This is a genomic window from Kluyvera sichuanensis, from assembly GCF_014218705.1.
In the GTDB taxonomy this organism is placed as follows: Bacteria; Pseudomonadota; Gammaproteobacteria; order Enterobacterales; family Enterobacteriaceae; genus Kluyvera; species Kluyvera sichuanensis.
The window spans coordinates 57,672-104,619 of record NZ_JABBJF010000015.1 but is presented as its reverse complement, the minus strand read 5'-3'; the positions used below and the strand labels follow the sequence as shown (position 1 = coordinate 104,619).

General features: G+C 52.9%; 33 protein-coding genes, 1 other RNA gene and 1 other annotated feature (1 of these 35 running past the window's edge). Of the genes, 14 read left to right on the top strand and 20 right to left on the bottom strand.

The features are described from left to right. Positions 1-387: 387 nt before the first annotated feature. The 3 genes from clpB to rluD all read right to left on the bottom strand — a co-directional run bounded on the left by clpB (position 388) and on the right by rluD (position 4,799). A complete protein-coding gene (clpB, locus tag HII27_RS15735) occupies positions 388-2,961 on the bottom strand; it encodes an ATP-dependent chaperone ClpB (RefSeq protein WP_185668773.1) in 2,574 nt (857 codons plus the stop codon). Between the two features lie 129 nt (positions 2,962-3,090). After that, positions 3,091-3,822 (bottom strand): purine nucleoside phosphorylase YfiH, encoded by a 732-nt coding sequence (yfiH, locus tag HII27_RS15730; RefSeq protein WP_185668772.1) that lies wholly within the window; start codon positions 3,820-3,822, stop codon positions 3,091-3,093. Beyond that, entirely contained in the window at positions 3,819-4,799 is a 981-nt protein-coding gene (gene rluD, locus HII27_RS15725) for a 23S rRNA pseudouridine(1911/1915/1917) synthase RluD (protein ID WP_035894959.1), read from the bottom strand. Before rluD ends, yfiH begins: the two co-directional genes overlap by 4 nt. Positions 4,800-4,931: 132 nt before the next feature. Between rluD and bamD the strand changes: the two genes are divergently transcribed. The 4 genes from bamD (at position 4,932) to pheA (ending at position 7,716) form a co-directional block, all read left to right on the top strand. Beyond that, on the top strand, positions 4,932-5,675 hold the full coding sequence (gene bamD, locus HII27_RS15720; protein WP_062779280.1) for an outer membrane protein assembly factor BamD: 744 nt from the start codon (positions 4,932-4,934) through the stop codon (positions 5,673-5,675). A 274-nt stretch (positions 5,676-5,949) separates the two neighbouring features. Continuing rightward, a complete protein-coding gene (gene raiA / locus HII27_RS15715) occupies positions 5,950-6,291 on the top strand; it encodes a ribosome-associated translation inhibitor RaiA (protein ID WP_185668771.1) in 342 nt (113 codons plus the stop codon). A 116-nt stretch (positions 6,292-6,407) separates the two neighbouring features. Continuing rightward, positions 6,408-6,532, top strand: a sequence feature (Phe leader region). Further along, the gene (pheL, locus tag HII27_RS27545; RefSeq protein WP_369709598.1) at positions 6,409-6,456 is read left to right on the top strand and encodes a pheA operon leader peptide PheL; all 48 of its coding nucleotides are present in this window, start codon (positions 6,409-6,411) and stop codon (positions 6,454-6,456) included. It overlaps the preceding feature by 48 nt. Positions 6,533-6,555: 23 nt before the next feature. Further along, complete coding sequence (gene pheA / locus HII27_RS15710; RefSeq protein ID WP_185668780.1) at positions 6,556-7,716, top strand: bifunctional chorismate mutase/prephenate dehydratase; 1,161 nt, start codon at positions 6,556-6,558, stop codon at positions 7,714-7,716. On the opposite strand, the gene HII27_RS15705 is transcribed toward pheA, so the two are convergent. The 5 genes from HII27_RS15705 to HII27_RS15685 all read right to left on the bottom strand — a co-directional run bounded on the left by HII27_RS15705 (position 7,713) and on the right by HII27_RS15685 (position 12,909). Further along, the gene (locus tag HII27_RS15705) at positions 7,713-8,585 is read right to left on the bottom strand and encodes an SMP-30/gluconolactonase/LRE family protein (RefSeq protein ID WP_185668770.1); all 873 of its coding nucleotides are present in this window, start codon (positions 8,583-8,585) and stop codon (positions 7,713-7,715) included. The genes pheA and HII27_RS15705 overlap by 4 nt on opposite strands. A gap of 62 nt (positions 8,586-8,647) precedes the next feature. Further along, positions 8,648-9,769: a bifunctional chorismate mutase/prephenate dehydrogenase gene (gene tyrA / locus HII27_RS15700; protein WP_185668769.1), complete on the bottom strand. Its 1,122-nt coding sequence runs from the start codon at positions 9,767-9,769 to the stop codon at positions 8,648-8,650. A gap of 9 nt (positions 9,770-9,778) precedes the next feature. Further along, the gene (aroF, locus tag HII27_RS15695; protein ID WP_185668768.1) at positions 9,779-10,849 is read right to left on the bottom strand and encodes a 3-deoxy-7-phosphoheptulonate synthase AroF; all 1,071 of its coding nucleotides are present in this window, start codon (positions 10,847-10,849) and stop codon (positions 9,779-9,781) included. A 226-nt stretch (positions 10,850-11,075) separates the two neighbouring features. Further along, entirely contained in the window at positions 11,076-12,446 is a 1,371-nt protein-coding gene (locus tag HII27_RS15690; RefSeq protein ID WP_185668767.1) for a PepSY-associated TM helix domain-containing protein, read from the bottom strand. A gap of 55 nt (positions 12,447-12,501) precedes the next feature. Beyond that, entirely contained in the window at positions 12,502-12,909 is a 408-nt protein-coding gene (locus HII27_RS15685; protein ID WP_317983857.1) for a DUF2946 domain-containing protein, read from the bottom strand. An 856-nt stretch (positions 12,910-13,765) separates the two neighbouring features. On the opposite strand from HII27_RS15685, the gene HII27_RS15680 reads away from it, so the two are divergent. Beyond that, positions 13,766-14,926 carry a YadA-like family protein gene (locus tag HII27_RS15680; RefSeq protein WP_185668766.1) on the top strand — a complete coding sequence of 387 codons (1,161 nt, stop codon included), beginning with the start codon at positions 13,766-13,768 and terminating at the stop codon, positions 14,924-14,926. A 135-nt stretch (positions 14,927-15,061) separates the two neighbouring features. On the opposite strand, the gene rplS is transcribed toward HII27_RS15680, so the two are convergent. The 5 genes from rplS to ffh form a co-directional block, all read right to left on the bottom strand. Then, the gene (gene rplS, locus HII27_RS15675) at positions 15,062-15,409 is read right to left on the bottom strand and encodes a 50S ribosomal protein L19 (RefSeq protein ID WP_006687325.1); all 348 of its coding nucleotides are present in this window, start codon (positions 15,407-15,409) and stop codon (positions 15,062-15,064) included. Positions 15,410-15,450: 41 nt separating this feature from the next. Beyond that, positions 15,451-16,218 (bottom strand): tRNA (guanosine(37)-N1)-methyltransferase TrmD, encoded by a 768-nt coding sequence (gene trmD / locus HII27_RS15670; RefSeq protein WP_035894947.1) that lies wholly within the window; start codon positions 16,216-16,218, stop codon positions 15,451-15,453. Positions 16,219-16,248: 30 nt separating this feature from the next. Continuing rightward, positions 16,249-16,797 (bottom strand): ribosome maturation factor RimM, encoded by a 549-nt coding sequence (gene rimM / locus HII27_RS15665; RefSeq protein WP_035894946.1) that lies wholly within the window; start codon positions 16,795-16,797, stop codon positions 16,249-16,251. A gap of 18 nt (positions 16,798-16,815) precedes the next feature. After that, complete coding sequence (rpsP, locus tag HII27_RS15660; protein ID WP_185064520.1) at positions 16,816-17,064, bottom strand: 30S ribosomal protein S16; 249 nt, start codon at positions 17,062-17,064, stop codon at positions 16,816-16,818. 222 nt (positions 17,065-17,286) lie between these two features. Then, positions 17,287-18,651 carry a signal recognition particle protein gene (gene ffh / locus HII27_RS15655; RefSeq protein WP_185668765.1) on the bottom strand — a complete coding sequence of 455 codons (1,365 nt, stop codon included), beginning with the start codon at positions 18,649-18,651 and terminating at the stop codon, positions 17,287-17,289. A 225-nt stretch (positions 18,652-18,876) separates the two neighbouring features. Here ffh and HII27_RS15650 point away from each other — a divergent pair, with 225 nt between their 5' ends. Together HII27_RS15650 and HII27_RS15645 are read left to right on the top strand one after the other, a co-directional pair. After that, positions 18,877-19,668 carry a cytochrome C assembly family protein gene (locus HII27_RS15650; RefSeq protein WP_185668764.1) on the top strand — a complete coding sequence of 264 codons (792 nt, stop codon included), beginning with the start codon at positions 18,877-18,879 and terminating at the stop codon, positions 19,666-19,668. 16 nt (positions 19,669-19,684) lie between these two features. Then, positions 19,685-20,971, top strand: a complete 1,287-nt coding sequence (locus HII27_RS15645) for an HlyC/CorC family transporter (RefSeq protein WP_185668763.1) — start codon at positions 19,685-19,687, stop codon at positions 20,969-20,971. Positions 20,972-21,014: 43 nt separating this feature from the next. Here HII27_RS15645 and grpE read toward each other — a convergent pair whose 3' ends face one another. Continuing rightward, complete coding sequence (gene grpE / locus HII27_RS15640) at positions 21,015-21,608, bottom strand: nucleotide exchange factor GrpE (RefSeq protein WP_185668762.1); 594 nt, start codon at positions 21,606-21,608, stop codon at positions 21,015-21,017. Positions 21,609-21,729: 121 nt separating this feature from the next. Here grpE and nadK point away from each other — a divergent pair, with 121 nt between their 5' ends. The 3 genes from nadK (at position 21,730) to bamE (ending at position 24,841) form a co-directional block, all read left to right on the top strand. Then, positions 21,730-22,608 carry an NAD(+) kinase gene (nadK, locus tag HII27_RS15635; protein WP_185668761.1) on the top strand — a complete coding sequence of 293 codons (879 nt, stop codon included), beginning with the start codon at positions 21,730-21,732 and terminating at the stop codon, positions 22,606-22,608. Positions 22,609-22,692: 84 nt separating this feature from the next. Continuing rightward, positions 22,693-24,354 carry a DNA repair protein RecN gene (gene recN / locus HII27_RS15630; protein WP_185668760.1) on the top strand — a complete coding sequence of 554 codons (1,662 nt, stop codon included), beginning with the start codon at positions 22,693-22,695 and terminating at the stop codon, positions 24,352-24,354. Between the two features lie 148 nt (positions 24,355-24,502). Beyond that, positions 24,503-24,841 (top strand): outer membrane protein assembly factor BamE, encoded by a 339-nt coding sequence (gene bamE / locus HII27_RS15625; protein ID WP_035894936.1) that lies wholly within the window; start codon positions 24,503-24,505, stop codon positions 24,839-24,841. Between the two features lie 146 nt (positions 24,842-24,987). On the opposite strand, the gene HII27_RS15620 is transcribed toward bamE, so the two are convergent. Further along, the gene (locus HII27_RS15620; RefSeq protein WP_185668759.1) at positions 24,988-25,272 is read right to left on the bottom strand and encodes an RnfH family protein; all 285 of its coding nucleotides are present in this window, start codon (positions 25,270-25,272) and stop codon (positions 24,988-24,990) included. Next, positions 25,262-25,699 (bottom strand): type II toxin-antitoxin system RatA family toxin, encoded by a 438-nt coding sequence (locus tag HII27_RS15615; RefSeq protein WP_220439695.1) that lies wholly within the window; start codon positions 25,697-25,699, stop codon positions 25,262-25,264. Before HII27_RS15615 ends, HII27_RS15620 begins: the two co-directional genes overlap by 11 nt. A gap of 151 nt (positions 25,700-25,850) precedes the next feature. On the opposite strand from HII27_RS15615, the gene smpB reads away from it, so the two are divergent. Next, a complete protein-coding gene (gene smpB, locus HII27_RS15610) occupies positions 25,851-26,333 on the top strand; it encodes an SsrA-binding protein SmpB (protein WP_035894933.1) in 483 nt (160 codons plus the stop codon). A 44-nt stretch (positions 26,334-26,377) separates the two neighbouring features. On the opposite strand, the gene HII27_RS15605 is transcribed toward smpB, so the two are convergent. The 4 genes from HII27_RS15605 to HII27_RS15590 all read right to left on the bottom strand — a co-directional run bounded on the left by HII27_RS15605 (position 26,378) and on the right by HII27_RS15590 (position 43,293). Further along, positions 26,378-27,547, bottom strand: coding sequence for an HlyD family efflux transporter periplasmic adaptor subunit (locus HII27_RS15605; protein ID WP_185668757.1), 1,170 nt, complete (start codon positions 27,545-27,547; stop codon positions 26,378-26,380). Continuing rightward, positions 27,544-29,691: a type I secretion system permease/ATPase gene (locus HII27_RS15600; RefSeq protein ID WP_185668756.1), complete on the bottom strand. Its 2,148-nt coding sequence runs from the start codon at positions 29,689-29,691 to the stop codon at positions 27,544-27,546. Before HII27_RS15600 ends, HII27_RS15605 begins: the two co-directional genes overlap by 4 nt. Positions 29,692-29,714: 23 nt before the next feature. Continuing rightward, the gene (locus HII27_RS15595; RefSeq protein ID WP_223883236.1) at positions 29,715-31,028 is read right to left on the bottom strand and encodes a TolC family outer membrane protein; all 1,314 of its coding nucleotides are present in this window, start codon (positions 31,026-31,028) and stop codon (positions 29,715-29,717) included. A 97-nt stretch (positions 31,029-31,125) separates the two neighbouring features. Next, positions 31,126-43,293, bottom strand: coding sequence for an Ig-like domain-containing protein (locus HII27_RS15590; protein WP_223883234.1), 12,168 nt, complete (start codon positions 43,291-43,293; stop codon positions 31,126-31,128). A gap of 555 nt (positions 43,294-43,848) precedes the next feature. Here HII27_RS15590 and ssrA point away from each other — a divergent pair. From ssrA to HII27_RS15575, 3 genes are all read left to right on the top strand, one after another. After that, positions 43,849-44,211, top strand: a transfer-messenger RNA (tmRNA) gene (ssrA, locus tag HII27_RS15585). A 184-nt stretch (positions 44,212-44,395) separates the two neighbouring features. Then, complete coding sequence (locus tag HII27_RS15580) at positions 44,396-45,613, top strand: integrase domain-containing protein (RefSeq protein ID WP_185668753.1); 1,218 nt, start codon at positions 44,396-44,398, stop codon at positions 45,611-45,613. After that, positions 45,610-46,948, top strand: partial view of a helix-turn-helix domain-containing protein gene (locus HII27_RS15575; RefSeq protein WP_185668752.1) — the 5' portion only. It continues 605 nt past the right edge of the window; only the first 1,339 of its 1,944 coding nucleotides appear in the window; the start codon lies at positions 45,610-45,612; the stop codon falls past the right edge of the window. The genes HII27_RS15580 and HII27_RS15575 overlap by 4 nt, the downstream gene beginning before the upstream one ends.

Here is a 46,948-nt window from a genome sequence, read left to right as displayed (position 1 = left end):
AGAGACTTGGTATTCATTTATCGTCTTGCGACGTTAAGAATCCGTATCTTCGAGTGCCCACACAGATTGTCTGATAAATTGTTAAAGAGCAGTGCCGCTTCGCTTTGTCAGCGGCGCGGGATGTGCATATTACGCTTTCCCGCTTGAGAGTCAAGCGTTTATTTTCGCTTTCGTCTCTCGAGATTCTCAGGAGAACCTCGCTAACCCGGCGGCTTGTTTGCCGTTGTTCCGTGTCAGTGGAGGCGCATTATAGGGAGATACTGAGAAGTCGCAAGCATAAATTATAAAAAACTTATCGTTCGCTTATTTTTCATTCAACCCTCTTATTTTTGCCTGGTTTTTAAACAAAAACGAGCCCCGAAGGGCTCGTTTTCTTCTTTTTGTGACTTACTGCACTGCCACAATCTGATCGTCTTTGACTTCCAGGCGGATAACTTTGCCAGGAATCAGCTCGCCGGACAGAATCTGCTGGGCCAGCGGGTTTTCGATCTGCTGCTGGATAGCACGTTTCAACGGACGTGCACCATATACCGGATCGTAACCATTCTGACTCAGCAACTGCAGCGCTTCATCAGACATCTGCGTTTCGTAGCCACGCTCTTCCAGACGCTGGTACAGACGCTGCAGCTGAATCTGGGCAATCGACGCAATATGTTTTTCACCCAACGGATGGAAGACAACCACTTCATCTATACGGTTGATGAACTCTGGACGGAAGCTGTGGCTGACCACGCCCAGTACCAGATCTTTCATATGCCCGTAGTCCAGTTCGCCGAAACGTTCCTGAATCAGGTCGGAACCGAGGTTAGAGGTCATGATGACCACCGTGTTACGGAAGTCGACCGTTCTCCCCTGCCCGTCGGTCAGACGACCGTCGTCCAGAACCTGCAGCAGAATGTTGAACACATCCGGATGCGCCTTCTCGACTTCATCCAGCAGGATGACAGAATAAGGACGACGACGAACCGCTTCCGTCAGATAACCGCCCTCTTCATAACCAACATATCCCGGAGGCGCACCGACCAGACGAGACACGGAGTGTTTCTCCATAAACTCGGACATGTCGATACGCACCATGGCGTCGTCGCTGTCGAACATAAAGTTAGCCAGCGCTTTACACAGTTCGGTTTTACCTACCCCGGTTGGCCCCAGGAACAGGAATGAACCAATCGGACGGTTAGGATCGGACAGCCCGGCACGGCTACGGCGAATCGCATTCGATACCGCTTCAACCGCTTCGTTCTGCCCAATCACGCGGCTGTGCAGATCCTGCTCCATACGCAGCAGTTTCTCACGTTCGCCTTCCAGCATGCGGGCAACCGGGATACCAGTCCAGCGTGCCAGCACTTCGGCAATCTCTGCATCCGTCACTTTATTACGTAACAGGCGCATGGTTTTACCCTCAGACTGCGTTGCCGCTTCCAGCTGTTTTTCCAGCTCTGGAATTTTGCCGTACTGCAGCTCGGACATCCGCGCCAGATCGCCGACGCGACGCGCCTGCTCGATGGCAATTTTCGCCTGCTCCAGTTCAGCCTTAATCGTCTGCGTACCGGAGAGGGAGGCTTTTTCCGCTTTCCACTCTTCTTCTAACTCAGAGTACTGACGCTCTTTATCGCTCAGCTCATCGTTCAGCATGTCGAGACGTTTCTTACTCGCCTCGTCAGACTCTTTCATTAGTGCCTGCTGTTCCAGCTTCAGCTGAATGATACGGCGGTCGAGTCGGTCGAGCTCTTCCGGCTTCGAGTCAATCTGCATACGAATACTGGACGCCGCTTCATCGATAAGGTCGATAGCTTTATCCGGCAACTGACGGTCGGCGATATAGCGGTGAGACAGCGTTGCTGCCGCCACAATTGCTGGGTCAGTAATCTGCACGTGGTGGTGCAGTTCATAACGTTCTTTCAAACCACGCAGAATCGCGATGGTGTCTTCCACCGAAGGCTCTGCGACAAACACTTTCTGGAATCGACGTTCCAGCGCCGCATCTTTTTCGATGTACTGGCGATATTCATCCAGCGTCGTCGCGCCTACGCAGTGGAGTTCCCCACGCGCCAGCGCCGGTTTTAGCATGTTGCCAGCATCCATCGCGCCGTCGGCTTTACCCGCCCCGACCATGGTATGCAGCTCATCGATAAACAGGATGACATTGCCTTCCTGTTTCGCCAGGTCGTTCAGTACGCCTTTCAGACGCTCTTCAAACTCACCGCGGTATTTCGCCCCGGCCACCAGCGCGCCCATATCCAGCGCCAGTACACGGCGGCCTTTTAAGCCTTCCGGAACTTCACCGTTAATAATGCGCTGCGCCAGCCCTTCAACAATGGCCGTTTTACCGACGCCCGGTTCACCGATTAATACCGGGTTGTTTTTCGTACGACGCTGCAGTACCTGGATGGTACGGCGAATTTCTTCATCACGGCCGATAACCGGGTCAAGTTTGCCCTGCTCGGCGCGCTCGGTCAGATCGACCGTGTATTTTTTCAATGCCTGACGTTGGTCTTCGGCACCCTGGTCATTCACGCTTTCACCCCCGCGCATCTGTTCAATAGCCTGAGTAATATTGGCCGTTGTCGCCCCCGCTGATTTCAGCAGGTCGGTCAGAGTGCCACGTGACTCAAGCGCCGCCAGAACGAACAGCTCTGACGAAATAAAGTTGTCGTTACGTTTTTGCGCCAGCTTGTCGCAAAGATTCAACACGCGCATCAGATCCTGAGACGGCTGCACGTCTCCACCGGTGCCTTCCACCTGAGGTAAACGGCTCAATGCCTGATCGATAGCGGTACGCAACTGGCCAGCATTAATGCCAGCAGAGGTTAATAAAGGACGTACCGAGCCCCCTTCCTGATTCAGCAAGGCGCTCATTAAATGAAGAGGTTCGATAAATTGGTTGTCGTGCCCCAGTGCGAGCGACTGGGCATCGGCAAGAGCAAGCTGGAATTTATTGGTAAGACGATCCAGACGCATGACTCCTCCCATACTAGGTCAAATTTGCTACAGGAGATTAAATGAGGTCATCCCTCAATTATTCAAGGTTAAATGACCTGGTCAATGAGAAAAAAATGTCTGCCTTCTGGATCGTCTTGATTCTATAGGTTATATCAGCCAGATGAAACTTGCCATACGACCCGTAGTACGGTCACGGCGGTAAGAGAAGAAATCATCTTTTTCGCTGAAGGTACAGCGGTCACCGCCAAAGAGTGCGGTTACGCCGATATTCCCCAAGCGCTGACGCGCCAGCTGGTAGATATCAGCATAGTATTTTTCGCCGGCAGGACGGAAGGCGCTAACCGCATTGGCATCTTTCGCCATAAACGCTTCACGCACTTCCGGGCCGACTTCGAAAGCCAGCGGCCCAATCGCCGGGCCAAGCCAGGCAACAATGTTCTCTGGGCTATCTTTGAAGCAGGCAACGGTCTCTTCCAGCACGCCGTCGCACAGCCCGCGCCATCCGGCATGCGCCGCAGCGACTTCGGTTCCGGCTTTATTACAGAAAAGCACCGGCAGACAATCGGCTGTCATCACCGCACACACAGTCCCGGGCGTATTGCTATAGGAAGCATCGGCGCGCTTAGAGGCATAAGGTTCACCGGTCAGATGCAGAACCTCTTTACCGTGTACCTGCTCAAGCCACACCGGTTTCGACGGCAGTTTACCTGCCGCAAACATACGCTTACGGTTCTCTTCTACGTGATCAAGATTATCGCCACAGTGGGCACCGAGATTCAGAGAATCCCACGCCCCTTCGCTAACCCCGCCCACGCGCGTTGAACTGCAGGCCGCTACGCTTGCTGGCAGCGGCCACTCCGGGACAATGATTTTGGTCATAGCCAGTCTACGTCATCCTTATGTTCTTCAAAGTCGTCGCGCATCACTGCGATCAGATCAACCATATCCTGCGGGATTGGCGCATGCCATTCCATTTCAATCCCCGAAATCGGGTGATAGAGACGCAGCATGGTCGCGTGAAGCGCTTGACGGTCAAACTTACGCAGTACGGAAATGAACTCATCCGATGCGCCTTTCGGCGGACGCGGGCGTCCACCATAGACCTGATCGCCCACCAGCGGATGGGTGATATGCGCCATGTGCACGCGGATCTGGTGCGTACGTCCGGTTTCCAGACGTAGCCGCAGACGCGTGTGCACACGGAAGTGTTCCATAATGCGATAGTGCGTTACCGCCGGTTTACCCATCGGGTGTACCGCCATGTGCGTACGCTTGGTCGGGTGACGGCTGATCGGTTCTTCAACGCTACCGCCTGCGGTCATGTGGCCAATCGCGACCGCTTCGTACTCGCGGGTGATCTCACGCAGCTGCAGCGATTCCACCAGACGCGTTTGCGCCGGAACGGTTTTCGCCACCACCATCAAACCGGTCGTGTCTTTATCCAGACGGTGTACGATGCCCGCACGCGGTACATCGGCAATCGGCGGATAGTAGTGCAGCAGCGCGTTCAGTACCGTGCCGTCCGGGTTACCAGCGCCAGGGTGCACCACGAGGTCACGTGGTTTGTTGATGACCATGATGTCGTCATCTTCATAAACGATATCGAGTGGGATATCCTGCGCTTCAAAGCGGATCTCTTCGTCAATTTCGGCGTCAATAGAGACGGTTTCGCCGCCCATGACTTTCTCTTTTGGCTTGTCTGAAACTTTGCCATTTACCTGTACGCGTTGGTCGAGGATCCATTCTTTTATGCGCGAACGCGAATAATCAGGGAACATTTCGGCCAAAGCCTGATCTAAGCGTTGTCCAAGTTGTGACTCGGACACCGTTGCGGTGAGTTGTACTCGTTGTGCCATATACAGCTTCTTCGTTAACGTTGGGTTTTTACGGCTTCGCCGTTTAATATAGTGTGCTATTGTAGCTGGTCTTAATCGGGAACAGGAACTATGAATATCCCGTATAAACATTTTGAGGAAAGTCAAAACGTCATGACGCGCATGAAATATCTGGTGGCAGCGGCCACGTTGAGCCTGGCTTTGGCGGGGTGCTCTGGTTCAAAGGACGAAGTTCCTGATAATCCGCCTAATGAAATCTACGCAACTGCTCAGCAAAAGCTGCAGGACGGTAACTGGAAACAGGCAATAACGCAACTGGAAGCGTTGGATAACCGCTATCCGTTTGGACCATATTCTCAGCAGGTTCAGCTGGATCTGATCTACGCATACTATAAAAATGCCGATCTGCCGCTGGCCCAGGCCGCAATTGACCGTTTCATCCGTCTGAACCCGACTCATCCAAACATCGACTACGTGATGTACATGCGTGGTCTGACGAATATGGCGCTGGATGATAGCGCGCTGCAGGGCTTCTTCGGCGTCGATCGTTCCGACCGCGATCCGCAGCACGCGCGTGACGCATTCAATGACTTCTCGAAGCTGGTGCGCGGCTACCCGAACAGTCAGTACGTCACCGATGCCAACAAGCGTCTGGTCTTCCTGAAAGATCGTCTGGCGAAATATGAACTTTCCGTTGTTGATTACTACACTGCACGTGGTGCATGGGTAGCCGTGGTTAACCGCACTGAAAACATGATGCGTAACTACCCGGACACTCAGGCCACCCGCGACGCGCTTCCTAAGATGGAAAACGCCTATCGTGAAATGCAGATGACCGCGCAGGCTGACAAAGTCGCAAAAATCATTGCGGCCAACAGCAAAAACACTCAGTCCTGATTCGGACAATCCTATCAAGCAAAACGGCAGCCCTGAGGCTGCCGTTTTTTTATTCGTTTTACGTCATTGCTGAAGCGGTTTAGCTCCAGGTCATCCTATCAAATATGGCTGCATTTTCCCGAACCGACAAGTAAAAAATCACTTCTTCCTGTCCTGACTCACAAAATGAATGCACTGACAAAAAGTGACAAAATAATGTGATCTTAATCACACATTTTAACCAAATCCGAGGTATGCTGGAATCACCAAGACGGAAAGACAAGAGGTAAAATTTATGACAATGAACATTACCAGTAAACAAATGGAAATTACTCCGGCTATTCGCCAGCATGTCGCAGACCGTCTCTCAAAATTGGAAAAATGGCAAACCCACTTAATCAACCCACATATCATCCTGTCCAAAGAGCCACAGGGATTTGTAGCGGACGCCACGATGAATACCCCGAACGGGCATCTGGTCGCCAGCGCTAAACATGAAGATATGTACACCGCCATTAACGAATTGATCAACAAGCTGGAACGGCAGCTCAATAAGGTGCAACACAAAGGGGAAGCCCGTCGCGCCACCACATCGGTGAAAGACGCAAGCTTCGTAGAAGAAGTTGAAGAAGAGTAAACTGAACTTTGTACTTTAATGTGTATCGCCAACGCGCCTTCGGGCGCGTTTTTTATTGACAGAACGAAAACAGAGCGGGTACTGTAAAACCTCACCACACTAAGGAATTAACCTGCTGTGATACGACTACCGTTTTTCTTCGCATTCTTTTTTACCTTCCCCTGATTGGGAGGCGTTTCGTCGTGAGATAAAGAATGCGAAGACGAACAATCAGGCCTCCCACCCGGGAGGCCTTTTTTATTGATAACAAGAAAGGCAAACATGATGACTTCGGAAAACCCGTTACTGGCAATACGCGATAAGATAAGCGCCCTCGATGAAAAACTGGTCAGCCTGCTGGCAGAACGCCGCGGCCTCGCCGTGGAAGTTGGCAAAGCCAAGCTGGCCTCCCATCGCCCGGTGCGCGACATCGACCGCGAGCGTGACCTGCTGGAGCGTCTTATCACCATCGGCAAAACCCACCAGCTTGATGCGCACTACATCACGCGGCTGTTCCAGCTCATCATTGAAGATTCTGTCCTGACCCAGCAAACCCTGCTGCAACAGCATTTAAACCAGATTAACCCGCACTCAGCGCGCATCGCGTTTCTGGGACCAAAAGGGTCGTACTCCCATCTGGCGGCACGTCAGTACGCCGCTCGCCACTTTGAACAGTTCATCGAAAGCGGCTGCCTGAAGTTCGCCGATATCTTTAATCAGGTCGAGACCGGTCAGGCCGACTACGCCGTCGTGCCGATTGAAAATACCAGCTCCGGCGGGATTAACGATGTCTACGATCTGTTGCAGCACACCAGCCTGTCGATTGTGGGCGAGATGACGGTGCCTATCGACCACTGCGTGCTGGTGAACGGTACAACGACGCTTGAAACCATCGAGACGGTCTACAGCCACCCGCAGCCGTTCCAGCAGTGCAGCCAGTTCCTGAGCCACTACCCGCAGTGGAAAATTGTGTACACCGAGAGCACCTCGGCGGCGATGGAAAAAGTGGCGCAGGCCAACTCCCCGACCGTTGCCGCGCTGGGCAGTGAAGCCGGTGGCAAGCTGTACGGCCTGCAGGTACTGGAGCATTGCCAGGCTAACCAGACGCAGAACATTACCCGCTTCCTGGTGCTGGCACGCAAATCGGTGAACGTCTCCGATCAGGTTCCAGCGAAAACGACCCTGCTTATCGCGACCGGACAACAGGCCGGTGCGCTGGTTGAAGCGCTGCTGGTCCTGCGCAACCACAACCTGATCATGACCAAGCTCGAATCACGTCCTATTCATGGCAACCCGTGGGAAGAGATGTTTTATCTCGACATCCAGGCCAACCTGGAATCCCTGCCGATGCAAAAGGCGCTGAAAGAACTCTCCGGGATCACCCGTTCCATGAAAGTGCTGGGCTGCTACCCAAGCGAAAACGTGGTCCCCGTCGACCCGGTTTAACGTTCAATAAACGGCAGCTTCTTCATCCCTGCTACCTCTACCGGCAGGGTGAAGATGGCGCCGGAAAGCGGATACTGCGCCACCTCCTCCGCCGACATATTCTCGCGGGTGGTGGTGATAAACAGCGTGCGCCTATCCGCGCCACCAAAGCACACCATCGTCGGGCAGCGCACCGGCAAACGATACTCGGCGAGCTGTTCACCCGTTGGTGAGAAGCGTGCAATCCGCCAGCCGTCAAACATCGCGCTCCAGTAGCATCCTTCTTCGTCGATAGCCGCCCCGTCAGGAATGCCTTCTCCCGCTTTAAACTGACGAAACACCTCACGCTTTTGCGGCTCGCCATGCTCATCCAGCGGCGTACGATAAATCACGCCGTTTGGCGTATCCGAGGTATACATCCAGCGTTTATCTTCGCTAAAGGCCAGCCCGTTGGCGCCGTGAATATCGCACTGCACCACTTTCGGCGTCAGCTGATTATCAATCCGCACCAGCAGCGCGCCGTTATAGTCACCCGGTCCCCAGAAGGTGCCGGCGTAAAAGCGCCCATCACGGTCAGTACCGCCGTCGTTAAAGCGTGCCAGCTGAGGGTTACTCGGGTTATCGCAAACTTTATGCTGCAGCAGTCCACGGCTGTCGGCAAGCCAGATGGCGCTGCGTAGAGCGACAATAAAGCCACCGTTTTCCCGCAGGGAAAAACAGCCCACCTCTTCCGGGAACTGTAAAACCCGGTGCTCACCGGTCGCCAGCGCATAGCGGTGAATTTCACACTCCATGATATCGGCCCAGTAAAGCGCTTGTTCCGCTTCGCTCCAGGTCGGGCATTCCGGCAGGTGGCCGGTGTAATCAAACAGCAGGTTTGCGTCAGCCATTCTGTTCATCCCATAAAAAAAGCCAGAGGATTTCCCCTGGCTTTCAAGTATATACAGTTTCGTTATTGCCGACTGTCGTTCGCCTGCCGTAACAGGACGCGGCTCTCACTCTGGAAGCGCTGCGCGTAGTCACCGAACCAGTGTTCAACTTTGCGGAAGCTGTCGATAAACGCCTGCTTGTTCCCCTGCTCCAGCAGGCCGATAGCCTCACCAAAGCGCTGGTAGTAGCGTTTAATCAGCGCCAGGTTGTTACCGGACGACATAATGATGTCAGCATACAGCTGCGGGTCCTGAGCGAACAGTCGCCCGACCATCGCCAGTTCGAGGCGGTAAATCGGTGACGAGAGCGCCAGCAGTTGCTCTAGCTGGACGTTCTCTTCCGCCAAATGCAGGCCGTAAGCGAAGGTCGCAAAGTGGCGCAGCGCCTGGATAAAGGCCATGTTCTGGTCGTGCTCTACTGCGCTGATGCGATGCAGACGCGCGCCCCAGACCTGAATCTGTTCGAGGAACCACTGGTACGCTTCCGGCTGACGGCCATCGCAGTACACCACCACCTGTTTTGCCAGGCTGCCGCTGTCCGGGCCAAACATCGGGTGCAGCCCTAAAACGGGGCCCTGGTGCGCGGAAAGCATGGCCTGTAACGGGCCCGCTTTCACCGACGCCAGATCGACAAGAATACAATCCGCTGGCAGCGGCGGCAGCTTCTCAATGATTTGCTCGGTCACGTGGATAGGGACGCTGACAATCACCATTCCGGCGTCAGCGACCAACTCTGGCGCGCGTGCCCAGTCATCTTTCTCCAGCGTCCGTACCTGATAGCCTGACAGCGTCAGCATCTTTTCAAACAGCCGTCCCATCTGGCCACCACCACCCACGATCACCACCGGGCGCAGCGACGGATAAAGGGTTTTAAAGCCTTTATCGTTTTCGCTGGAGTAAGATTCACGCATTACGCGACGCAGCACATCTTCAATCAAATCGGGCGGCACGCCCAACGCGGCCGCCTCTCTGCGGCGTGAAGCCAGCATAGAAGCTTCACGCTCCGGGACGTAAATCGGTAAGCCATATTTGCTTTTGACTTCCCCGACTTCCGCCACCAGTTCCAGGCGCTTAGCCAGCAGGCTCAGCAGCGCTTTATCTACTTCATCAATTTGATCGCGCAGCGCGGTCAGTTCAGCAACCATACAATCCTCTTACGCCAGACGAGCCGCCAGATGGCCACGCAAATCCTTGTCGAGCTCACGCAGCAGCGCATCCGTCGCTTCCCAGCTGATGCAAGCATCGGTGACCGATACGCCGTATTTCATCTCACAGCGCGGCTGCTCGGAAGACTGGTTACCTTCGTGAATATTGCTCTCAATCATCAGACCAATAATGGAACGGTTACCATCCTTGATCTGTGCGACAACGGATTCCGCCACCGCAGGCTGACGGCGGTAGTCTTTATTGGAATTACCATGACTGCAATCTACCATCAGCGATGCGCGCAGTCCTGCTTGTTCCATCTCTTTTTCACACTGCGCTACATCTTCCGGGCCGTAGTTCGGTTTTTTACCGCCGCGCAGGATCACATGGCCATCCGGGTTACCCTGAGTACGCAGCAGGCAGACCTGACCGGCCTGGTTGATACCGACAAAGCGGTGTGGCATAGCCGCTGCACGCATGGCGTTGATAGCGGTCGCCAGTGAACCATCGGTACCGTTTTTGAAACCAACCGGCATCGACAGACCAGACGCCATTTCACGGTGGGTTTGAGATTCGGTAGTACGCGCACCAATCGCAGACCAGCTAAACAGGTCGCCCAGGTATTGTGGGCTGTTCGGGTCCAGCGCTTCGGTTGCCAGCGGCAGCCCCATGCTGACCAGTTCTACCAACAAATTACGCGCAATTTTCAGACCACCTTCCACATCAAACGAGCCATCCATGTGCGGATCGTTGATAAGCCCTTTCCAGCCAACGGTAGTACGAGGCTTTTCAAAATAGACGCGCATAACCAGGTAGAGGCTATCGCTGACCTCTTCCGCAAGGGTTTTAAATCGACGCGCGTATTCGATGGCAGCTTCAGGATCGTGAATAGAGCAAGGCCCACACACTACCAGCAGGCGCGGATCGCGGCCGGCGATAATGTCAGAAATCGTTTTACGTGACTGGGCGATTTGCGCTTCCTGCTCAACGGTGAGCGGGAATTCAGCTTTCAACTGATCCGGGGTGATCAGAATCTGTTCATCGGCGATATTTACGTTATTCAGCGCGTCTTTTTGCATGTTGGCATTACCTGTTATGGCTCGTTTGCGATAGTGGTTTCCTCAATGAGGTGCAGCCACAATATCATAACGAGTAAAGATTTCAATCCAAAATTCGTAAATTATTGTTTACAGATGCCATTTAATCGCAAAATAATCGCCCAATAAATGTAAATAAAAAATTACACAGATAAAAAAGGCGAGCACCTGCGTGCTCGCCCTACGATCCACAACGGCACTGAGGCCGCTACTCAGCCGTCTGCGACACCCGCTGAACCACCGTATTACGCCAGCGTAGCCAGTCGATAATCACAAACAGTAGCAGGCTCGCCCCCATCACCGGCAACGCCAGGCCGAACGCTATCGCCAGCAGTAGTGTGAGAACCCTGCCAGGGAGAGCCAGCGCCAGCCAGCTTTGCGCCAACGTCTGGACAGGGCTCACCGATGACTGCGCCGGGCGTTTGATCCACCAGAGACGATAGCCCATGAAAATCGCGACGCAGAGCGCCAGGCCAAACGCCATCAGCAGCAGTTGGTTAGGCAGGCCGAACAGTACGCCCATGTGGAAATCCACGCCCCAACGGGTGAGTTTTGCCATCAGCGGGAAATCGGCAAACTGGGTATAGTCGAGAATAGCCAGCGAGCCGGGATCGATAGCCACCGCATCAACCTGCGTCGGCCAGCGGCGATCGATTTCTGTCACCGTCCAGGCGCGATCCACACTGCGCGGTGGCCGGATTTCGAGATGTGTTGCATCAATACCGCCTCGTTGTGCCACCAGGAGGATCGCATCAATCCGATCCACGGCGATCGGCGGCTCACTCATCACCATACCCTGATGATGAGCATGATGCTCCGCATGCGGGTCCATCACCATCGCCTCACTACCGTGTAGCTGAGTATTCACCTGCGGCGTCAACCAGCCAAAGGTGGCACGAAGCTTATCAACGTTGCCGCCCGCCCATTGGGACCAGGTTAAGCCGGTCGCCGAAAACAGCAGCATGCCAGCAAGCAGGCACCAGCCAAGCGTAACGTGAACGCGGCGGGTATTCTGCAGGCGGTTTTTAATACGGCGTTTTGGCCGGGTAAAGGCCCACAGTGCAACCCCACCCAGCGCAGCAATCCACATCCATGATGCCGCCAGCTCACTATACAAACGCCCGATATCCCCCAACAGCAGCGAGCGATGGGCATAATCAATCCACTGGCGCAACGGTAAGATCCCGCTGGTGCCGTAGACTGTCATATCGCCCTTTATCGCGAGGGTTATCGGGTCGATAAAGATCGCGCGATTCTCAGAGGGCGCAAGCGCGGGGTCGTCGAACATCACCCGTGTCGTCTCCCCCACTTCCAGCGCAGGCCGCACCGCGCTCAGACGCAGCGGTGTACCCAACGAACGTTCAGCCACGGCAATTTGTTCAGCGAGCGAATGCCGTTCACCACTCATCTCCCCTTGCAGCGCCTGACGATACATCAGGTTCTCCAGCTGAGGCGTGGCCACATACAGCGTGCCGGTTAAGGCCGCAACGAAAATAAAAGGCCCGACAAACAGGCCGATAAAAAAATGCAGGCGGCGCAGTAGGTGCACCCATGCCGCCCGCGAGGTGCAGGTTGTCATACTCTTCCTTTATGCAAACGAGAGCGATGAGACGCTAAAGCGTCAGTTATCGTTATTAAGCAGGCAAAGCAGACGGCGCCGGTGGCGCACGGGTATCGGGGAAAAGCCAGGGGAAGTCACGCCAGTGTAAAACCAACGACGGGAAAGGCGCGGTCGTCACCCGAAGCATCAGTGCACTTAGCAAAACGCACAGGGCCAGAATCAGGCCCGGGACATGGGTGAGAAGCACGCAGTAGCCGCAGGCCTCACCGTGATCGATAGGCATGCTTTCAGGGGCAGAATGATGAGCCGACATTGGCATCGACATGCTCATGTCATGATGCATGCCCGGCATAGCGCTCATTGGCGATTGCTGCAGCGACATCGAGATGAGCGGGGCAACAATAATCAACGCCATAGCAAACAGCGCAAGCCAGGCGGCTCGCTGTTTTAGTGCTGTGATGTTGAAGACTCGTCTGCCCACACTGCTCTCCTGCTGCGAGCGAGCATTGTAAATGATTTAACCTCGATATGTTAAGGAATAGTGTTTTCGAAACAAAAAGAATGTGGTTATTTATGGAGAGGGATCGTTCCCTTCTCTTAATTAAGAAACACCCATTGCGATTAATATTTCCATTCCTGCACTAAGATGAGTTTATAGAAAATATATTATATCTTTATAATACATCTTTATAACCCCTACCCACTGCCCAGTAATTATCTTAGCTTGTTATCTATTTCACAGGCATCAGTTTCCTGCGAAATTAAAACCAACATCATTTGTATGATAAATGATCGATATATATTTTATAATTATTTAATTAAAGTTAAATGTACTTGAGTAAAAAATCACATGGTATAAAAATGATCTATCACGGCAAAAAACTAATAACCATTCTATATCGATAAAAAAACCACTCCGCGACAACAAACATCAAAGTCATTATCAATTACATCAAAAAACATGGCTTTCGAATGCAATTAATACTATTTCCCGACTAAAAAACATTGATAAAAATCAAAGTAATTTGAATGTATACAATCATCAGTTTGAGAGGAAAATTCCTCACAGACCGCTATCCGCGCGACTTTCGCTTATTATTTAACAATTAAACCATTATTTATGAACCTTTATTTAATTTGAATAAATAATATTGAACCTGTATTTTTCACTAAAAATAAAATACCGCCACTTGTGATATTACATCATGAGGGTTCGCTCTGTGCGAACCCTGTAGAGAATAACAATCAATAACGCAACATCACAAAAAAAGAATTAGCTGCACTAAAACGGTACAGCTATTGCCATCCAATTTAGTAAGATAATGATGAACAGACAAATGCAAAAGACTATCCTTAATATTCTTATCGCCGCGATTATTACATCCCCTATCGCGGCTCACGCGGTACAGGAAAACTACTCAAGTGGTACTTTTAATATCGTTGGCGAGGCTGGCAGCAGCTACGACCTGGAAGCGTTTAACAACGAAACGGCCAATAATGCTGCTAACATCACCCAACAATCCAGCGACTTGCTAAAGGCCAACAGCGCAATCAAGGCTAACACAACCCAGATTGACGAGAACAAAACCAATATCGCTCAGGTCTCCGGCGGCCTGAAATCGGCCAACGATGCGATCAAGGCTAACACAACCCAGATTGACGAGAACAAAACTAACATCGCTCAGGTCTCCGGTGGCCTGCAATCAGCCAACGATGCGATCAAGGCTAACACGACCCAGATTGACGAGAACAAAACCAACATCGCTCAGGTCTCCGGCGGCCTGCAATCAGCTAACGATGCTATCAAGGCTAACACAACCCAGATTGACGAGAACAAAACCAACATCGCTCAGGTCTCCGGCGGTCTGCAATCAGCTAACGATGCTATCAAGGCTAACACAACCCAGATTGACGAGAACAAAACCAACATCGCTCAGGTCTCCGGCGGTCTGCAATCAGCTAACGATGCGATCAAGGCTAACACGACCCAGATTGACGAGAACAAAACCAATATCGCTCAGATCTCCGGCGGCCTGCAGGCTACAAGAAATGCAATTAAGATAGACACCGATCAGATCGACCAGAATAAAACTAACATTGCTCAAGTATCTGGTGGCCTTCAATCAACCAGGGCTGCCCAACAAAAAACTGACGTTGCGGTTTCCAGAAACTCAGCAAGTATTGCGGATCATGAACAACGTATTGAGGCATTAGAAAACGGTAATAGTAACTTTGAGAACCTGGATAAAAAGATCGACGAAAACCGCAAACGAGCCTCCGCAGGCATTGCTGGCGTAGCGGCTATGGCAAATATCCCACAGGTACTGAACTCCCAAACGTTCGCAGTAGGGGCTGGTGTAGGTACTACTGACGGTGAATCGGCCCTGGCTGTAGGTTTCTCAACACGAGCAACTGAACATGTAGTGGTAAAAGCGTCGGTCTCTGATGATTCACAGCGGGACTTCGTTGTTGGCGGGGGTGTGGCCTACGGTTGGTAATGCAACCAGAAATCTCATATGAGAAAACCTGCCTCGGCAGGTTTTTTTATATCTACACGATCCACAAAATGCAGGCATAAAAAAGGGCCAGCCTTTCGGCCAGCCCTTTTTAACAGGATGTCGCTTGCGCGAATCTTAGTTAAGACGCTCTTTGATACGAGCAGACTTACCAGTGCGCTCACGCAGGTAGTACAGTTTAGCTTTACGTACAGCACCACGACGTTTAACAGCAATGCTGTCAACAACTGGAGAGTGAGTCTGGAAGACACGCTCAACGCCTTCGCCGTTGGAAATTTTACGAACAGTGAATGCAGAGTGCAGACCGCGGCTACGAATAGCGATAACCACGCCCTCAAATGCCTGCAGACGTTTTTTGGAACCTTCAACAACCCATACTTTCACTTCCACGGTATCACCCGGACGGAAGGAAGGTACGTCCTGCTTCATCTGTTCTTGTTCAAGTTGCTTAATAATGTTGCTCATAATTTAATCTCTTATCCTGGGTAAACTGATATTTGGGGGTCTCAGACCAGCCCATCATGTTTATGTTGCTGTTGTGCGTGTTCCTGTTTGAACTCCGCCAGCAACCTTGCTTGCTCTTCAGTCAGAGCCAGGTTTTCCAGAAGTTCAGGTCTTCTAAGCCAGGAGCGGCCCAGCGACTGCTTCAAACGCCAGCGACGTATCTCAGCATGGTTTCCCGACAGCAGAACCGGCGGTACCTCCATCCCTTCCAACACTTCAGGGCGAGTATAGTGTGGACAGTCCAGCAATCCATCAGCAAACGAATCTTCGAATGCCGAAGCTTCATGGCCCAGTACACCCGGAATAAACCGGGACACGGAGTCGATCAGCGTCATTGCCGGTAACTCACCACCGCTGAGAACGTAATCGCCGATAGACCATTCTTCGTCAATCTCGGTCTGAATCACGCGCTCATCTATGCCTTCGTAGCGACCACATACCAGAATCAGCTTTTGATTCGTGGCCAGTTCGCTGACGCCCGCTTGATCAAGCTTGCGTCCCTGAGGTGACAGATAAATCACCTTCGCGCCTTCACCTGCCGCGGCTTTTGCTGCATGAATGGCGTCCCGTAAAGGTTGCACCATCATTAACATCCCCGGTCCGCCGCCGTAAGGACGATCGTCCACGGTACGGTGCCGGTCATGCGTGAAATCACGAGGACTCCAGCTCTGGATGTTCAGCAGGCCATTTTTAACTGCCCGGCCAGTTACCCCGTAATCGGTAATTGCGCGGAACATTTCAGGAAACAGGCTAATTATGCCAATCCACATAGCGCCGTCTTTTACCGTTTATCCGGTGGTTTAAAAACCAGGATCCCAATCTACTTCGATAGTACGAGTAGCGAGATCGACTTTCTTGATAACCTGCCCATCGAGGAACGGAACCAACCGCTCCTTGATGCCAAATGCATCTTTCAGGTTTGCCTTAATGACGAGAACGTCATTTGACCCGGTTTCCATCATATCGATGACTTTACCGAGACCGTAGCCTTCAGTGGTCACTACCTGGCAGCCCATCAGGTCTTTCCAGTAATAGCTTCCATCTTCCAGCGCCGGCAGCTGCGAGGAATCTACGATAATTTCGCAGTTCGTCAGCAGATTCGCGGCATCGCGATCGTCAACGCCTTTCAGTTTAATGACGATATCCTGATTGTGGTAGCGCCAGCTTTCCAGCTCAACGGTCTGCCACTGACCCGCCTTCTGGATTAACCAGGGCTGATAGTCAAAAATGCTTTCGGCGTCTTCGGTGGAGGAAAACACTCTGAGCCAACCACGGATACCGTAGGAAGAACCCATTTTCCCCAATACGATCGGATCAACAGGTGCTTGTGCGGTGTGTTGCTTGCTCATCATGACCACCGTGACAGATTAAGCTGCTTTCTTAGCTTCTTTGATCAGCGCAGATACGCGATCAGAGATAGTTGCGCCCTGGCCAACCCAGTGTGCGATACGATCCAGGTCCAGACGGGTGCCTTCTTCAGTCGCAGAAGCGATTGGGTTGAAGAAGCCAACGCGCTCGATGAAGCGACCGTTGCGTGCGTTACGGCTGTCAGTAACAACAACCTGGTAGAACGGACGCTTTTTAGCGCCGTGACGAGCTAAACGAATAGTTACCATAACATCCTCTTGTGTGAATAGAACAACCGGGCCCCATCGAGGGAAGGGGCCCGGTGTCATATTAAAAGCCCGAAAATTTTACTCATTTCTGGGGGAATTGCAATCAACATCTGCCTTTTACCGCACGATAACCAGGGCGTTATCGTCATAGGCAGAGCAAAGTCGGCGTGTTTGTCATTGTCGAAGTGCGCAAACCGAAGCCAGCACACTTCAACGGAGGGATTAACGGCCAGGGAATCCTGGTGGCATCATCCCTTTCATTCCGCGCATCATTTTCATCATGCCGCCCTTCGACTTCATCTTCTTCATCATGCGCTGCATGTCGTCGAACTGCTTCAGCAGACGGTTCACGTCCTGCACCTGCAGGCCACAGCCCTGGGCGATACGACGTTTGCGGGAACCTTTGATGATTTCAGGCTTCGCGCGCTCTTTCAGCGTCATCGAGTTGATGATCGCTTCCATACGCACCAGCACTTTGTCATCCATCTGGGATTTGACGTTGTCCGGGAGCTGACCCATGCCCGGCAGTTTGCCCATCAGGCTTGCCATGCCGCCCATGTTTTTCATCTGCTTAAGCTGGTCTAAGAAGTCGTTCAGGTCGAAACCGTCGCCCTTCTTAAGCTTAGTCGCCAGCTTCTCAGCCTGCGCACGGTCAACTTTGCTCTCAATATCTTCGATAAGCGACAACACGTCGCCCATGCCGAGGATACGGGAAGCGATACGATCCGGGTGGAACGGCTCCAGCGCCTCGGTTTTCTCGCCGACGCCGAGGAACTTGATTGGCTTGCCGGTAATGTGGCGAATAGAGAGCGCCGCACCGCCGCGCGCATCACCGTCGACCTTGGTCAGCACCACGCCGGTCAGCGGCAGCGCTTCGTTGAAGGCCTTGGCGGTATTCGCCGCATCCTGGCCGGTCATTGCGTCGACGACAAACAGGGTTTCAACCGGCTTGATTGCCGCGTGAACCTGCTTGATTTCGTCCATCATCGCTTCATCAACGTGCAGACGACCGGCGGTATCCACCAGCAGCACGTCGTAGAATTTCAGCTTCGCTTCTTTCAGCGCCGCGTTAACGATGTCGATAGGCTTCTGGCCCACGTCGGACGGGAAGAAGTCTACGCCAACCTGTTCAGCCAGGGTTTCCAGCTGTTTAATCGCCGCCGGGCGATAAACGTCGGCAGAGACGACCAGCACTTTCTTCTTGTGCTTCTCGCGCAGAAACTTACCGAGCTTACCGACGCTCGTGGTTTTACCCGCACCCTGCAGGCCCGCCATCAGCACTACGGCCGGTGGCTGCGCCGCCAGGTTTAGCGTCTCGTTCTCTTCGCCCATCGCCGAAACCAGTTCGCTACGAACGATTTTGACGAACTCCTGACCTGGGGTCAGGCTCTTATTAACTTCGTGACCAACCGCTTTTTCTTTTACGCGATTGATAAAATCACGCACTACCGGCAGCGCAACGTCAGCCTCCAGCAGCGCCATGCGCACTTCGCGCAGCGTCTCTTTTACGTTGTCTTCAGTAAGGCGTCCACGGCCACTGATATTGCGCAGCGTGCGCGACAAACGATCGGTTAAATTATCAAACATTGTCTCTCGCCTGGGGTGGAAACGTGAGTCGCTAGCGCGACCAAAAATACGGAAATTTGCCGGAGTATAACACGACAGCGGAGGAGTTGTGATGCTGCGGTTAGCGCTGCATCACGTTACGCCATTCACATCATCCTTCACGCAGGCTATGCGCCTTGATACAACTCGAATGATTTTGCGTATATACTGCTTCTCTTTCTTCTATTTGACGACTGCCGACACTTTATGCCTGTTTTTGCCCTGCTCGCGCTTGTTGCCTACTCCATCAGCCTGGCGCTGATCATTCCCGGTCTGCTGCAAAAAAACAGCGGCTGGCGGCGTATGGCGATTCTTTCTGCCACCGTTGCGCTGGTGTGCCACGCGTTTGCGCTGGAAGCCCGTATTCTACCGGGCGGTGAAAGCGGGCAGAACCTCAGCCTGTTGAACGTCGGCTCGCTGGTGAGCCTGATGATCTGTACGGTGATGACCATCGTCGCCTCGCGAAACCGCGGCTGGCTGCTGTTGCCTATTGTCTATGCTTTTGCGCTGATCAACCTCGCCTTCGCCACCTTTATGCCCAACGAGTTTATTACTCACCTGGAAGCCACGCCGGGAATGATGGTGCATATCGGTCTGTCGCTGTTCTCCTACGCCACGCTGATTATTGCCGCGCTGTATGCGCTGCAGCTAGCGTGGATTGACTATCAGCTTAAGAACAAGAAGCTGGCGTTCAGCCATGAAATGCCGCCGCTGATGGTCATTGAACGTAAAATGTTTCACATCACCCAGGTTGGCGTCGTGCTGCTCACGCTGACGCTCTGTACCGGCCTGTTTTACATGCATAACCTCTTCAGCATGGAAAATATCGACAAGGCCGTCCTTTCCATCATCGCCTGGTTCGTCTATATCGTCTTGTTATGGGGCCACTATCATGAAGGGTGGCGCGGACGCCGAGTCGTCTGGTTTAACGTTGCCGGTGCTGGCATCCTGACGCTCGCCTACTTCGGTAGCCGTGTCATTCAACAATTCGTGGGCTAAGTACTAAGGAATCCACTTGGAACATATCTCAACCACCACGCTGATCGTGACGCTGATCATCATGGTGGTCATCTCTGCCTATTTCTCAGGTTCCGAAACCGGCATGATGACGCTGAACCGCTATCGGCTCCGTCATCTGGCAAAACAGGGCAATAAACCGGCGCGTCGCGTCGAAAAGCTGCTGCAAAAGCCTGACCGTCTTATCAGCCTGGTGCTGATTGGCAACAACCTCGTCAACATTCTGGCCTCTGCGCTGGGCACCATCGTCGGCATGCGCCTGTATGGCGACCTGGGCGTCGCCATCGCCACCGGGGTGCTGACCTTCGTAGTGCTGGTATTCGCTGAAGTTCTGCCAAAAACCATCGCCGCCCTCTACCCGGAAAAAGTGGCCTATCCAAGCAGCTTCCTGCTGGCACCGCTGCAAATTCTGATGATGCCACTGGTCTGGTTCCTGAACCTGATTACCCGAATTCTGATGCGCATGATGGGCATAAAAACCGACATCACCATCAGCAGTGCGCTCAGCAAAGACGAACTGCGCACCATCGTGAACGAGTCCCGCTCGCAAATCTCGCGTCGTAACCAGGACATGCTGCTGTCGGTGCTGGATCTCGAAAAAGTCAGCGTTGATGACATCATGGTGCCGCGTAACGAAATCGTCGGCATCAACATCAACGACGACTGGAAATCGATTGTTCGCCAACTCACCCACTCGCCGCACGGCCGCATCGTGCTGTACCGCGACTCACTGGATGATGCCATCAGCATGCTGCGCGTACGCGAAGCCTATCGCCTGATGACCGAGAAAAAAGAGTTCACCAAAGAGGTGATGCTGCGCGCCGCCGATGAAATCTACTTCGTTCCGGAAGGCACACCGCTCAGCACGCAGTTGGTAAAGTTCCAGCGCAACAAGAAGAAAGTGGGCCTGGTGGTCGACGAGTACGGTGATATTCAGGGGCTGGTGACGGTTGAAGATATTCTGGAAGAGATCGTCGGCGACTTCACCACTTCAATGTCGCCATCGCTGGCCGAAGAGGTTAACCCGCAGAATGATGGCTCGGTGATTATCGACGGCGGCGCCAACGTGCGCGAGCTGAATAAGGCCTTCAACTGGCATCTGCCGGAAGACGAAGCGCGCACTATTAACGGCATCATTGTGGAAGCGTTAGAAGAGATCCCGGCTGCGGGTACGCGCGTGCGCATCGCCCAGTACGATATCGATATTCTCGACGTACAGGATAACGTGATTAAGCAGGTGCAGGTAAATCCGGTGAAGCCGCTTCGGGAAAGCGTGAAGGACTAAAGAATAGCCCCTCTCCCCGCCAGGGGAGAGGGTTAAGCGAAGATTACGCCTTCGCTTTCGCGACGGAGACCATCGCCGCGCGAATGGTACGACCGTTCAGGGTGTAACCCTTCTGCATCACCATCAGCACGTTGCCAGCAGCGACCTCTTCGGACTCAACCATCGCAATGGCCTGGTGTACGTTCGGGTCCATTGGCACGTTGATGTCCGCCACAACCTGTACACCAAACTTCGCCACCACGTCCAGCATCGACTTACGGGTCAGCTCGATACCTTCGATCATCGGTGCCATATCTTCGTTGTCTTTGTTCGCCACTTCCAGCGCGCGGTCCAGGCTATCCAGCACCGGCAGCAGTTCGTTGACGAATTTTTCCAGCGCGAACTTGTGCGCCTTCTCAACGTCGATTTCGGTACGGCGACGCAGGTTTTCCATTTCTGCCTTCACGCGCAGGACGCTTTCGCGTTCGCGGGTTTCAGCTTCCGCTAACTGCGATTCGAGGTTCGCAATTTTTTCGTCGCGCGGATCCACCTGGTCAGCAGAAGCGTTTGGTTCAACCGCCTCAACTTCTTCGTGCTGTTCCATGATAATTTCTTCCGGGGATTGCCCCTCAGGCGTTTTCTGTTCTTTACTACTCATGAATTTCTCCGCGTTTTTTCGCAATCATCTCGCTAACTTCGCTTATTATGGGGATCAGATTCCGGGTTTCAAGGGAAGCCATCACATTGTCACCCATCTTCGGCACAAGGACATTCAGAAAATGAACAATCATTTCAAGTGTATCGGTATTGTAGGACACCCTCGTCACCCGACGGCGCTGACGACACATGAAATGCTCTATCGTTGGCTGTGCACCAAAGGCTACGAGGTGATTGTTGAACGCCAGATAGCCAAAGAACTCAAGCTGGATAACGTCCAGACCGGCACGCTGGCGGAAATTGGCCAGAAAGCGGATCTGGCGGTGGTGGTCGGCGGCGACGGCAATATGCTTGGCGCGGCCCGCACCCTAGCCCGCTACGACATCAGCGTGATTGGCATTAACCGCGGCAACCTCGGCTTTCTCACCGACCTTGACCCGGACAACGCCCATCAGCAATTAGCCGACGTGCTGGACGGTAACTTTATTGCCGAAAAACGCTTCCTGCTGGAAGCGCAGGTTTGCCAGCAAAACTGTCAGAAGCGCATCAGCACCGCCATCAACGAAGTGGTGCTGCATCCCGGCAAAGTTGCCCATATGATTGAGTTTGAAGTCTATATCGACGAAACCTTTGCCTTCTCCCAGCGCTCCGACGGCTTGATTATCTCTACGCCAACCGGTTCCACGGCCTACTCGCTCTCGGCGGGCGGCCCGATTCTGACGCCTTCTCTGGATGCCATCACCCTGGTGCCGATGTTCCCTCACACGCTGTCGGCGCGTCCGCTGGTAATTAACAGCAACAGCACCATTCGTCTGCGCTTCTCGCACCGCCGCAGTGACCTTGAGATCAGTTGCGACAGCCAGATAGCTCTGCCGATTCAGGAAGGGGAAGATGTGCTGATTCGCCGTAGCGATTACCACCTCAACCTGATCCATCCGAAAGACTACAGCTATTTCAACACATTAAGCACCAAGCTCGGCTGGTCAAAAAAATTGTTCTAATTTTACCGCCGCCTCTTTACTGGATAAAAAACCAGTTTATACTGTATTAAAACACAGTTATGGGTTTTCATACAGGAAGCGGCTATGTTAGCACAACTGACCATCAGCAATTTTGCCATCGTTCGTGAACTTGAAATCGACTTCAACAGCGGCATGACGGCCATCACCGGCGAAACCGGGGCCGGTAAATCAATTGCAATCGATGCCCTCGGCTTATGCCTGGGTGGCCGCGCCGAAGCTGACATGGTTCGTGCTGGCGCCAGCCGCGCCGACCTCTGCGCCCGCTTCGCGCTCAAAGACACCCCTGCCGCTCTGCGCTGGCTTGAAGATAACCAGCTGGAAGATGGCCGCGAGTGCCTGCTGCGCCGCGTCATCAGCAGCGACGGCCGCTCACGCGGCTTTATCAACGGCACCGCCGTGCCGCTGTCGCAGCTGCGTGAACTGGGTCAACTGCTTATCCAGATCCACGGCCAGCACGCGCACCAGCAGCTGGTGAAGCCTGAACATCAGAAAACCCTGCTTGATGCCTACGTCGGTGAGTCAGCGCTCGCACAACAAATGGCCGAACATTACCGTCTGTGGAACCAAAGCTGTCGCGATCTGGCAACCCATCAGCAGCAAAGTCAGGAACGCGCCGCTCGCGCAGAGCTGCTGCAGTATCAGTTGAAAGAGCTTATCGAGTTCCACCCGTTGCCGGGCGAATACGAACAAATTGACGAAGAGTACAAGCGTCTCGCCAACAGCGGGCAGCTTATCGCCACCAGCCAGCATGCGCTGGCCATCCTCGCCGACGGCGAGGACGTCAACCTGCAAAGCCAGCTCTACACCGCCCGCCAGCTGGCAGGTGAACTGGCGAGCATGGACGGCAAACTCCCCGGCGTGCTGGATATGCTGGAAGAAGCGGCCATTCAACTGAGTGAAGCCAGCGACGAACTACGCCACTACTGCGACCGTCTGGATCTCGACCCAAACCGCCTGTACGAGCTGGAACAGCGTCTGTCAAAACAGATTTCACTGGCACGTAAGCACCAGATTTCGCCGGAAGCGCTGCCGGAGTACTACCAATCCCTGCTCGACGAACAGCAACTGCTCGACGACCAGAGCGACTCGCTGGAGACGCTGAAACACGCGGTGTCTCGTCATCATCAGCTGGCAATGGAAACGGCCCACCAGCTGCATGCGCAGCGTCAGGCAAGCGCTCAGGAGCTTTCACAGCTGATTACCGACAGCATGCACATGCTCTCCATGCCGCACGGCCTGTTCGATATCGACGTCCGCTTTGAAGAGCAGCACCTGACCGCCGAAGGCGCAGACCGCATTGAGTTCCGCGTGACCACCAACCCCGGCCAGCCGCTGCAGGCGATTGCCAAAGTAGCGTCCGGCGGTGAGCTGTCGCGTATTGCGCTAGCCATTCAGGTGATTACCGCGCGCAAAATGGAAACCCCGGCGCTGATCTTCGATGAAGTAGACGTCGGTATCAGCGGCCCGACGGCGGCAGTCGTTGGCAAGCTGCTGCGCCAGCTGGGGGAATCCACTCAGGTGATGTGCGTAACACACCTGCCGCAGGTTGCAGGCTGTGGCCACCACCACTTCTACGTCAGCAAAGAGACCGACGGCGCAATGACCGAAACGCACATGCAGCCGCTGGACAAACGTGCTCGTCTGCAGGAGCTGGCGCGCCTTCTCGGCGGTAGTGAAGTCACACGGAATACGCTGGCGAACGCGAAAGAGTTACTGGCTGCATAAACTTTTTTGGTTTCTTAGAGTCTGAGTTCACAATAAAAACGCCGTAAGACCTGATATCAAAGGTTTCCAACTTACCTCAGGTCTATTATCATCGGCACATTACATATGAGCCGCGTACTGCTCGGGCCCGAAAAGGAATCAAATCACTATGCGCTGTAAAACGCTGACTGCTGCCGCAGCGGTTCTTCTGATGATGACTGCAGGCTGTTCCACTCTGGAGCGAGTGGTTTACCGTCCTGATATTAGTCAGGGGAACTATCTGGTACCTAATGATGTTGCCAAAATCCGTGTTGGCATGACGCAACAACAGGTCGCCTATACCTTAGGTACCCCGATGATGACCGACCCGTTCGGCACCAACACCTGGTTCTACGTTTTCCGCCAGCAGCCAGGCCATGAATCCGTCACTCAGCAGACGCTGACCCTGACTTTCAACAGCAGCGGCGTACTGACGAACATCGACAACAAACCAGCGCTGACCAAATAAATCAGCGGCGGTGTGTAGCAGATGCAAAAAAAGCGCTCAATGAGCGCTTTTTTTATGTCTGCAATCGGCGTAGCCAGGCCGAACGCAGTGACGCCGGGGAAATCCCGGAGTCGCTGCTCTCGCACCTCGTCCGGGCTACAGGGTGATCAGCTTTTTTGCTGAGCGCGCTGGCGACGCAGTTCTTTCGGATCGGCAATCAGCGGGCGATAAATCTCGACCCTGTCACCGTCGTGAACCACATCGTCAAGCTTTACTGGGCGACTATAAATACCGACTTTATTTTTTGTCAGGTCAATATCATCACGCAGGGTCAGCAACCCGCTGGCCTGAATGGCCTGCTCCACCGTCGCGCCTTCATCCAGCGTCACCCGCTGCAGATACTGCTTTTGCGGCAGCGCATATGCGACTTCGACGGCAATTTTACCCGGCACTGTAAACCTCGCGAGCGCGCATCGTGAACGCCTGCACCATATTCAGCGCCAGCTCCTTAAAGATGCGGCCAAACGCCAGCTCAATAAGCTTATTGGTAAACTCAAAATCAAGCTGAAACTCAATCTTGCAGGCGTCCTGGCTCAGTGGCGTAAACTTCCAGCCACCAATCAATTTCTTAAACGGCCCATCGACCAGATGCATCAGGATGCTCTGGTTGCTGGTTAACGTATTGCGCGTGGTAAAGGTCTTACTGATGCCTGCCTTAGAGACATCCACCGCCGCCGTCATTTGCGTCGGGCCGGACTCCAGAACACGGCTGCCTGTACAACCGGGGATAAAATCTGGGTAGGCATTCACATCGTTCACCAGTTGATACATTTGCTCCGCGCTGTAGGGAACCAGCGCAGTACGGCTAATCTGAGGCATAGCAATTTCCATTCACGAACACGGCGTAAATAGTATCATTTATCTACTGCTAAAAAAAACGGAGGCGGGCTATATCGTGCTAAGATAACCCATTGCGCCTCGCGGGAGCTTGAGGCAGTGTTATTGAGATAAGCGATAAGTTCAGGACATTATGACAAAGAAAAAAGCACACAAACCTGGATCAGCCACGATTGCGCTGAATAAACGCGCCCGCCACGAATACTTTATCGAAGAAGAATTTGAAGCGGGCCTTGCCCTCCAGGGTTGGGAAGTGAAATCCCTGCGCGCAGGTAAAGCCAACATTGGCGACAGCTACGTCATCCTGAAAGACGGCGAAGCCTTCCTGTTTGGCGCGAACTTCACCCCGATGGCCGTGGCATCAACGCACTACGTTTGCGATCCTACACGTACCCGTAAACTGCTGCTTAACCAGCGCGAACTGGACTCGTTGTTCGGGCGTATCAACCGCGAAGGTTACACCGTGGTGGCGCTGTCGCTGTACTGGAAAAACGCCTGGTGTAAGGTAAAAATCGGCGTGGCGAAAGGGAAGAAACAGCACGACAAACGTTCCGATCTGAAAGATCGCGAATGGCAGCTCGATAAAGCCCGCATTATGAAACATGCTGGCCGCTAGTTCTGGCAACGCTTGCCTGCACCCGCAGGCAAGCGTCGTTTCCATCACCGTTCCCTCAGCGCTTCCTTCATCTTGTTCAGCGGCTTAATCAGGTAATCCAGCACCGATTTCTGCCCGGTCTTAATTTCCACGTTAGCAATCATCCCCGGCATGATCGGGAAACGCTTACCCTGTTTATTCACCAGCTCCGCCTGTTGCGTGCGTACGTAAACCCGGTAGTAAAATTGATCGCGGCGCACCTCATCTTGCAAGGTGTCAGGCGAAACCACCTCGACGGTGCCTTTTAAATCGCCATAGATAGAGGTGTCATAGGCGGTAATTTTGACGGTCGCCGGTAGGCCAGGGCGGATATAGGCAATATCGCGAGGGTTAATCCGAGACTCGATAAGCAGCTGATCTTCCAGCGGGACAATCTCCATCAGCTTGCCGCCGGGCTGTAGTACGCCCCCGACGGTATTCACCTGAATATCTTTCACCACCCCACGCACCGGTGAAAAAAGCGATGCTCGCTGAACCTGGTCAGCTTTGCCCGCCATCACCTGCAACTGCGCATCCAGGTCAGCATCATTCTTCACCTGCTCTTCCCGCGCCCGCACCGCATACTGGTTACGCGCTTCATCCATCTTACCGCGCAGCTCAGCGGCCTGACGTTCAAGGCGAATAACTTCTACCTCACCGGCTGCCCCTCGGGCAATCAGCGGCTTCGTCATTCGGATTTCCGCATCCACCAGTTGCAGCGTTTTTTGCAGATTGCTGAGGGTTTCATTCAGCGTTCTGCGCCGGGACTCGTACAGCTGCTTCTCACGGGCGACCAGCGCGGGCTCCTGCAGTGATTCGGCGCTAAACTTCAGCGGCAGCCCGCTTAGCTCCGCGCTTAAACGCTCGCTCGATGCCCGAAGCGAGCGGACGCGTACCGCCGCTTCGCCGAAGTTCGATTGAAAGCGCGTCTGGTCTAGGCGCGCCAGCATCTGCCCACGATTGACGATATCGCCCTCTTTCACCAGCAACTGGCTGACGATACCGCCGTCCAGGCTCTCAATCACCTGCGCATGGCTAGAGGGCGTGACCTTGCCGGTCCCCACGGTCACCTCATCAAGAATCGCCCAACGGGCCCACAGCACAAAGATGACAAGACCCAGAAAACTTAACCACACCACCGACGACGAGAGACGGCTCTGGCGATTCAGCTCATCCTGCATTTTCGCTTCAATCATTGCGCACCTCCGGGAACAATCGAGGCGACATTGCTGTTCTTCCTCGCCTGATTCAGTAACGTATCGCGCGGACCGTCAGCCACCACCTTCCCGTTTTCCAGCACCACAATGCGGTCGACCAGCTTGAGCAGAGCCGGGCGATGGGTAACCAGCACCAGCGTGCGCCCGGTCAGCCACTGTTGAAGCTGGCGAATCACCCACTCTTCCAGCTGTTCGTCCATTGAAGCCGTCGGTTCATCCAGCAGCACAATTTGCGGGTTACGCACAATCAGGCGGCTCAGCAGCACCATCTGCCGCTGCCCGCCCGATAAACCGCGCCCGCCTTCGTTAATCATGCGGTCGAGGCTCGCGGCATCCTGCTGCACCAGCGTAATTGCTCCGCTAATCCGCAGCGCCTGAATCAGCTCCGCTTCGGTCGCATGGGGATGACCCAGCATCAGGTTCTGCCGCAGCGTGCCGAAAAAGAGCCTGGAGTCCTGCGAGAGATATCCAACCTGCCGCCTGACATCGGTTGGGTCGATGTGCGCCATATCAACGCCGTCGATAATCGTTTTTCCTTTGGTGGCCTGAACCTGCCCGGAAAAAAGCCGCAGCAGCGTGGATTTCCCGGCCCCGGTTTTCCCCAGAATGGCGACCCGTTCACCGGGCATAATCTCCAGCCCGTCAATACTCAACGCCTGCTCGCCCTTTTCCACGTCATAGCTGTACTGCATCTGCTGCATCTGATAGTGCCCCGCCAGCACCGGGCAGTGCGCCATCTTCTTATCCGACTCTTTATCCAGCGGTTTTTTCAGCAGTTCGTTCAGCCCGGTCATCGCCGATTTCGCATGTTGCCAGCGCGAGAAGACCATCGTCAGCTGCATCAGCGGCGCAATGGGGCGTGACGACAGCATGCTGCACGCCACCAGCGTACCGGTGGTGATGCTGCCATCAATCACCAGAAAACAGCCAAACACTAACATGCCGGCGTAGGTGATCTGCTGAACGGTGGATGCCCAGCCGCTAAGCCGCGCTCCCCAGATTCGCTGCTTCATGCCGATGCTGGCCCCGACGGCGTGCGTTGTTTCCCACTGACGCTGGAAGTAAGGCTCCGCCTGCAGCGCCTTAATGTCCTCTACCCCTTCAATCGATTCCACCAGCACGGCGTTACGAATGGCGCTCTCACGCATCCCCTCTTTGGCAAGCTTGGCCATTGGCCACTGCACCAGCAGGCCGGGGATCACAATTAACGGGATCGCGATCAGCGGGATCACCACCAACGGGCCGCCGACCATCGCGATGATCACGATAAACAGCAGCACGAAGGGCATATCCATCGCCGCACCCACCGTCGTGGAGGTCAGCAGTTCGCGCACCTGATCCAGCTCGCGCAGCTGCGAGATAAACGATCCGGTGGACTTCGGCCTGGCATCGTTTTTAATCGACATCGCCCTGGCAAAAAACATCGACGATAAATTCAGGTCAATATGTTTACCCATGATGTCCGAGATGTAGGTTCGCGCCAGACGGATAAAGAACTCCAGCGCCGCCGCCAGCAGCACGCCAAAAAACAGTACCCACAGCGTAGGGAACGACTGGGCAGGAATAACCCGGTCATAGACCTGCATCGAAAACAGAATCCCCCCCAGCGCCATCACGTTGCCGACGATAGAGGCCAGCGCGATTTCAGAGAGCTTGCGCCCAGTATGGCGGAAATGGCGCCAGAACCAGTGCGCTTCCCACGGGCGGGTAAAATCATCAATACGCGAGTCGCGCCCGCGTACCGCAATACCCAACATCACCACATCGGAAGTGATGCGCTCAAGCAGCGTCTCCAGCGCCTCTTCCCGCACCAGATCGCCGCCGTTGCTGAGCCAGTAGGTCACCAGTCCCTCGGCGTTGAGCGACTCCAGCAGCATAATTTCGCCACTTTCCATCTGCACGATGGCGGGCAGGTTCTGCGCGCTCCAGCGCATTTTCGCCACCGGGACACGGTGCACCTGTAGTCCCATCAGCCCACTCAGCCTTTGCAGGCGCACGTCGATCGGTAAATTTTCAAACCAGCGCATCTGTTGACGCACGGCAGGCGCATCCGCTGGCAGGCCAAAGCGGCCTGCCGCGCGCACCATCACATTGATCCAGCTTTCGGTATCCGGCTGTTGCATAACCACTCCTGCATCCGTGTTGTCTATAGTGCGGGTAAGTCATCACCAACGGTGCGGCTGCGCTCGATGCCTAACATATCAAGTAGGTTATCGGCGGCCCCCGCGTAGCGTACGGCAGCATCCCACGCGTCATAGCGTGCGGTTATGGTGGCGCTATCGGCCTGAAAAACGTCCTGTTCAATGCTCAGCAAATCGTTCAGGCTGCGCTTGCTGAGGCGATATTCATCGCGATAAACCCGGCGAGCCAGTTCGGCGGTGGCCGACTGCGCTTCCCCAGCCTGCTGGCGAATCTGGGCACCGGTGAGATCGGCCCAGGCGGTCGCGGCGCGCTGGTTCATGTCCAGCTTGCTCGCTTCAACCTGAGCCTGAGCGCTTGCCCGGTCCCCTTCTGCGGCATCTACGCGAGCACTGACCGCGCCGCCCTGGTAGAGTGGCGCATCCACCACCAACTGCACCTGATCGTCCCAGTAGTTGCTTTGATCGTTTTCATAGCGCGTCCGCCCGGCCTGCACCGAGATGGTCGGCCAATGCTGGGCCTGCGCCTGACGAATACGCTGCTCCGCCGCCAACTGCTTAGACTGGGCGCTATGCACCGCATTGCTGCGTTCATACGGAAGGGAGTTAACGGAAAATTTTTGCTTCATCAGATCTTCAGGGAGATCCGGCAGGTTGTCAGACACTACCCCCGTCAGCACGCTTAGCGCCGCCTGTGCGGTGCGTTTCTGCGCCTCAAACTGGGCAACCGTGGCGTTCATGCCAGCGATACGCGACTCCGCCTGTAGCACGTCGGACTGCGAGCTCAGGCCAGCCTGGGCCCGCAGTTTCGCCATCTCCTGAATCGCCTGAAGCGACTGGATATTATTGCGTGCGACCTGCGCCAGCGCCTGATAGCGCTTGACCTGCAGATAGGTTTGCAGCGTTTGCGTGCCAACCTCATTGAGGGCGCTGTATAGCTCGAAACGCCATGCGTCGGAGAGGTTGTACTGCTCATCAATACTGCCGCCGGTTTTACCAAAATCGTACAGCAGCTGTTTTAGCGAAACGCCGCCAGAACCGTTGTTATTCAACGATCCGGCGGAGTCAGTACGGTGCGATCGCCCCATGTTGCCCTGCAAGGAGATCTGCGGGAACCAGGCGCTTTTCGCTTCATCAAGATTCGCCCGGCCTACGCGGATCTGCGCGGAGGCCTGGGCAATTTTTGGGTTGCGGGCAAACGCCCGCAGTATCGCTTCCTTAATGGTCAGCTGAGCCTGAAGCTGTTCGCTTGGGGCCGATTGCCACCGATATTGTCCTTCGTTACCGGGAGCCGCCAACAGATTAGCCATCGGTAACATCATTAACAGTAGAGATACGGCACGTTTCATTTTTCCACCTTAGGATTGCCCGTGGTGATATTGTTGATTGCCCGCCTCGTCCCTGAGGTGTTAATTCCCGTTAGACCATGTTGACATGCAGTCCATGCTGAATAAGGACATCGCTAAGCGTATTGGATTGCGAACTGTTGTGATAAACGTCGAACATCACGCCGTTCACTTCACGCTGTTCGGTAATCGCCCAGGTATCCGTCGCGCCGTGTTTCAGGTTGATCTGGTCGCCGTCGCTGCCTTTGATCAGCAGGTCGTCTTCCGGTTTATCGGTGATCGTCAGCGCTTCGTTAACATCCAGCGTGATGCTGTTATTCCCGGATTTGCCCAGATCGATAACTTCAATGTTGTGAACTTTCCCCGCCAGTTCGATGAGGTTCAGGATGATATTGGAGCCATCCAGCACCAAGGTGTCCGTCCCCGCGCCGCCGTCGATTTCGGTAAAGCCCAGCGATGAGAGATGGATGGTGTCGTTACCGGTGCCGCCATGTACCGTATCGCCGGTCTGCGTGGTGCCGTCGGCAAGGTCGACGCTCAGGCCGCCAATGGTGTAGGTGGTCTCCGTGGTTGTGGTATCTGTGGTGGTGGCCGTCTCATGAGTGGCGGCGGTGGTGGTCGTGGTGTTCGAACTGTCCGAACTTGTCTGCGAACTGTTGTCCGAATCTTCGTTGGCACTGGCGGCAAGCACGGAGAAGCTGGCCGCTTCCGTCATCAACGTTGAAGTACCCGGTGGTGGTGTGATGGTTGGGTTTCCGCCGCCAAGACCAACATTCAGATAGGCCATATTGCCCGCCGAATCTGCCGCAGAAAGGTAAACAATCGTGCTCAGCGAGAGGATTTTCACCAGATCCAAACCGAGATTAAGATCGGTACTCCATGTTCCGTCGGCTTTAACCGTCGCGCTTCCGAAAGCCAAATTCGCCAGGTTAATGTTAACGAGCGATCCTGCCTCAAGGTTATGCGATGTGCCGCTGAGGGTCAGAATGGCCGGTTTGGTTAACCCTAATGAACCCAATAGCCCACCGACAAGCCCAAGAAGGCCATTGATTACCCCAGATAGCACTGGCGTCAGGCCCAGATCTGGCTGGGTCAACTTCACGGCAACGTCGGTTGATTTCGTGTCGGTATTACCTACCCGGTCGGTGACGGAATAGGTAATGGTGGCGGTATTCCCCTGCAACGCTTTTAGCACGGTATTGCTGATGGAGGCCGTCCATGTGCCGTTGCTGTTCACCGTCCCGTTAAACGAAGCTCCTCCTACGGTCACCGTCACCACCGAACCAGCAGTGGCATTCGTAATCGTTCCGCTAATGAGCTGCCCGCCATTCGCTTCGTTGATATTCAGTTTGCCATCACCAAACAGCGTGGATACCGAGATAGTTGGCGTATGGAGAATAACATTCAACGCACTCGTATCGCTGGCCACTTTACCTGCGGAGTTAGTGACCGACACGCTAACGCTTTGCTGACCATCGCTCAGGCCCGTCAGCGCGCTGGACGGAACCGATACTGCCCAGGTACCGTCCGCCGCCACGGTGGCAAAATAGCTAACACCGGCCACCAGCACTTTTACCTGCGAACCGATGGCATTCTGGCTGATACCCGAAATGGTCTGTGCAACCTTCGATTCCGCGCTGTTCAACCCGCCATTCAGCACGCCCCCCACCAGGTTATCGCCGAACAGCGAGGTGATCGTGACGGAAGGCGTCGCCTGAATCGCAACGGTAACCTGCTGAGAGTCCGAGGCGACGTTGCCTGCTGCATCGGTCATCGTCACGCTGACCTTCAGGCCTGAGATATCCTGCAGATTCTGCAATGAGGCAGCCGATAGCGTTATTTGCCACAGTCCGTTGGCGCCGATGGTCGCCGGAATATTCAGCGCCCCGACACTGACCATAATTTGCGTGCCCACGGCCACATTGCTGCTGGTGCCGGATAAAACAGGGTTGGTCAGCAGATCGATAAGATCCAACGTCCCATCGCCAAACAGCGTGTTCAGGTGCAGCGACGGCACCGCCTGTACGATCGCGTTTACCGTTTTACTGCCGGTCACCGTATTGTTCACGGCATCAACCACCGATGCGGTAACGTTGAATACGCCGTCTTTAATCTGCGAAAGCGTTCCCGCTGGCAGCGATAACGTCCAGTTGCCGCCACTGAGATCGGCCAGATAATCGGTACCGTTTACCGTTACCTTGACCTTATTCACGCCATCCGCCAGACCGGTCACCGTTCCGGAGATAGTCTGCGCCGCAATGGCTTCTGCATGGTTAAGATAGCCGTCGTTGCCGAACAGCGAGGTGATCGCGACGACCGGCAGGTTTTTCAGCCCAATGGTAATGTTAGGCCCCAACGTGGTTAAGCTATTACCATCCGGCGTAGTCACGGTGATGCTGGTAACAAATAGCCCATCCGACAGGCTGGCAAGAACGCTCGGCGACAGGTTGATCGTAAACCCACCCGAACTGGTGCTGACGACGCCGTTAAAGATTTTCGTTCCAAAGGACACTTGGACCGTTGAACCTATCGGCGCATTGCCAATCGTACCGACGATCGTCTGGTTCGACTGCGACTCAAGAAGATTCAGCAGATTGTCACCAAACAGCGTCATGTTTTGCAGGACCGGAGCAACCAGATCCAGCTTAATCGACCCGGTCTGACTCGCGGTATTACCGTACTGATCGGCCGCCGTAATCGTAATGCCCACATTCCCTGTCCCCAGCCCCTGCAAAGCCGCTTTTACCGTATCCGGTATATTCACCGACCAATGTCCAGTACCGTCTACGTTGGTCGTAAACGCCGTGGTAGAACCAACCTGGATGGTCAGGGTTTTGCCCGCAAGATTGGTCGCCGTCCCGCTGAGGAGCGCGCCCGCCAGTTCAGGAATGCTCAATATGCCGTTGCTGAATAGCGTGTCGAGAGAGATTGCCGGCAGATTATGGGTGACCACATTAAAGCTGGCGCTGGTGTTAATCACGTTGCCCGACGTATCGGTAATCGTCACGCCGACCGTCGCCATCCCATCCGGAAGGGCTTTGAGTACGTTGGTTGGCAGCGAAGCCGTCCAGTTCCCGAGCGCATCCACCGTCGCCTGTATCGTCTGACCACCAAGGTTAAGCACCAACGTCTTGACGTTCGCAGCCTGGCTGACCACCCCGGAAATGAGCTGATCAGAGCCGCTTTCCACCAGGTTAATGACGTTATCCTTCGTCACCAGAACGTTACTGATTGCCGGGAGATTAGCTATCGCCAGATTTACCGTAGTGGTGCCAAAGGTTGTATTACCATAGCTGTCGGTCACATCTACGCGCAGCGCTAGCGTATTCGCCATCAGACCCGTCCAGATAGAAGGCGGCAACTCAATGGAATAGGTCCCATCCGCTGCAACAGAGATATCTTTGACGGTATAAATCCCCGCAATGGTCAGTGAGACCTTCGCCCCAAGAGCGTTCCCTGTAATTTTCCCGGTCAGCGTTTGCGTCGCCAGCGATTCGGCCAGATTCACCAGGTTATCATCAGTCACCTTATTGAATACAACGCCCAGACTCGGGTTAAGCTCGATATTCAACGACACATTTTTGGTGGTGGTATTGCCGGCCGCATCGGTAGTACTAACCGCTATCGACAATGGTCCATCGCCTAATGACTTGAGTAATGACGCATCCAACGTCACCTTCCAGTTTCCGAGGGCGTCCACCGTACCGCTCAAATGCGTCGTTAAAAAATCAACGTTAACGCTGTTTCCCTTATCCCCCGTCCCTTGTAGCACAATACCTGTACCGATATTTAGCGTCGTCAGCACGGCTGGTAGCCCCGCCGCCACGCTTAGCACAGGGGCAATGCTGTCAACGATGATGGTTTGCGTTTTCTCGGTGGTATTGCCTGCGGCATCGCTGATACTGGCCTTAATTTCGTAAGATCCATTGCCCAGCGCGGCCATGTCATTTGTCGGCACGTTCACCGACCATTTCCCCCCAATCACCAACGCAGAATAGCTTCGCCCATTCAACGTAATGCTCACCCGACTACCTTCCATGTCGGATAACCCGCTGATGGCCTGCACCATCGCTTTTTCAGTGATATTTACCAGGCCATCCGCGGCGAACGGATCCAGGCTTAATGCAGGCAGAATACGGTCAACAATCACCGTTTGGGTGCTGGCAGGTCCCACAATACCAGGGCTTGTAACGGTGATGGTGTAACTACCATCGGCAGAAAACAGCCCGCTGGGCAGAGATAGATTCCAGGTCCCATCGCTATTCACCGGGACATTAGAGTAGATCGTAGATGTAGTTAACTGTGCATCCACAATAACAATCTCTAAAAGTGCACCGAGCGGAAGGTTCAGCGCACGGCCAGAAATAGACACATTGCCAATTGAAAGCTCATTGGCGTTGAGGTAGTTATCCCCCGCTATCAAATCCATGCTGATCGACGGCAATGTCGCCGTGAGGTTAAGCGTCAGTGACCCAGCATCCGCCGCCGTGGTGGAGTTTCCCGCGAGGTCAGTTCCTTTAACCGTTATTGCCCCGTTGGCAAGAAGCGCCATCTGCGCTGGCGTGAGCTGGAGAGACCAACTGCCATCTGCCTGTACCGTGGTGGTGAATATATTATTAGGACCGCCGAAGGTGACGGTAATAGTGTCCCCCTTCTGCAGATGCGTAGAAGTACCACTAATTATTTGATTAGATAGGCTTTCTGCATAAGTCAGCGTGTTATCACCCGCGAACAACTTCGTCACGCTGATCGTCGGTTGATCCAGCAGCAGCGTAACCGTAGCGCTGGCGGTACTGGTGTTGTGGACACCGTCATCAAGTGACACGGTGATATTCTGTAAACCACGTTCGGAAATACCTAGCCAGTCAGTGTCAGTAAGAACCAATTTCCAGTCCTTACCCGTCACCTCGGCATCAAACGTATGCGAGCCGATTGTTACCTTCACGCTGGCACCAACCGGATACGGCGACGAGAATGATCCTGTTAGCGTAGTGCCGTTGGACGCCTCAGTGGCATTGACGTAGCCATCGCCAAAAATTGGCGATGTAATCGTGACCGACGGCGCAGTCAATGCGACCTGGTAAGGTGTTTTAACGGTGGTGCTATTACCGTACTGATCCTGAGCGTAGATAACTATCTGATGCTCGCCTGGAGAGAGAGATTGCAATGCACCTGCAGGTAAAGCGACCGTCCAGGTACCGTTAGAATTAACATTTGCCGTATAAAGCACGCCGTTAACATCAACCTTAACCGTAACATACTGGTTAGCCCCTACAGTGCCAGTCGAACCGGTTAGCGTTGCTGCACTCGCGGCCTCTTTGATATTAATGAAACCATCACCGAATGGATCGCTGACTGTTGGAGAAGGCAATGCGCTATGAACTGTGACGGTCGTCAGAGCGGATGTGTCGCTATTTCCAGCACGATCGATCACCTTCACGGAGAAGTCCAGAGACGCCAGATTGTTCATCGCGGCCAGATCTGTTTGCGGGATGGTGACCGACCAGTTGCCGTTAGCATCTACCTTACCTGTCGTATAAAGCTTTCCGCCTAACGTCAACTCGACGCTCTGGCCGGCGCCGGTGACGCCGGTACTCCCTTTAATGATTTGGTCCGTCTGGGTTTCAGCGTAGTTAATAACACCATCACCAAACGGAGTGAGGTAATTTGCCACCGGGAGCGAATGGGTAAGCACTTCAAAACTCCCCTGCCCGGAGATCTGGTTACCCGCAATATCGGTCACGGTCACGTTAACCTGCAGCACGCCGTCCGGCAGCGCCTTAAGATCCGCACTCGACATTGGCAATGACCAGGTGCCATTACTCAATACCTGAGCGGCAACCGCCGGCCCGTTATTGATGCTGACCACCACCGATTTCACCAGCGTAGAATCGATATTAAGCGCGCCGGTCAGAGAGTCTGGGGCGTTCGTTTCAACCGCGTTTAATATCCCATTAGTAAACGGCTGAGTCAGCGTTGGGGGGGAGAGTGGATCGGTATAGATCTGCACGCTGAGAACATCAGGAGTGGCTTTATTCCCCGCCCTGTCCCCTATCGCAAGCGTCAGTTGGTGATAGCCATCAGGAATACCGTTCAGCTGTGATGGTGTCAGAACTACCGTCCAGTTGCCGTTAATATCGACGGTCCCCGTGAACTCCTGCGAGTTATCCAGGGTAATTTTAACGGTTTGTCCGACTCCTGATTGCCCAGTTTTACCGGTTAGCGTTATCCCAGCGTTTGCCTCCGCCTGGCTTAAAATATTATCAGTACCGAAGACACTGCCCGGAAGTTTAGCCTGAGGCACTCCCAGCACCACATCCAGATTACTGTGTGCCGTGGCCGGGTTCCCCCAGGCGTCGTTAGCGGTAACCGTGACGTCCAACTGACCGCTGGTTTTCAACTCCCCTGGCGTGACGGCCACTGTCCAGGTATTGCCAGTAACCGTGCCATAAAATTTATCAGAGCCAATAGTTACCGTGACCTGAGTACCCGTAGTCAGGCCGTTGGCCGAACCTTTCAGGGTTGTGCCCGCTACAGCCTCAGCGAGGCTAACAATATTATCGGTAAACATGCTATCCAGAGTGATGGTCGGCCCACCGCTCGTCTTAACACTCACCGTGACGGTATTCGTAGCCTCGTTACCTGCCGCATCGGCGCTTTTGAACACAAGCGTTGCCGATGCCGGGAGTGATTGTAGGTCGGCCGACAGCAACGTCATCTGCCAATTACCCTGGCTGTCAACAAGCGCTGAGATGACTCGGTTGTTGATCGTAAGCGACACGGTCTCGCCCGCCGTTCCTGTGCCGCGAATGATTTGATCGACCGCCGCCTCGGCAATATTGAGAGCGTGATCGGCGAATACCGAACTCGCCACATCTACGATAAGCGTTGGTGCGCTGGTATCCACGGTAATGCTGTGCGTTGTGCCGGCAGGGTTCTGCGCAGCATCCACTGCACTAGCACTAATGCTATAAGACGTCTCTGACAGGGCCAGCACATCAGTTTGAGGAACCGTGAGGCTCCAGTTGCCATTTTTATCTACGGTGGCGGTGTAAAGCTTGGTGTTCAACGTCACCGACACCACCGAACCAGTAGCTAGCCCCGTCGATGTACCGCTAATGACTAGCGGAGTTGTGTGCTCAAGGGCGTTAATCACATCATCTTGCGCCACTGTGTTGATAACGATTGTCGGCTGTGATGCCGGCTGGGCAACAAAGGTGACGGTGTGTTCACCCGACGCAATATTCCCGGCAAGATCGCTGACCGACACGCTAATCACCTGCGCGCCGTCAGCGACGCTGGCCAAATTAGCCTGGAGAACGGTGTATGACCACGTGCCGTCAGCCTGCACCTTCGCGAAGTAGGTCTGACCGCCAAAAATAATCTTCACATCCCGACCCTGCTCAACGTTCAGTGTGGTACCGCTGATGATGAGATCGCTGCCGGCTTCAGCTTTATTGACGTAATCGTCGGTCGAGATTTTGTTTACCTGAATCTTCGGCGCATTGAGCGGTGACGCATCCAGCGTGAAGCTTGACGATGTCGTCGTGCTGTTACCCGCATAGTCTGTGGCCGTCACCTTCACCGTGACCGGGCCATCCGGCACGCCAGAAAGTGCGCCAGCAGGCAGCATAATGCTCCAGGTACCGTTCGATTGGAGTATCGCATCATAGCTTTGGCCATTTACCAGTACGACAAGCGTCAGCACGTGCTTCGAGTCATACGTCCCCGTTCCGCTAATCGTCAGCGGGCCCGCGGCTTCAATGCTGTTGACAATGTTATCGTCGGTGACCGAGTAAACGCCAACCGTTGGTGCACTCTTATCTACCACCAGCGGAACAGATGCGGTGTTCTGATTACCGACGGCGTCAGTGACGCTAACGTTCACCGTATGATCGCCGTTGCCTAATGCCGCCAACTGCCCCGGCGTCAGCGCCAGCGTCCAGTTACCGTTTGCATCAACGACGGCGTTCAGCGGAGTACCATTATCCAGGGTGATAGTAACCGTCTGCCCTGCCCCCTTGATGCCGGTAGTGCCGCTCAGGCTTCCGCCGACCAGCGCTTCGGCGGCATTAATTACGCCATCGCCAAACGGCAAGTGAATCGCGGGTTGCGGCAGCGTGTGGGTTATGATCGTAAACTGATGCTCGCTGGAGACGGCGTTGCCATCCACATCCAGCGCCGAGACGGTGATCGTCGTGGTTCCATCTGCAATCGCTGCCGCAGCCTGCTGCGGCACCGTTGTCGACCACTCACCCGTTGCGGAAACCGTGGCGGTGTACTGCACGCCGTTAATGGTTATCGTCACCACACCATTTTCTGGAATTCGTGATGAGAGGCCACTAATCGTCAGGCCGTCGGCAATATTCGCCACCCCAATTTTATCGATTCCTTCAACAGGGTGGATGCTAATTGCACTGCGATCGGTATCAACGTTGAAACTCTCACTAACCGATTGAGAAACGTTGCCAGCCAGATCCGTTACGACAACCTGAACGGTGTGAGGACCTTTGCTCATCCCTTGAAGTATTAAATTAGATACGAACACTGACCAACTGCCGTCCAGACCAACAGTCACATCATCAAGAAGAGTGCCGTTGAAGATGACCGAAACCTTAGCGCCAGGATCTGCTGGTACCGTTTTCCCGGTGAGCGTAATACCCGTGATAATCTCCGCAACATCAACGATGTTATCTTGCGTTACAGGGTCAATAACGACGTTTGGCGCCACGGTATCCACCGTGACGGTATGGCTAACCGTGGTGGTGTTACCGGCGATATCCTGCGCCGTTACGGTAAAGGTCGTCGCACCATTAGGTAAGGTTGACAGCACACTTGCGTCGATCGGAATTTCCCAACGACCGTTAACGTTATTAAAAGTGGCTATATAGTTTTGATTATTTATTTTTGCATAAACGGATAGCACATCCGGTAAAGCGCTTACTTCCAGCAAGATGCCAGCGCTAACATTATTGCTGCCCAAAAGGTCGGTAGCGTTAACCGGGGAAACCGTTAATATCGGTGGAGTTTTATCCACGATAAATGAATCCGGAGTGGACCCGGAATTCCCCGCAATGTCTGAGTAGATAAATCTTATATCGTTAGAGCCATCAGCCAGGTTTTCCATCGCCCCCTTCGGCAGCACGATAGACCACGAGCCATCAGCCAACACGGTGCCAACATATTGTTGCCCGTTCAGTATAGCGACTATCTTTTGCCCGGCCCCGGTAACTCCGGTCTTCCCAGTGAGGGTTTGATCCTGAGACGACGCAACGAGGTTAAGAATGCCATTATTATCAAAAAGTGGATCCACTTTAAAATTAAACTGGGAATGAATAGCCACCACAAAAGTATGGCTATCCACCACCTGTACACCATTAACTTCCGCTGTAGCCGTCAGCGTTTGCGGCCCATCCGGCATTGTTATCAGTAAGTCCCCCGGTATCACATCTGTCTGCCAGGAGCCATCAGCTCCAACTTTGGCAATATAGTCGCCCCCATTAAGGTGGACAGTGATAATCGTTCCCTGCGGCAGCCCTGCGCTGGTCCCTCGAACCGTCAAGCCGCTATCAGCTTCACTGACGTTCAGATAATCATCACTAGCAATGATACCAATGGACAGCGCATCATTATTGGTATCAACCGTGAAACCGGCAGTAACCGTTTTACTTTGCCCGTAGCCGTCCGTAATGCTGACCGTCAGGTTTTGCGCACCATCCGCCAATTTCTGCAACTCTGCGGCCGGGAGGGTGACCTGCCAGTCTCCAGACGCGTTAGTGACTGTCGAGTAACTTTTACCGTTCAGCACCACCGTCACGGTACTATTAGCCTCTGCGTTCGACCCGCCTCGCAGGATCTGATCGGCTTTCACTTCTGCGGCATCAAGCACGTTACCATCGGTGAAAGCCTGCACCGTGACCGTCAACGGCGCGGTTTTGACGCTGACCGTCTGCGTTACCGTAGTGGTATTTCCCGCGGCATCGGTTAGCGTGGCCACCAGTGGATAATTGCCAGCGCCAAGCTGGCCGAGGTCCTGTGATGGCAGCAACACCCGCCAGGAACCATCTTCCCCAATGAACGTGGTGTAGGTTTTTCCATTGAGCGTCACCGTCACGGTTTGCCAGCGCTCGTTAACCGACCCCATACCACTCAGCGTTTGATTTTGCGTGAGCTCAGTACCGTTGAGTTTCCCATCCCCCGTCAGTGGCAGGATCGTCAAAGGTGGCGCAACGGTATCTACAGTAACAGTTTGAGATGCAGCGCTGGTGTTGCCAGAGGCATCGCTGGCATTCACCGTAACGGTCAGCACGCCGTCTGCCAGTTTCTGCAAATCACCGGCAGGAATGGTGACCTTCCACGTACCGTCGCCATCCACCGTTGCCGAATAGGGTTTGCCACCGAGCTGAACGGTAACCGATTGGCCAGGGCCTGATACGCCGGTATTACCGCTGAGAATCTGATCGCTCTTCTGTTCGGTCGCATTGAGATAATCATCGCTAAACAGTGGGTTAATCACCAAATCCGGCACATGATGTATCTGCACGTTCAGGGTGTGCTGATCCGTTGCCGTATCGGTATTCAGGGTTGCCGTCGCCGTGATAACGTTAGGCCCATCTTTCAGAGCAACAAGATCGCTTGACGGGATAGTCACACTCCAGTTACCCGCAGCATCAATATTGCTCACGGTATAAGTCTTACCGTTTACCGTCACGATAATCGCAACACCAGGAGCAAATGCCGTCACCACGCCTCGCACAACAAGCGGCTGCTCAGCTTCATGAACATTCAGGTAGTCATCAGTAGACAGAATCGCGATGGCAATGGCGGGCTGGGCGGTGTCAATGGTGATCTCTGCGGTACCGTCCGTGGATATTCCCTGATCATCGTTCACTTTTGCAGTAATGGTGTATTGAGGATCTTTTAACTTCCCAAGATCCCCAGCAGCGATCGTTGTTTTCCATGAACCATCACCTAACACTTCGGCATAGTATGTTTTGCCAGCCAAGGTGATGGTCACAATATTTCCAATAGGAATATTGGCAGTATGACCGCTCAACGTTTGGTTAAGCAGGACTTCGGCACCGCTAATAACGTTGTCGCCAGTGAAGGGATCGATTGTGATTTTTGGTGTTCCGAAATTCGTATTTACCGTGGCGGTCGTGCTGGTTTCATTCCCCGCAATATCCGTAGCGGTATAGGTAATGGTATAGTCTTTCCCATCCAGCAAGAGCCCCATATCCGCTTTAGGAATAACCAACTGCCACTGCCCTTTTCCATCAGCCACCGCGGTATATTGTTTATTGTTCAGCGTGACAACTATCGTGGCTCCCGCGTCTTTCTCATCGACATAGCCACGCACAATCTTATCGGCATCATGCTGCGCCTGCGTCACCGTTCCCCCGCTGGCAAATGGCGTCAGCGTCAGTTCTGGAGGGGTGGTATCTACCGTTATCACACTCTCTTTCGTGAATGTCGAACCACCTGGCGTGGTGATGCTCACTTTGAGAGGATAGGTCCCATCCGCCAACGTTTGCAGCAGCGAGAGCGGCAACTGGGAGGTCCAGGTACCGTCAGCATTAATCGTCGTGCTCCAGGTCTGACCATTCAGGCTAATCGTCAGCGTACTGCCCGCAAACTGAGACTGAACGCTACCGCTAACGGTTTGCGCCGAGCCAATCTCCTGTTTATTAATGATGTTATCGGTCGCAACAGGAGTAATGGTTATGGTGGGTGTTGTTGGCGCTGACTGCTTATTGTCATGACTATCGCCACTGTTGCTCGCCGCTGCCGCGACGCCAATCACGCCGCCAATGGCAGCAATCCCGCCCAGTGCGGCAAGCGCAGATAGGCCGCTCGCGCCAATCAGCGAACCCAGCGCCACATCGCTGAATACAGGTACAATCGCTTCGGCAGCAATAGGCCCCGCCTCCGCCGCCGCAGGGAATACCGCATGATGGACACCCAACTGATCTTCAAAGATAAGCTCGCTATGCAACCCCTCTTCATCCAACAGGAAGAAGTTTTGGTAGCGCACCGTCGTGCCATCCTTCATATGGATAATCAAGTCATTTCCCTGACGTTCATAAGAACCCACAACGTCTGGAGAAGCATGAACGCGAACGACACTCGACTGCGTCAGATTGACAACCCGATCGCTTTCTTTTGTATATTCCATCACAAGATTACCGGTTTTCCGGTTTAATACATCGACGGCGCCTGGCAGGCTATTTGACGGGGGCATAGATTCACCTCGAAAAAATTTCGAATATGGTCATCAACCCTCGTCTATACGAGAGCTAACGCACAGTATTAAATTTGTGAAATTTATGACTTCTGCTACACACTACAACTTAAATCTCATCTAGTTGTTTTTAAAGGAAAAACAACCAATTAACATTGAAATTAAAAAACAGCAATATAAACACATATATACAATGTTCTATGTATAGGCAAATGCAAAGGTAACAAAATATTGTTATTTTTCACGATGTACAATATATATCTCAATTATCAAAAAATAAGTTAAGTATGACTAAATCAGTGATAGAAGAAAATTAATTAAAATTTAAATAATCAACACGTTAAAAATAATATTTGGAATATATATGATATATCATGTTTCTATTTTAATATTCTTTCATCGATACGTTTCTATAGCCATAAACGCAAAAACAGAGACCGTAGCTGCTGCACGGCGTCTGTTCACATTCTAGCCATATCTTCCATATCAACACCCCACCACAATCTGGGCTGGTATGCCGCATAACAAATCTGTTATACTTGCTGCCACACTATTGGGGCTGATTCTGGATTCGACGGGATTTGCGAAACCCAAGGTGCATGCCGAGGGGCGGTTGGCCTCGTAAAAAGCCGCAAAAAATAGTCGCAAACGACGAAAACTACGCTTTAGCAGCTTAATAACCTGCTCTGAGCCCTCTCTCCCTAGCTTCCGCTCTTAAGACGGGGATCAAAGAGAGGTCAAACCCAAAAGAGATCGCGTGGAAGCCCTGCCTGGGGTTGAAGCGTTAAAACTAATCAGGCTAGTCTGGTAGTGGCGTGTCTGTCCGCAGGTGCCAGGCGAATGTAAAGACTGACTAAGCATGTAGTGCCGAGGATGTAGGAATTTCGGACGCGGGTTCAACTCCCGCCAGCTCCACCAAATCATAATCCGGATACGTCCGGTGAAGTACAGAAAGCCCGCACGGCACAAGCCCTGCGGGCTTTTTTGTGTCTGTCGTTGTCCGAGAACATCCGGCTAAATCCGGTGATTATTGGTATACGTTTAGGTATACGGTAGGATGTATACCTAAAAGCGTATACCAATTCATGAAGGAGCGGCCACAGTGGCACGGACAACACGCCCCCTTACCAACACCGAAGTTCTGCGCGCTAAAGCGTTAGAGAAGGATCTAACGCTGCATGATGGCGATGGCCTTTTCCTGATAGTGAAAACTAGCGGGAAAAAGCTCTGGCGTTTCCGTTATCAACGTCCAGCGACAAAACAGCGGACAATGATGGGGCTTGGTGCTTTCCCCGCCCTTTCACTTGCTGACGCCCGAGGGTTAAGAGCGGATTACCTTACCTTGTTAGCCAACGGAATTGACCCACAAATTCAGGCCGAAGTAGCAGAGGAACAGCAGCAAATCGCTCTGGACAGTATTTTTTCAACGGTCGCCGCTAACTGGTTCCAACTCAAAAGCAAAAGCGTTACCCCTGATTACGCAAAAGACATTTGGCGCTCGCTGGAGAAAGATGTATTCCCAGCCATCGGCGAGCTCCCCGTTCAGCAAATCAAAGCCCGTACATTGGTTGAAGCACTTGAGCCAATCAAAGCTCGTGGGGCGCTTGAGACTGTACGTCGACTGGTACAGCGTATTAACGAGATAATGATTTATGCCGTAAACACCGGTCTGATTGATGCCAACCCTGCATCTGGTATTGGTATGGCCTTTGAGAAACCCAAAAAGCAAAACATGCCAACGCTACGACCTGAAGAATTACCAAAACTCATGCGCTCTTTGATGATGTCAAACCTCTCTGTTTCGACTCGCTGTCTAATTGAGTGGCAGCTCCTGACTCTTGTGCGCCCTTCTGAAGCCTCCGGTACTCGTTGGGCAGAGATCGATCTCGATGCAAAGCTCTGGACTATTCCAGCCGAACGGATGAAAGCTAAGCGGGAACACATAGTTCCTTTATCATCCCAGGCTTTGGGTATACTTGAAGTGTTGAAACCTATCAGCTCTCATCGAGAGCATGTTTTTCCGAGCAGAAATGATCCAAAGCAACCAATGAATAGTCAGACCGCTAATGCTGCTTTAAAACGGATTGGATATGGTGGAAAATTAGTTGCTCATGGTTTACGCTCAATCGCGAGTACGGCAATGAATGAAGCTTTGTTTAATGCTGATGTCATTGAAGCCGCACTAGCGCATTCTGATAAAAATGAGATAAGACGAGCCTATAATCGGTCAAATTATCTCACTCTCCGCAAGGATCTGATGAACTGGTGGGGACAATACATAGTTAATATGAAAAAAATTAATGAAGGACCGTTAATATGAATGCATTAGATACAGATAACATTAGCACAGCATTTAATTCAATCTTGCGAGCTGACTATATTTCACTTGATAACATCAAGGAACTTTCTCTTCTTGAGGATTATTTCATTGATTACTTTGGAATATTAAACGGCTTACTCCAAAAACAAGACAACTTCATATCTGGTCGTCGTGGAACAGGAAAGACAACAAATCTACTTCGTGGATATTATGAGTGTTTAAAATCAATATCACCTGAGTTAAAAGGAACAACTTCTTTACTCGGCACGAAAAAAGTTCTTCCTATTTTTATCGACTTAAGTACATGTATAGATATCTTTGACTCAACTAGTGATCTAGAGTTAATAGAAATTCACTTCATTAGACAAATAATCGACTCTTTAAAAAAACAGCTAGCACTGATGTACAATGAAAAACATCTTATTCTTTTCAAAAAAGAAAACCCAGCGCTAGATGATCTTGACTATATAGAGAAGATACTTGTTGAAGGTATAACAATCAGCACGAGCCGAAAAGTAGAAGAAAATAATCAACACAAACACAAAGCCGATGTCAACCTTTCAGCAAAAGCCGATTTTACCAAGGCGGAGATAAGTGCAGGCATCACTGACTCAGTTGAAAAATCAACTAATAGCAGCCACACAAAAATAAAAGGCCTAAATGTTCAAGATTTCTTGAACAAGATTAGCCAAATAAAAAACAAAGCAAAACTGGATGCTATTTATATTTTTTTAGATGAATACTCAGATCTCAACTCTGAATCACAAAATAAATTCAGTTCTTTATTAAAATCATTCTTAGGCTCAAGAATCGGGATGTTTTTTAAAGTCGGCGTAATAACTGATCGGTACGACTTTGGTGAAAAAATAATTATTGGAAGAGATATTTTCGCCATCCCTCTTGACTTCAATGAATATGTTGAAAGATTTGATGGGGCAATAGCTGGCATTAACAAAATGCAAGTTTTTGTAGAGCAATTAATCAATAAAAGAATTGATAAATTTTGTCCAAATTTAAAATTCACTGATATATTCAAGGGGAATAGAGAAGAGATTTTCTATCGAATAACACGAGAAACCCTTGGGGTATCCAGAACTATTGGAATAATACTCCAAAATGCTTTCATTCAAGCCAGAGCTAACTCACACGACCATAAAATTGGTTTAGCAGAAATAAACTATGGCATTACATGTGCAAGAAAAACTTATCAAAAACAATTTACTGGAAGTTCTAAAAAGGGCTTAATACCTCCATTTAATATGGACATTTGGAACTCAATAATAGAAAAAGCTTTACAAGAAAAAAATAAATTCCCAGATAGAGCAGCAAGTCATT

Coding starts and splice junctions, on each gene's coding strand:
- tyrA (WP_185668769.1), bottom strand. CDS start 9,769: ATGGTTGCTGAACTGACCGCGCTGCGCGATCAAATTGATGAAGTAGAT.
- recN (WP_185668760.1), top strand. CDS start 22,693: ATGTTAGCACAACTGACCATCAGCAATTTTGCCATCGTTCGTGAACTT.
- HII27_RS15650 (WP_185668764.1), top strand. CDS start 18,877: ATGCCTGTTTTTGCCCTGCTCGCGCTTGTTGCCTACTCCATCAGCCTG.
- bamE (WP_035894936.1), top strand. CDS start 24,503: ATGCGCTGTAAAACGCTGACTGCTGCCGCAGCGGTTCTTCTGATGATG.
- smpB (WP_035894933.1), top strand. CDS start 25,851: ATGACAAAGAAAAAAGCACACAAACCTGGATCAGCCACGATTGCGCTG.
- rpsP (WP_185064520.1), bottom strand. CDS start 17,064: ATGGTAACTATTCGTTTAGCTCGTCACGGCGCTAAAAAGCGTCCGTTC.
- bamD (WP_062779280.1), top strand. CDS start 4,932: ATGACGCGCATGAAATATCTGGTGGCAGCGGCCACGTTGAGCCTGGCT.
- HII27_RS15600 (WP_185668756.1), bottom strand. CDS start 29,691: ATGCAACAGCCGGATACCGAAAGCTGGATCAATGTGATGGTGCGCGCG.
- yfiH (WP_185668772.1), bottom strand. CDS start 3,822: ATGACCAAAATCATTGTCCCGGAGTGGCCGCTGCCAGCAAGCGTAGCG.
- HII27_RS15595 (WP_223883236.1), bottom strand. CDS start 31,028: ATGATGTTACCGATGGCTAATCTGTTGGCGGCTCCCGGTAACGAAGGA.
- rimM (WP_035894946.1), bottom strand. CDS start 16,797: ATGAGCAAGCAACACACCGCACAAGCACCTGTTGATCCGATCGTATTG.
- raiA (WP_185668771.1), top strand. CDS start 5,950: ATGACAATGAACATTACCAGTAAACAAATGGAAATTACTCCGGCTATT.
- trmD (WP_035894947.1), bottom strand. CDS start 16,218: ATGTGGATTGGCATAATTAGCCTGTTTCCTGAAATGTTCCGCGCAATT.
- HII27_RS15615 (WP_220439695.1), bottom strand. CDS start 25,699: ATGCCTCAGATTAGCCGTACTGCGCTGGTTCCCTACAGCGCGGAGCAA.
- nadK (WP_185668761.1), top strand. CDS start 21,730: ATGAACAATCATTTCAAGTGTATCGGTATTGTAGGACACCCTCGTCAC.
- grpE (WP_185668762.1), bottom strand. CDS start 21,608: ATGAGTAGTAAAGAACAGAAAACGCCTGAGGGGCAATCCCCGGAAGAA.
- HII27_RS15690 (WP_185668767.1), bottom strand. CDS start 12,446: ATGACAACCTGCACCTCGCGGGCGGCATGGGTGCACCTACTGCGCCGC.
- HII27_RS15680 (WP_185668766.1), top strand. CDS start 13,766: ATGCAAAAGACTATCCTTAATATTCTTATCGCCGCGATTATTACATCC.
- aroF (WP_185668768.1), bottom strand. CDS start 10,849: ATGCAAAAAGACGCGCTGAATAACGTAAATATCGCCGATGAACAGATT.
- ffh (WP_185668765.1), bottom strand. CDS start 18,651: ATGTTTGATAATTTAACCGATCGTTTGTCGCGCACGCTGCGCAATATC.
- rplS (WP_006687325.1), bottom strand. CDS start 15,409: ATGAGCAACATTATTAAGCAACTTGAACAAGAACAGATGAAGCAGGAC.
- clpB (WP_185668773.1), bottom strand. CDS start 2,961: ATGCGTCTGGATCGTCTTACCAATAAATTCCAGCTTGCTCTTGCCGAT.
- HII27_RS15605 (WP_185668757.1), bottom strand. CDS start 27,547: ATGATTGAAGCGAAAATGCAGGATGAGCTGAATCGCCAGAGCCGTCTC.
- pheA (WP_185668780.1), top strand. CDS start 6,556: ATGACTTCGGAAAACCCGTTACTGGCAATACGCGATAAGATAAGCGCC.
- rluD (WP_035894959.1), bottom strand. CDS start 4,799: ATGGCACAACGAGTACAACTCACCGCAACGGTGTCCGAGTCACAACTT.
- HII27_RS15705 (WP_185668770.1), bottom strand. CDS start 8,585: ATGGCTGACGCAAACCTGCTGTTTGATTACACCGGCCACCTGCCGGAA.
- HII27_RS15590 (WP_223883234.1), bottom strand. CDS start 43,293: ATGCCCCCGTCAAATAGCCTGCCAGGCGCCGTCGATGTATTAAACCGG.